Genomic DNA, 55111 nt, shown 5'->3' on the forward strand with positions numbered 1-55111 from the left:
GATTGGCTAGGCGTGGTCTGTCGCTTTCGCTTTCGAAATGGTCCTCAAGCAACATCAGTACGGACTCTGCGCGGTTGATCGCACAGGTGATTGCATCAACCGGAACACCTTTCTCGATGTCTTTGCTGACGCAGAGCAGGTCTTCGGGCAAGGCGAAGCTGAGGGAGGCGTTCATTGGGCACCGCCTGCGGCTTCGAGAGCGCGAGCTTTGACCATATGGGCGTTGTAACGGGCAAGGCGAGTAGCAAGGCTGGAGTTGGCGTGTAGAGCGGCGAGAGCCATTGCACGGTGTGCAGCGGCGCGGAATTTGGACGGATTGAGGGCGTGTTTCATCTGGCGTAACTCCTGTATGTGAGGAGCTGCCACGGTTCGCCGTCAAACGAATTAGGGTGGCAGCTGTGCGCAGGTTGACGGACCGGGCATACAGGACCCCGGCAGACCCGAAGATCTCCCACGCACAGCCACCATGAAACGAGAATGCGGGCACAAAAAAAGCGCCTGCAATCGAGATGGGGGCGCCTGTGCGCCTGTATGTACTCGGGCCGTCAAACCCGGTCGCTGATTTTGCAGCGACGGCCAGAGAGTAACGTCCGTATTTCGAAAGTGCAACTGCGGAGGTGTCTTGCGGATTTTTCGGGTGTGGCATAAATTGTTCGGGCATGTAGATTTACCTCAACGCCTCCGGATCGCCCCCGGAGGCGTTTTCGTTTCAGGCATGAAAGTCGAAGCGCAGGGAGAGCAGGGGCAGGAAGCCGCCTTGGAGCATCGAACGGGCATCTTCATAGGCTTCCGCTTGCTGGCCCTCGTCGACGATCACCGCCCCAGTCTTTTCGCAGTGGAGGGAGAGCGCGCACCAGGTGCCGTCTGCCCAGCTGAGTACGCTGACCACACGGCCCTGTTTGTCCTGCTGGCTGCGGTAGCGCTCCAGGCGTTGCATGAGGCGAGGCGAAAAACCAATCTGGCGAAGAATGGAGAACGGGTGCATCAGGGCTTCGTTGGCGATCTTGCGGCTCATGCGGCCACCTGATCACGAGCCTCAATGCGGCTGCGTGCCCATTGTTGGACTTCAGACAAAACCCAGGCGACCGGCGCACCGCGAGCATTGCTGTTGCTCAGTTTGACGGGCTGAGGAAAGCCACAGTCAGGACGCTGCATCAACTTGTAGATGGTGGACCGCTTCATCCCCACGATGCCTTCGACTTCGCGCATGCGGATCAACGTCGAGGTGGCATCAAACAGCGAGGGGGAATTTGCAGGAGCCTTGCGGGAAAGGCCGGTAATTGAGGTACTCATAGGTATTGCTCTCGATTGGTTTGGACTGACGAGAGCAATGATCTAGGCGATGAAATGCGGTGAGCAGTTCACTTCCAATTGAAATTCGATTGAAATTTCAGTTACAGCACAAAGTTGCGTTTGAGGATGGCCTCTATGCTTTTGCGCGTGAGTGCTTTTTCCGTTTCAAGAGCGATCCACTCGGGACGCTGTTTCGACGTCTTCGCCACTTCCCGCACCAGCCAAGCATGCACGGCGCTAGGGATATTTTGGTTCTCCATGCCTTTCGCCTGTAGACGTTTCGCCTGCACAACGATGGCTGCGTCTCGAACACTGATGTCCTTTCTGCGCTCGATGCCGCTGATGATGCCGCCTTTTTTGCGGGTCGCATTCTTGATCGCTCGATCAGCGATGGGCGTCAGTTCATCATCAATCAAGCAGGGCAGGGACGTGATTGGCTCCAGATAAAGGACGTACTGATCGAGCGCCTCAATGCGCTCATCCGGATTGGCCTGTATCTCCACGAGCTGACAGTAAAGCCCCCACGACAAGTCAGTCGGAGGTTCTGAGGGATGGGACCAAGCCTTTTGATCGGTTGTCCACATCCAATCGTTTAGCGCCCCCAGTGCTTTAACAGCGCAAGCCATGATGTAGGCTGCGTGGGCATCGCGATCCGAAACCATCTCACATTTGCTGTACTGACGAACCCATTGGGCGAGACGTGCCCTGGTGTCGGTGGAGGCATACTGAAAAATTGTCTCTTCATGCATTGTCGTCTTGATGCAGAGGCTGCTGGGATCGAAGTCGTTGCTGTCGTCGCGAACGCGAAGACAGCATTGTTCGATCAAATAGCACACGTCATGAATCTGTTCACGGCAGAGCTTGTATAGCGGCTGTGCCGAGAGAAAACTCATTAGCCCCGAGGTAAACGCGGAATCTACTAGGGATTGATGATCAGCCATGGCCGAGCGTCTCAGGCGTTGTGTCGCGCTTTATCCCACGCCCTGTGTGTCGCAAGTGAAGCCAGCGTGAGTGGCTCGATGACCAGACACGTCTAACGTCAGCCCACAGTGAGTTAGGGGGGATAGACGCGTTACACATTGAGGCAGTGTCACACGCGGTGTACAGATGTTTGCGCGGGCGTGTAACAGGCGTGAAAGCCAATGAAAACGGGCGTCTGGCGAGGTTAGTTACACGAGTAACACCCGTAACATGGATTTTGAGGGGGGTATGGTAGTGGGTGCTCATACAGCCTTACCGAACTGACCTTGAATAACATTTCCGGCTTCAAGTGCATCAAGATGATCGGCATACCACTGCATCATCTTTGTTCGCTGTTCAAGGTACTGGGCTTTGTTGTAAATCCCTCGGACACCTTGTGCCTTGTGACTGAGTTGGGCCTCGATATGGTCAGCGGGATAACCATGCTCATTGAGGATGGTGCTGGCGATGTGGCGGAAGCCATGACCGGTCTGGCGGCCTTCGTAACCAAGGCGCCTGAGTGCCATGAGAAATACGGTGTCGCTTCGGGGTTTGGTGCGATCGCTTCTACCTGGAAACAGAAGAGGGTATGCCCCGGTAAGTTGCCGAAGCTCCAAAAGGGCATCTACGGCCTGAGTGCATAGCGGCACCAGATGTTCGCGGCCTTTTTTACGTCCCTTGCGTTCGACAGGCACTGTCCACAGTTTTTTGTCGAAGTCGAACTCCAGCCAATGAGCTTCGCGAAGTTCGCTGGGACGGACTGCCATCAGGGTCAACAGCCGAAGGCCAAGCTGAACATCTTTGGCATGCGGATAGGAACGTATCGCTCTGAGTAACTGAGGAAGCTCGTCGGGTGAGACATGAGCGTAGTTCTCTGCCTTTCCCGATGACAGAAACTTATGCACGCCCTCCAAGGGATTGTTGACGGCTCTGCCAGTCACGCGAGCCAGGTCATAGATATCTTTGCAGTAAGCCCTCACGCGACTCATCTGTTCCAAAATCCCCTGGCGCTCAAGTCCTCTCAATAGCTCCATCCACTCCATAGACATGATCGAGGTATAGGGACGTTTACCAAGCGAGGGGAACACGTGGCGTTCGAGTGCTCCGAGTATCCTTTTCGCAGTCCCAGCATCCCAGCCGCTGAGGCGAGACGTATGCCATTCCCTGGCTAGTGATTCGAAGGTGTCATTGGCTGCGTCAATGTCAGCCGCCTGACGAGCCTTCTTGGAGATGATTGGGTTCTTGCCCTCTGAGGCGTCAGCTCTCAGCTCTGCCGCTTTCTGTCGAGCGAAGGCGCCGCTTACTTCTGGATAGCCGCCGAGACCTAGCCAAGACCATTTGCCGTCCGGTTTCTTGTAGCGTAACTCCCAAGATTTTTGGCCGTTTGGTTTGACTCTGAAATACAGTCCAGGACTGTCTAGTTCGCGGTATGCCCCGGCCTCAGGCTCCAGGCTGGAAAGTGTTGTATCAGCGAGAGGACGTCGCTTGATATCGGCGCGCTTCATCCGTGTATGCCTCCAGTTCAATTAGTTCTGAAGCATACACGTGGGCATACACGGTGGGGAAGGATAGGGGTGGATAGAGGTGGACAGCCAGAAACAAGAAAGCCCGCACGAGGCGGGCTTCTTGAGGTGATTCATAGACTGCTGTAGACATCTATGGATCGGTACTTGGTGGCTACACAGGGACTTGAACCCCGGACCCCAGCATTATGAATGCTATGCTCTAACCAACTGAGCTATGTAGCCAAGTGGCGCGCATTATTCGCCGGTAACGAAGATGTGTCAAGCGTAAATCTGAAATATTTCTCAGCGCTTTCAACCGCTTATCAATCCTCGCCGCAAATAGCCGTCAACCGAGTTGAAATCTCCCTGTGTTGGCGCTCAGGGCCTGGCTGCCCTGGCTCAAAGTATCCGCCGCGAGGTTCACGGCGCGTGCCCCTTCAAGCAATCGCATGGCCGCCTGGTCGACCTGCTGGATATTGCCGCTGACCTCGTCGGCGGTGCTGGCTTGTTCGTCCACCGCGGTGGCGATTTGCGCCAGGGTATCGGTGACGCTCTGCACGGCGCTGGCAATTTCTCCCAGGCGCTCGCCAAGGCCGGTAACGGCTTGCGCGTCGGTCTGGGCCTGGCCGCATGCGGCTTCCATCAGGCTGACCGCTTCGTTGACCGTAGCGCGCAGGCTGTCGACGGTGCCAGCAATCTGTTGGGTGGAGGACTGGGTGCGTTGCGACAGGCTGCGTACCTCATCGGCCACCACCGCGAAACCACGGCCCTGTTCCCCAGCGCGAGCGGCTTCGATGGCGGCATTGAGGGCCAGCAGGTTGGTCTGCTCGGCTACGCCGCGGATGGTGTCGACCACCATCTGGATCTGTTGCCCCTGTTCGCTGACCCGGCCCAATGCGGCGGCGGTTTCGTTGAGGCGCTGGTTGAGTTGCTGGATGCTCGCCGTAGTGCGTTGACTGTCGCGGCTGCTGTCGGCGGCGATACGCCGGGTCTGCTGGGCGCTGTCGGAGGCCTGCTCACAGCTTCTGGCGACCCCTTGAGAGGTGGCGGCCAGTTGCGTGGCGGCCGCGGCGATCTGGCTGATCTGCATCTGTTGGGCTTCGACTTCGCCCAGGGCGCCGCTGGAGTGCGTGTTGAGGGTGCGAACGGCATTGCTCAACTGCAACGTTTCGTGGTCCACGCCCAACAGGCTGTTGCGCAACTGCACCACTGCAACGTTGAGAGCGGTACTGATGGCCGCCAGTTCGTCGCGTCCTTGCACCGGCACTTGCAGGCTGAGGTTGCCGTCACGCAGGGCTTCGGCCAGTAATGTGATGCCACTGGCGCTGCGGCGGATGGACGCTTGCAGGCAGACGAAGAGGTAAAGCGCGGCCAACAGCAGACAACCCAGCACCGTGGCCACCAGGGTGAATTGGCGGATGGCCGAGGAGTGGTAGTGGTCCAGTCGCGCATCCAGAGCCATCAGAGACTGCTGGCGCAAGGTCGCCAAGTCCGCCAGGAGCGCATCCATGTGTTTCTCGAATTCTTCCGGCTTGAGGCTGATGGAGCCGGCGAAGACCCCTTCATCCAGGACTTTCAGGCCGGAATCCAGATGCTTGAGGCTGTCTTGGAATTGTCCGGCCCAGGCTTGCAGTTCGTTCGGCAGGCGCGCTTGCAGTACTCCACCGGTTTTGACCAGTTGATCCCGGGCATCGCCGATCCGGCTGCGCAGGTCGCGCAATTGCAGGCGGCTTTGCAGGGTGAACTGACCCGACACAACGGAGGCCTGGCCAACGCTGGCCAGGCGACCGACCCGCTCGATCAGGTCCGGTGTCTGCTGGGTCGAGATCTGGATCAGCAGGTAGGTTTCCAGCCAGGAGGCGAGGGTCAGGCGATTGTCCATGACGATCTGCTCGCGCAAGGCTTGCAGGGCACTCAAGGCCGCAGTGAAGCGGTCATAGCCGTCCGGCCACCAACCGACGGTGCCCAGGCTTTTCGAATCAAGACCATTGAGACTGGTTTGCAACGTTTGGAAGCGAGCCAGGGTGTCGGCTTCGGCACCTTCGGTTTGCAAGGTGCTGCCCAGATCATTGGCGGCCTGGTTGAGGGCCGGCTGCACGGCATCGAAAGCCGCCATCGCGGCAAGCGTTGCGGGTGTTGCCTGGCGATTGGTTTCCGTGGCTCGCCAACGGGCCGCGCGGTTGCGCTGGGCGGCGAGCAGGTTGTCCAGGTTATCCAGGGCCAGCAACTGGCGAACCCCGGCGCGTTCTTCGGAAATCAGGCTGAGTTTGTCGCGATAGTCCTGGCCGATGATCCACAGGCTGCCCATGAGTGGCAGGATGAAAAGCAGGAACAGCAACTGAAATTTGCGGGCAAAGCCGAAACGCCCCAGCAACCTGATTCCCGGTGATAGAAAAGCCTGCATGCCCATACTCCCCTGAACACCTTTGCACTATTTTTGTGCGTTTCGACACAGTGCCGAAACAGGTGCCCTTTTAAAAGGCCTCGAAAGTTTGTCCAGGCCCGCTCTGTAGGCTGGCTCTGTAGCGAAACTTCCCATTCTCGGTCCCCTTTGTAAGGGGCCGCGTTGTAGACCGTTAACAAGGCAAGATTCAGACCATGGCTTTGCGCTATTACCGAGCTCGCTGACAATATTTCAAGTCGATAGCAAGCTAAGGGGATAGCCTTGCTGCACCGAAAAATGGCACATTGATGAATCCGCTTCCTGTGCAAACCCCGTATGGAAACTCCCATGGCTATCAGCGATACCCAGGTCGATACCGCGTCTATCCCTGCCACACCTCAAAGCAGCCCTTTGGTCATGCGCATCATCGGTGCCGTGGCGTTGGCGCATTTGATCAACGACCTGATCCAGGCGGTACTGCCGTCTATTTACCCGATGCTCAAGGCCAGTTATGGGCTGACCTTCACCCAGGTTGGCTTGATTACGCTGACCTTCCAGTTGACGGCATCGCTGCTGCAGCCCTGGGTGGGTTATCACACGGACCGGCACCCCAAGCCCTGGCTGCTGCCGGCCGGTACGGTCTGCACGCTGATCGGGATCGTGATGATGTCCATGGTTGGAAGTTTTGCCATGATCCTGCTGGCCGCCGGTCTGATCGGTATTGGCTCCTCGACCTTTCACCCTGAAGCATCGCGAGTCGCACGCCTGGCGTCGGGCGGGCGTTATGGGTTGGCGCAGTCGACGTTCCAGGTCGGCGGTAACGCCGGCTCTGCTTTCGGCCCGTTGCTGGCGGCGGCGATCATCGTTCCTTACGGGCAAGGTAATGTGGCCTGGTTCGGCCTGTTCGCACTGTTTGCGCTGTTCGTGCTGTACCGCATCAGCCGCTGGTACGCCAATCACCTGAACCTGTTCAAGCTCAAGCAAGGCCAGGCGGCTACTCACGGTCTGTCCAGGGGCCGGGTCTTGAGTGCATTGGCGGTGCTGGGTTTGCTGGTGTTCTCCAAGTATTTCTACATGGCCAGTTTCACCAGCTACTTCACCTTCTACCTGATCGAGAAGTTCGACCTGTCGGTGGCGTCGTCGCAGTTGTATCTGTTCCTGTTCCTCGGCGCTGTGGCGGCGGGGACCTTCTTTGGCGGTCCGATAGGCGACAGGATCGGACGTAAGGCGGTGATCTGGTTCTCGATCCTTGGCGTGGCACCGTTCACGCTGATCCTGCCTTACGTTGATCTGCTGTGGACCAGCATTCTCAGCGTGGTCATCGGCTTCATCCTGGCTTCGGCATTCTCGGCCATCGTGGTGTATGCCCAGGAACTGGTGCCGGGTAACGTCGGCATGATTGCCGGCGTGTTCTTTGGCTTGATGTTTGGCTTCGGCGGGATTGGCGCCGCGCTGCTGGGGCATCTGGCCGACATCCGCGGCATCGAGTATGTGTATTGGTTGTGCTCGTTTTTGCCGTTGTTTGGAGCCCTGGCGATTTTTCTGCCCAAAAGCAGAAAAAACTGACGTGTACTCAACCGGCGGAGGCGAGTGGGCCCCGCCGGTCGTTGCGAAACAACTGAATTTCAAAGCATTGAAAAATACCCGCCCACCAGAGCGATTTGATTAGTTGCTTGGAACCGCGACTAAAGTACCGTTTTGTATAAGTCTTAAGTTTGATTTTGTATAAAAGTCGGTCATGTTAATTTGCTGCTGTGGTTGATGGATTGAATGGACGCAGCGGCAATCTTCAAGGGAGTCCGCTGGGGTGACCGGAAAGCAGCTTTCCACATTCTTTCCACCCGCCGCTCTTATTGTCTTGGGACATAAGGCCTTCGGCTCTTGATCTGAATACCTTCACCCCTCGGGTGAGGTGACTCACGCCCCTACCTGCCACGCTTCAAATACTTATAAAGCAGTTGTATCGCCGCGTCCGTTCAAGGCGATTGCCTCGTGGACAGCGTAAACAGCCGTGAGCGATTGTTATTTGCCGTGTCGTGCACAAGTTTGAGGCTGTCGTCTTAAACGTTGGCAATAAAAATAATCAGGCAGGGGATGATATGAAGTTCAAGTCGTTGCAGGCACGCATTTGTGTCACGGCAGGCGTATGTCTGTTTGTTTCATCAATTAGCCTGGTTATTTACGGGCTCTTTACCGCCAGGGCTAATGAGCAATACGTGGCGACCGAAGTCTCGGCGTTGGTTGAAGAATCAACGATCCGGGAAATTCAGAACCTGGCCGAGTCCCGTGCCAATGCCATTCAGGCCAAGTTGCAAAATGCTCTGGATGCGGCCCGCACCATGGCCAATACCTTTGCCTCCAGCAAGGCTTCGCAGAGCCCTTTGGCGTTGGGACGTGAGCAGATCAACACGGTATTGCTCAGTGTTTTAAAAGATAACCCGGACTTCAATGGCACTTACTCCTGCTGGGAACCGGACGCGTTGGATGGTCAGGATCTTGTGTTGCGCAATGCTCAGGACGGCAGTAATCCGTTGACCGGGCGCTTCACGCCTTACTGGACGCGCAGCGCTGGCGGACATGTGGCAGTACAGCCATTGGTCGAGTATGACTCCCCGGATCGCCACCCGAACGGTGTACCCAAAGGGGGTTGGTACAGCGGCCCACGCGAGACCCTGAAGGAAAGCGTGCTGGACCCCATTCCTTATGTGGTTCAGGACAAAAACGTATGGCTGACCACTTTGTCGGTGCCGATCGTATCCGATGGCAAGTTCTACGGCGTGGTCGGCGCTGACTTCGATATCGACTTTATCCAGAAACTCAGCGAGCAGATGTCGGCCGATCTCTACGGTGGCAAGGGCACGGTGTCGATTCTGAGTAACCAGGGGCTGGTGGTCGCGGACAGTCAGCGTACCGACCTGATCGGCCAGCCCATCAAGGCCTTGTTGCCTGACTCTTGGGAGAAAGTACTGCGCGATATCCAGAGTGGCCGTGGTGACGGTCTGCTCAATCCGCACACCCAGCATATCGAAGTGCTGATGCCCATTGAGCTGGGCCGCACAGGCAAACCCTGGGCGGTGCTGATTCGCCTGCCAAAGGCAGTGGTCATGACTCAGGCCATTGCCCTGGAGCAGGAGTTACAGGCGCGCAGTATCAGCAACAGCATCTGGCAGGTGTCGGTTGGCCTGGGCGTTTCGCTGTTGGCGCTGGTCGCCCTGTGGTTTGCCGCCGCAAAAATCGTTGGGCCGATTCGCGAAGCCGCCGCCTTGGCAGCCAACATCAGCCTGGGAGATTTCTCGCGTCGCCTGGTGCAGAAATCCGAGGACGAAGTGGGCCAGTTGTCTGTCGCGCTCAACGATATGTCTGAAAGCCTGCAACGGCAGGTCAGGGTGGCTGAGCGCATTAGCGAAGGTGATCTGGACCTGGAGGTCCGGTTGTCCTCGCCCCACGATACCCTTGGCAGGTCACTGGAGAAGATGGTGGGTAATCTGAACCAACTGATTGGCGAAGTTCAGGCCAGCGCCACCCAGATCACCGGCAGCTCGGCGCAGGTTACCGACCTGAGCCAGTCATTGTCCGATGGGGCGTCCAATTCCGCGTCGTCCATCACTGAAATCAGCGCGGTGATGACACAAATGGCCGCACAGACCCGGGACAACGCCGCCAATGCCAAAAAGGCCGATGAGCAGTCCCAGGCATCACGGGCCGATGCCGGGGAAAGCGACAAATTGATGAGTGAGCTGATTGCCGCCATGGCCGAAATCGACAATTCGGGCAAAGACATTACCGCGATCATCACCACCATCGACAACATCGCCGCGCAAACCAACCTGTTGGCGTTGAACGCGGCTATCGAAGCCGCCAGGGCAGGTGAGTTGGGGCGTGGTTTTGCGGTGGTGGCGGATGAGGTGCGTAGCCTGGCCGCCCGCAGCGCCGAGGCCGCCCAGCAGACGGCTGCATTGATTGCCGACTCCTCGAGCAAAACGCAACGCGGCATGATCATCGCAGGCCGGACCGCCGAATCGCTGAAAAACATCGTCAGCGGAACCAGTGCTGTTTCCAACCTGGTTTCATTGATCTATCAAGCCTCCAGCGAGCAAGCCTCAGGCCTGCAACAGGCCAGCATCGGGTTGGAGCAGATCGATGAAGTGACGCAGAAAAACCAGTCCAACTCACAAGAGTGCGCGGTGGCGGCCAAGGATCTTTCGGAGCGAGCATCTTTGATGCAGCGCGTGCTGGGGCGCTTCAAAGTCAAAAGGGGGTAGTGGGTTTCCTGGCCACGCGTGACTCAAGATTTATTGCGCGAGGGACCAAGCTCCCTCGCCACAGTTCAATCCAGTTCTTGAATGAGCGCATTTGCATTGCTTTGTCCAATAGGGTCTCGATAACGCCCCCGAGGGTGTACTATCGATACTCGCCCATCGGATATCAGTTAGCCATGTCCACGCTAAGCGAAGAGAGCCGTCAGATCGTAGCTTCTCTGGCGCACCGCGTTGGCCCCAACGCTGACATTGCAAAGACCGCCCACGCGATCGTTTCCATTTTGCAGGATATAGAAGTGGCCCTGACGCCTGTCATTGGTCAGCAAGGGGTTGTCGCGTTGTATCGCCGCAGCCTGCATCTATGCGGGGCCGCTCATCCGCGCCTGACCAGCACCTGCAACAAGGTGCCGTCCGGCATGGTTCTGACCGCCCTGAATTCAGTGCTTGTTGAGCAAAACGAAGCCGATGCGCGGTTTTTCGGTGAAATGTTGCTGACCACTTTCTATGAGTTGCTGACCACGCTGATCGGACCCTCGCTTACCGCACGTTTGCTTCGTGGCGTGTGGGATTCTTCTTTGAGCGACACCCCTTCGCAGGAAAATTCGCCATGAGCAGCAAAGTGACTATCAACCGCTTGGCCACCGGCGTGCCAGGACTGGACGAGGTCTTGGGCGGAGGATTGCCGGAGTTTTCGTTCAATCTGATCGCCGGCCCACCCGGTTGCGGCAAGACCACCCTCGCGCACCAGATGATGTTTGCCCTGGCGACCCCCGCACGTCCGGCGCTGTTTTTTACCGTGCTGGGTGAGCCACCACTGAAGATGCTGCGCTATCAGCAGCAGTTCGATTTCTTCGACAGCGACGCGATCAATCATTCGATCCGCTACGTCAACCTGGCTGACGACACCCTGGCTGGGGATCTGGACGAAGTGCTGCGGCGCATTGTCAGCGAGGTGGAGGCGCACTCCCCGGCGCTGGTGTTCGTTGACTCGTTCCGCTCGGTGGTGCTGGCCAGCCAGACCCAGGACAACCCGAACAACAACTTGCCGCAGTTCGTCCAGCAACTGGGCATGTTGATGACCACTTGGCAGGCCACGACTTTCCTGATTGGTGAGTACTTTACCGAAACCGATACCAACCCGATTTTCACCGTGGCCGACGGACTGATCTGGCTGCGCCAGAGCGTTCAGCGCAATTCCATGGTGCGCAAGATGGAAATCATGAAGATGCGTGGCCAGCCAACGCTGCCGGGTCTGCACACTTTCCGTATCGCCCCATCGGGAATCAAGGTATTTGCCCCTGCGCCCTACAATCCGATCGAAGCTCCGCTGGAGTTCCCCATCAAACGCTTGGGAATGGGTGTGCCACAGCTCGACGAAATGCTCGGTGGTGGCCTGCCGCGCGGTTACTCCCTGTTGGTTGCTGGCCCGTCGGGTTCTGGAAAAAGCATTCTCGCGGCATCGTTTCTCGCTGAAGGCGCGCGAAACGGTGAAAACGGCGTGATCGCCGTGTTCGAGCAGCGCCCGAATCATTCCCAGAACGCCACCCTCTCAAACTTGATTAAAAGCGGCAAAGTCGGGCTGGTGGATAGCCGTGCTCCAGATCTGTCCATCGACGAGATCGTGCAGTTGCTGTTGAGCGAGATTGCTCGCCTGAACGCCACGCGGGTGGTGATTGACTCGCTGTCGGGGTTCGAACTGGCCCTGGCGCCGACCTTTCGCGAAGACTTTCGCGAGTCGCTGTCGCGCATGGTCACCGCGTTGACCAGCGCCGGTGTCAGTGTATTGCTGACCTCGGAGTTGGAGGATCGCTACACGGATCTGCGATTCAGTCCTTACGGCACGGCTTTTCTCACCGATGCAATCATCGTTCAGCGCTACATTGAAGTGCAAAGCCGTTTATTGCGCATCATGGCCGTGGTCAAGGTGCGGGCCAGCGCTCACTCCGATGAGTTACGCCTTTACAGCATTGACGATAGCGGTTTGCAGATCGGTGACATGTTGCCGGATCAGGAAGGTTTGCTCGGAGGCCGGCCTACCCGGCAGCTGTCTGGCAAAGGTACTGGATGAGGCATCATCATGAATGAGGCCAATGGCGGGAATGAGCAGGCGAAGGCGATGGCCGCTCGCGAGCTGTTCCTGCTCGGCCAGAAAACTGTCGAGGCGCGTGCGGTGCTGGCCGCGCTGCGCAAGGAGCTGAACGACGCCAACACCCAACTTGCCGACAAGCAACATGTCGAGCAACTGATCGAGGCCAATCAGCAACTGGTCCTGGCGATCCTGTCGGCCCAGTCCGAGGCTGAAAAGCCACCTTCCACGCAGGCAGAACAACAACTGTATCGGCAGATGCGCGAGGCCAATGAGCAATTGGTCATTGCTGCCCTCAGCGCACAGCATCTGCAAGACGCGGCCGAACGGGCGCTGGAGCGCCAGCGTAGCGTTCTCGCTTTGGTTGCCCACGAACTGCGTCATCCGCTGACGCCCATCAGCATGATTGCCGGCCGACTGGTGCGGGTGCCCAGTGAGGAGTTGCCGCGCATGCAGAAGCTGATCGAAGGTCAGGTCCGGCACATGTCTCGATTAGTGGAGGACTTGCTCGATGTCTCCCGCGTCAGCACCGGCAAGTTTCGCCTCGATTGCCAGATTGTCGATATGGTGCAGATCGTTCGCGAGGCCATCGATATCTGTAAACCGGCCATGATTAGCGGCAAGTTGATGTTCAGCGCCACACTGCCCGAGTGTGCCCTGCTGGTGTACGGCGATCCGGTACGGCTTGCTCAGATTCTCGGCAACCTGCTGGGTAATGCGGTCAAATACACCCCTGTGGGCGGCACCGTCGAATTGTCGGTTATCGTCGAAGGGAGTGTCTTGCAGGTCAGCATCGGTGATACCGGCATAGGTATTTCGGCCAAGGCGCTGCCGTTTATTTTTGAACCCTTTGTGCAGGATGTTCACGCCATCGGCTTCAACGGCGTTGGCCTGGGCATTGGTTTGACGGTGGTGCGCGAGTTGGTCGAAAGCCACGGTGGCACAGTGGTCGGCAAGAGTGAGGGGGATGGCAAGGGGAGCGAGTTCGTGGTGAGGTTGCCGTTGGCAAATCCATGAAGCTGCGCGGTCGTCCCATCTGCCGCCGCGTGCGGGGATGTCAGATTCTGTAATAATTCGATGCGTATGACGCGTTCGGAAACATTATAGGATCACTTCCCCAATTATTTTCAGGTCTATATGAACACCCTTCTGGAGCCTCCCAGTCGTTTTTTTCAATCCGCGCCCTCTACAAGTCCGCTCTTCGTTACCGAACGTATATCCGGTTTTTCTGGATCGCTGGACATCCAAATCCCATCCGTAGGCTTCTCATCGATTTCTCCCAGTGAGACCAACAGTGTCGCCTCCCAAGTCATGCCTTGCTCTATCCGCTCGATAAAGCTTCTTTCCCTGGCACCTTTCGCCCCGACTCTACGAGAGGTTGAATAACCCTTATGGAATGGATTGCTGATCCGACGGCATGGCTTGGCCTGCTGACCCTGATCGTGCTGGAGCTGGTGCTCGGCATTGATAACCTTGTGTTTATTGCCATCCTGGCTGACAAGCTGCCGCCGGAGCAGCGCGATCGTGCCCGGATCATTGGCCTGTCGCTGGCATTGTTGATGCGCCTTGGCCTGCTGGCCAGCATCTCCTGGATGGTGACCCTGACCGAGCCGTTGTTCGAGGTCTTCGACAAGACGTTCTCGGGCCGGGACCTGATCATGCTGTTCGGTGGTGTATTCCTGTTGTTCAAGGCCACCATGGAGTTGCATGAACGACTCGAGGGGCATGTCACCGAGCGTACAGGTAACGCCGCCTATGCGATGTTCTGGCCTATCGTTGCGCAGATTGTGGTGCTGGACGCGGTCTTCTCCCTGGACGCCGTGATCACGGCCGTGGGCATGGTGGAACATCTGTCGGTCATGATGATCGCGGTGATTTTCTCCATCGGCCTGATGATCATCGCAAGTAAGCCCCTGACCCAGTTCGTCAACAGCCACCCAACCGTCATCATGCTCTGTCTGGGCTTTCTGATGATGATCGGCTTCAGCCTCACGGCTGAGGGCCTGGGCTTCCACATTCCGAAAGGCTACCTCTATGCCGCGATCGGTTTTTCGATCCTGATCGAACTGTTCAACCAGTTGGCTCGCTCTCGTCGCAAGAAGAGCATGCAGGGGCATCGTCCTATGCGCGAACGCACTGCCCATGCGGTCATGCGTTTACTGGGTGGGCACAAGTTGGGGGCTGATGAAGTCGGTGAAGAGATCGCTGACATGCTGTCAGGCGACGAAGCCGAACAGGTCTTCCACCGACGTGAGCGGGTCATGATCAGTGGTGTGCTGCAGTTGGCGGAGCGCCCAATACGCAGTGTCATGACGCATCGGGCGGAAATCGACCACCTCGACCTGGCCGATTCCCCAGACGAGGTCCGCACCAGGCTGATGCACTCGTCGTATTCCAGGTTGCCGTTGATCCGCGAAGGCCGTGTGGATGAGCCTCTGGGGTTCATCCACAAGAAGGAGTTGCTCAAGGAGCTGTTGGCGGGCAACGAGCCGAATCTGGAAGCCATGGCTCGCAAGGCCATCAACCTGCTGGACAACTTCACGATTCTCAACGCGCTGGAACAGATGCGCAAAGAGTCGACCCACATCGCCTTCGTGGTGAACGAGTTCGGTGATTTCATTGGTCTTCTCACCATGACCGATATTCTCGAATCCATCGCGGGTGAACTGCCCGATGCCAGTGAAATAGAAGGTCCGAACATCGTGGCCCAGGATGACGGATTTCTGGTCAGCGGCGCGCTGAATCTCAGCCAGGTGCGCGAACACATCGGCTTCCAGGCAAAAGCGACGGATGACTATCAGACGCTCGCCGGGTTGGTCATGAGCTTGCTGGACCGCTTGCCGATCATCGGAGACAAACTCGATTGGCAAGAGTGGAGCATGACCGTTGTCGAGGTTGAAGAGCGTCGAGTGACTAGGGTGCTGTTGCGTAAAAGCTAACGTGGAAGAATTGGGGCCGCATCCGCGGCCTCGTTTGTTTGAAGCGTATGGCGAGTCTCTGTCACCGGTGGAAATCCCAAGACGAAAAAAATCCCCGTATCAGTCATGATTACGGGGATTTTTTCGTCTAGGGAAGTCCGTGTGATTCCACGGGCTCTCTTAGACGTTGAAGCGGAAGTGCATCACGTCGCCATCCTTGACGATGTATTCCTTGCCTTCCAGGCGCCATTTACCGGCTTCCTTGGCGCCAGCTTCACCCTTGTACTGGATGAAGTCTGCGTAGGCGATGACTTCGGCGCGGATGAAGCCTTTTTCGAAGTCGGTGTGGATCACGCCAGCGGCTTGCGGGGCAGTGGCGCCGACGCGTACGGTCCAGGCGCGGACCTCTTCGACACCGGCAGTGAAGTAAGTCTGCAGGTGGAGCATTTCGTAACCGGCGCGGATCACGCGGTTCAGGCCGGGCTCTTCCAGGCCCAGGGCCTCGAGGAACATGTCTTTCTCCTCACCATCGTCCAGCTCGGCGATTTCCGCTTCGATCTTGTTGCAGACCGGAACGACCATGGCGCCTTCTTCTTCGGCGATGGCCCGGACCACGTCCAGGTGCGGGTTGTTCTCGAAACCGTCTTCAGCGACGTTGGCGATGTACATGACCGGCTTGGTTGTCAGCAGGTGGAAGCCCTTGATCACCAGCTTCTCATCGGTGCTCATGTTCTTCATCAGGCTGCGCGCGGGCTTGCCTTCGGTGAAGTGGGCGATCAACTGCTCCAGCAGGCCCTTCTGGACCACTGCGTCCTTGTCGCCACCCTTGGCGTTGCGAGCGACTTTCTGCAGTTGCTTCTCACAGCTGTCGAGGTCGGCGAAGATCAGCTCAAGGTCAATGATCTCGATGTCACGCTTGGGGTCGACGCTGTTGGAGACGTGAATGACGTTCTCATCTTCAAAGCAGCGCACCACGTGGGCGATTGCATCGGTTTCACGGATGTTGGCCAGGAACTTGTTACCCAGGCCTTCACCTTTCGAGGCGCCGGCGACGAGACCGGCGATGTCGACGAATTCCATGGTGGTCGGCAGGATGCGTTTGGGATTGACGATGGCCGCCAGCGCTTCCAGGCGTGGATCGGGCATCGGCACGATGCCGCTGTTAGGCTCGATGGTGCAGAAGGGGAAGTTTTCGGCCGCGATACCGGACTTGGTCAGGGCGTTGAACAGGGTGGACTTGCCGACGTTAGGCAGGCCGACGATGCCGCAATTGAATCCCATGGTGTTTCCCCTCGGAGTAGAGTCAGGCCTTCTGGCTGTGCAGGTTTTTCATCGCGCGGTTCCATTCACCGGCGAGGATATCCGGCAGCACGCCGAGGGCAAAGTCGATGCTGGCATCGAGTTTTTCCTGTTCGGCGCGAGGCGCACGACCCAGGACAAAATTTGAAACCATGCTGGCAACGCCCGGGTGGCCGATGCCGAGCCGCAGGCGGTGAAAGGTATTCTGATTACCCAGTTGCGCGATGATGTCGCGCAACCCGTTGTGACCGCCATGGCCGCCGCCCTGCTTGAGCTTGGCGACGCCCGGAGGCAGGTCGAGTTCGTCGTGGGCCACCAGGATTTCTTCAGGTTTGATGCGAAAGAAACCGGCCAATGCCGCCACGGCCTGGCCGCTGCGGTTCATGTAGGTGGTGGGAATCAACAGACGAACATCCTGACCCTGGTGTGAGAAACGCCCGGTCAGGCCGAAATATTTGCGATCGGCCGCCAGGCTGACGCCTTGTGCGTGCGCGATGCGCTCAACAAAAAGGGCCCCTGCGTTATGCCGGGTCTGTTCGTATTCAGCGCCTGGATTTCCCAGGCCAACGATCAGTTTAATGGCAGTCACGATAGGGGCCCTTCCTGGAGTGTGGATAACAACGTCGCGCTCAAACGGTGTTGCGACAGTGGGACGAAAATGGCGGATCTACCGTTAAGTAAACTTCGCGTTCTCGCCCGCTGTCTCGCTACGTTCCAGTCCGCGATGTTTCCGGTCACTCCGGCGACAGAGTGAAATTACTCTGCAGCTTCTTCTTCAGTCGCTTCTGGAGCAACACGTGGAGCGTGGACGTTGGCAACAGCCTTGTCATCGCCGTGCGCCAGGGCAACAAACTCAACGCCTTTAGGAGCCTTGAGGTCGGACAGGTGAATGATCGTGCCGATTTCGGCGTCAGCCAGGTCGACTTCGATGAATTCAGGCAGGTCTTTCGGCAGGCAGGAAACTTCCAGCTCGGAAGTTACGTGCGAGATTTCGCCGCCTTTCTTGACCGGAGCAGCTTCGTTGATGAAGTGCACTGGAACAACAGCAGTCAGCTTCTGACCGGCAACAACGCGTACGAAGTCAGCGTGCATCACGTGGCCTTTGGCCGGGTGACGCTGCAGGGCTTTGATCACGACGTTTTGCTTGGTGCCGCCAACGTTCAGCTCGATGATGTGGCTGTAGGCCGCTTCGTTTTCGAGCAGTTTGGCAACTTCTTTGGCCAGCATGCTGATGGACTCAGGGGCTTTGTCGCCACCGTAGACTACAGCTGGGACCAGGCTTGCGAGACGACGCAGGCGGCGGCTCGCACCTTTCCCCAGGTCGGAACGCACTTCAGCATTCAGGGTAAATTCGTTCATGTTGTATCTCCAAAGTAACCACATTCACCCCAGCGCTTGCGACCAGCGCTAAAGGCGATATGGGCAAAAAAGCCCCGCCCCGGCAGGTAATGTCGGGGCGGGGCGCTTTTCGTCAACGAGATGTAATGGAAAGGGCAGGGCCCTTAACGGAACATCGCACTGATCGATTCTTCATTGCTGATGCGGCGAACCGCCTCGGCAACAACCGGTGCGATATCCAGTTGGCGGATACGCGCACAGGCTTGTGCTGCAGCGGACAGCGGGATGGTGTTAGTGACCACCAGCTCGTCCAGCACGGAATTTTCAATGTTTTCGATCGCTCGGCCCGACAGCACAGGGTGTGTGCAGTAGGCAAAGACCTTGGCAGCGCCATGCTCTTTCAGGGCCTTGGCCGCGTGGCACAGGGTGCCAGCGGTATCGACCATGTCGTCGACCAGAATACAGGTACGCCCTTCGACGTCGCCGATGATATGCATCACTTCGGAGTGATTGGCTTTCTCACGGCGTTTGTCGATGATACCCAGATCAACGCCCAGGGATTTGGCAACGGCCCGTGCACGCACGACGCCGCCAATGTCCGGGGACACGATCATCAGGTTTTCGAAGCGCTGATCTTCAATGTCATCCACCAGAACCGGGGAGCCGTAGATGTTATCCACGGGAATATCGAAGAAGCCCTGAATCTGGTCAGCATGTAGATCGACCGTGAGCACACGATCGATGCCGACTACGGTAAGCATGTCAGCCACGACTTTCGCGCTGATTGCCACACGTGCGGAACGCGGACGGCGATCCTGACGGGCATAACCAAAGTAAGGAATAACAGCAGTAATACGAGTAGCCGAGGAGCGGCGGAAGGCATCAGCCATCACGACGAGTTCCATCAGGTTATCGTTGGTCGGAGCGCAAGTCGGCTGAATAATGAAGACGTCTTTACCGCGAACGTTTTCATTGATCTCGGCAGTGATCTCGCCGTCGGAGAACTTACCGACAGAAATGTCACCGAGAGGGATATGCAGCTGACGTACAACACGCCGAGCCAGATCGGGGTTAGCGTTCCCCGTAAAGACCATCATCTTGGACACGCGCAGTACCTGAAGGCTGAGGGTATACCTGGATGAGTATAGGAAAATGGCAGGGGCGGCTGGATTCGAACCAACGCATGGCAGGATCAAAACCTGCTGCCTTACCGCTTGGCGACGCCCCTGTATCTGTTGCTTCGAGTGCCCAGCACTCGATTCCGTTAGAGCAGACTTTGCAGCTTGCGATGCAACATCGAAACGTTGCTTCCTTTTGCTACAAACCCTGTAAGGGTCTCTGTCAGAAGGGCCGAGACTTTATCAGCTTCAGCTTTGCTTGGGAAGCCCCCAAACACACAACTTCCAGTTCCGGTGAGTTTTGCTTCGGTAAATTTACCTAACAAATTCAAAGCGTTACGAACATCTGGATAACGCCTTGCTACCACCGGTAAGCAGTCATTTCGACTGTTTCCCTTGGGAACGGGGCGCACTTTAATGGGAGGAGAGTTACGTGTCAACAGTGGATCTGAAAAAATTTCTGCTGTACTTACAGATACTTGCGGCACCAGCACCAAGTACCAGGGTTCCTCGGGCTCTACCGGTGTGAGTTTTTCCCCGACGCCCTCGGCAAAAGCCGCGTGGCCCCGTACGAAAACCGGCACATCGGCGCCCAGCGTAAGGCCCAATGCAGCCAGGCGATCAGCGTCCCAACCCAGCTGCCACAGGTGGTTGAGCCCCAGCAAAGTCGTTGCCGCGTTTGAGCTGCCGCCGCCGATGCCGCCGCCCATGGGCAGGATTTTTTCGATCCAGATATCAATGCCCAGCGAACACCCGGATTGCTCCTGAAGTTTTTTCGCGGCTTTGACGATCAGGTTGCTGTCGTGAGGAACGCCTTCGAATTCGGTGTGCAGGTGAATCACGCCGTCGTCCCGCACGGCAAAGGTGATTTCATCGCCGTAGTCGAGAAACTGAAAAATCGTCTGCAACTCGTGATAGCCGTCCGGGCGACGGCCCAGGATGTGCAACATCAGGTTGAGCTTGGCCGGGGAGGGCAGGGTCAGGCGCGCAGCGGTCATGTCATTGCCCCAGCTTGCGCGGCTGCCATTGCTTGATCACCAGCGTGACGTCCAGGTTGCTGCCGTGCAGTTTGATGCGCTCGGGCAACCAGTAACCGTTTTGCTCGGCGTAGCTTAAGTATTCGATCTGCCAGTCGTCCTGCTCCAGGTTGGACAGGCGACTGTCGGCATCGAGGGTCAGGCGGCTTTTGCTGTCCGGTGCCGGCAGGCCGCGAACCCACCAGGTCAGGTGGGATACGGGCAGCTTCCAGCCCAGTTGTTCTTCCAGCAAGGCTTCCGGCGAGGGAGATTCGTAGCGACCCTGATTGGCCACTTCCAGCGAAACCTGGCCTGGTCGGCCGGTCAGGCGCGCCGCGCCACGACCCAGCGGGCCGGACAGGCGAATGTCGTAGTAGTCCTGGCGTTGCAGCCAGAACAGTGTGCCGCTGCCCGAGTCTTTCGGTGCGCGTATGCCGATCTTGCCGTCGATCTGCCAGCCGTCGAGACCGCTCAGTTGTTCCTTGTGCTCTCGCCATTGAGCCGTGTTGCCGTGGCCCTGGACGGATTCTCGGGCGCCGAAGCCGGCGCAACCGGCGAGCAGGGCGATAAAGCTGAAAACGATGAAGTGGCGCAAAAGCATAATTTTAAAGGGTCTCTGATCCGGTCAGGCGTTTGATGGTGCTGCGCAGGATGGGGCTGTCGGGCTGTTCCTTGAGGAACTTGCTCCAGATCTGCCGGGCTTCGCGCTGTTTGCCGTTGGCCCACAGGACTTCGCCCAGGTGCGCGGCGACTTCCTGGTCGGGAAAGCGCTCCAGGGCCTGGCGCAGCAGGCGTTCGGCCTCGTCGAGGTTACCCAGGCGGAAATGCACCCAGCCAAGACTGTCGAGCACCGCCGGGTCTTCCGGGTTGAGCTGGTGGGCCTGTTCGATCAGCACCTTGGCTTCGGCGTATCGGGTGGTGCGATCAGACAAGGTGTAGCCCAGGGCATTGAGGGCCATGGCATTGTCGGGGTCGCGCTGGATGATCAGGCGCAGGTCTTTCTCCATTTGCGCCAGGTCATTGCGTTTTTCCGCCAGCATGGCGCGGGTATACAACAGGTTCAGGTCGTCCGGGTACTGCTTCAACGCCCGATCGAGCACGGTCCAGGCTTTGTCGCCCTGATTATTGGCCGACAGGGTTTCAGCCTCGATCAGATACAACTGGATGCCGTAGTCCGGCTGGGTGTCCCGCTGCACGGCGAGGCGACTCTGGGCCTCGGCCGTTTTGCCGTTGCTCATCAGGATATCGGCCTGGCGCAACTGGGCCGGCAGATAATCGTTGCCTGGGCCGACCTGGGCGTACTCGAGCAGTGCACTCTCGGGATCGTTGCGTTCTTCCGCGATGCGGCCCAGGTTCAAGTGGGCGGAGTCGACATGCGTTCCCCGCGCAATCAGGTCTTCCAGGTGACCCTTGGCTTCTTCCCACGCTTTGGCTTCCAGGCAGACCAACGCCAGGGAATAGCGCAATTCATCGTCTTCAGGGTACTGCTGGACCAGGCTGGAAAACTCCACCTTGGCGTCGTCCATGCGGTCGTTTTCCACCAGCATGCGCGCGTAGGTGAGACGCAGGCGCTTGTCGTCCGGGTATTGCCTGATGCCTTTTTCCAGCAACGGCAGGGCTTCGTCGCCGCGGTTCGCGCCTTGCAGCAAGCGAGCGCGCAGCAGAATCGGCGCCACTTCGCCCGCTTGCGGCGGGTTGTCTTCCAGCAGGGAAAGGGCGCCCTGGATGTCACCATCCTGTTGCAGCAGCAGGGCCTTGCCGAAAATCAGCTGACCGTTATCGGGATGACGCTGCAGCAGTCGGTCGAAGCTTTTAGTCAGGCCGTCGCGGGTTTCCTGGTCGGTATCGGCCGCTGATAGCGCAAGGAAGTCGAAATGGGTGTCGCCCTTGCCCAGCAGGACTTTCTCCATATACACCATGGAGTCGTCGTAGCGTCCGGCCCGGGCCAGTTGCACGGCGGCGGCGCGTTGCGCTTCGAGGTCTTGCGGGGCGTTTTTGGCCCAGATCAGTGCGGTATCCAGGGCGGGCTGGTCGGCACCCAGATATTCGGCAATGCGAAACGCCCGCTCGGAGATGCCCGGGTCCTGTGTGTTGATGGCCTGGGTGACGTAGTTGTCCAGCGCAATGTCGAAGCGATTGCGCTGGCCTGCCAGTTCGGCGCTCAACAGGCTGAAAATGGTTTCTTCGCTGAATGAGCTATAGACCTTGGGCTTTTCAGGGGCCTGGGTGCTGTCTTCGACCGGCGGCGTACCGTCTGTCGACACGGGGGCCATGGACTGACAGCCGCCGAGCAAGGCAAAAGCGAGGAGCAACGCGGAAGATCTATTCATATAGGAAAAGGACGACTAACCTGCGGTCGGATCATCATGACACAGCCTTCGGTCAAACATAACCGGCCCGTCGATTTACGGCACGGGGCAGGGCGATAGATATCGAGTGGTTGTTCTGAATCTGGCGAAGTAGGACAATTGCCGGCTTCACGTCACTATCAGCGACCTTGAATGGCCTTCCTTGCACTTGGTATTAACCACAAGACTGCTTCCGTAGACGTCCGCGAGCGCGTGGCCTTTACGCCTGAGCAACTGGTTGAGGCCCTGCAGCAGCTTTGCCGACTCACCGAGAGCCGCGAGGCTGCCATCCTCTCCACCTGCAATCGCAGCGAGCTTTATATAGAGCAGGATCACATTTCGGCCGATACCGTGCTGCGCTGGCTGGCCGAATATCACGATCTGAGTCTTGAAGAGCTGCGCGCCAGTGCCTATGTGCATGAAGACGATGCGGCCGTTCGTCACATGATGCGCGTTGCCTCCGGGCTCGATTCGCTGGTGCTGGGCGAACCGCAGATTCTCGGCCAGATGAAGTCGGCCTACGCCGTGGCCCGTGAGGCCGGCACGGTCGGGCCTCTGCTGGGGCGCTTGTTCCAGGCCACGTTCAATGCCGCCAAACAGGTGCGCACCGACACGGCCATCGGCGAAAACCCGGTGTCCGTGGCATTTGCCGCGGTCAGCCTGGCGAAACAGATTTTCAGCGATCTGCAACGCAGCCAGGCGCTGCTGATCGGCGCGGGGGAGACCATCACCCTGGTCGCGCGCCATCTGCACGACCTGGGGGTCAAGCGTATCGTGGTTGCCAACCGTACCCTGGAGCGCGCCAGTACCCTGGCCGAGCAGTTCGGCGCCCATGCTGTGCTGCTCTCGGACATCCCGGCCGAGCTGGTGCACAGTGACATCGTCATCAGCTCCACCGCCAGCCAGTTGCCGATCCTGGGCAAAGGCGCGGTGGAAAGCGCCCTGAAACTGCGCAAGCACAAGCCGATTTTCATGGTGGACATTGCCGTTCCCCGGGACATCGAGCCGGAAGTGGGCGAGCTCGACGACGTTTATCTGTACAGCGTCGACGACCTGCACGAAGTGGTCGCCGAGAACCTCAAGAGCCGGCAAGGGGCGGCCCAGGCGGCCGAAGAAATGATCACCATTGGCGCCGAGGACTTCATGGTCCGCCTGCGCGAGCTGGCGGCGGTGGATGTGCTCAAGGCTTATCGTCAGCAGAGCGAACGCCTGCGCGACGAAGAGCTGCAAAAGGCCCAGCGCCTGCTGGCCAACGGTGGCAGCGCCGAAGAGGTGCTGGTGCAACTGGCTCGCGGCCTGACCAATAAATTGCTTCACGCGCCCAGTGTCCAGCTCAAGAAGCTGACCGCCGAAGGCCGCCTCGATGCGTTGGCCATGGCCCAGGAACTCTTTGCCCTCGGTGAGGGTTCACCGGATAGTTTTTCGGATAAAAAATCGCAATGAAAGCGTCACTGCTCAATAAGCTGGACATTCTCCAGGACCGTTTCGAGGAACTGACCGCCCTGCTGGGCGATGGTGAAGTCATTTCCGACCAGAACAAGTTTCGCACGTATTCCAAGGAATACGCCGAAGTCGAGCCGATCGTCGCCACCTATAAACAGTTGCTCAAAGTGCAGGGCGACCTTGAAGGCGCCCAGGCGTTGCTCAAGGACAGCGATCCGGACATGCGCGAAATGGCGGTCGAGGAAGTCCGTGAAGCCAAGGAGCAGTTGCTCGAGCTTGAAAGCAACCTGCAACGCATGTTGTTGCCCAAGGATCCGAATGACGGTCGCAATGTGTTTCTCGAGATCCGTGCCGGCACCGGCGGCGACGAAGCGGCGATATTCTCCGGGGACCTGTTCCGCATGTATTCGCGTTACGCCGAGCGTCGCGGCTGGCGGGTGGAGATCCTCTCGGAGAACGAAGGCGAACACGGTGGCTATAAAGAGGTCATCGCCCGGGTCGAAGGTGACAACGTCTACGGCAAGCTGAAATTCGAATCCGGCGCCCACCGCGTGCAGCGTGTCCCGGCCACCGAATCCCAGGGGCGTATCCACACTTCGGCCTGTACCGTGGCGGTTTTGCCCGAGCCGGACGAGCAGGAAGCCATCGAGATCAACCCGGCGGACCTGCGGGTCGACACCTACCGCTCCTCGGGTGCGGGCGGTCAGCACGTCAACAAGACCGATTCGGCTATCCGTATCACTCACCTGCCTTCGGGCATTGTGGTCGAGTGCCAGGAGGAGCGTTCCCAGCACAAGAACCGTGCGCGCGCCATGTCGTGGTTGTCGGCCAAGCTCAATGATCAACAGACCAGTGCTGCGGCCAACGCCATCGCCAGCGAACGCAAGCTGTTGGTGGGCTCGGGAGATCGCTCGGAGCGGATTCGTACCTACAACTTTGCCCAGGGCCGGGTCACCGACCATCGAGTCAACCTGACGCTGTATTCGCTCGACGAAATTCTCGCCGGCGGCGTCGATGCAGTGATCGAACCGTTGCTGGCCGAATACCAGGCCGACCAGTTGGCCGCGATTGGCGAGTAAGCACAGGTGAACATATGACCATCATCGCCAGTTTGTTACGCGCCGCCGAGCTGCCGGATTCGCCCACGTCCCGACTGGATGCCGAATTGCTGCTGGCCGCGGCACTGGGCAAGTCCCGCAGCTTCCTGCACACCTGGCCCGAGCGAATCGTGCCAAGCGAAGCGGCGTTGTTGTTCTCTGAATACCTGCGCCGCCGTCGTTCTGGCGAGCCAGTGGCTTATATCCTCGGGCAGCAAGGCTTCTGGAACCTGGACCTGGAAGTGGCGCCTCACACCTTGATTCCGCGCCCCGACACCGAACTGCTGGTGGAAACCGCGCTGGCCTTGCTGCCGGCCACTCCGGCGAGAGTTCTGGATCTGGGCACCGGCAGCGGCGCGATTGCTCTGGCATTGGCCAGCGAGCGCCCGGCCTGGACAGTCACCGCGGTCGACCGTGTGCTGGAGGCGGTGGCCCTGGCCGAACGCAATCGCCAGCGCCTGGACCTGCGCAAAGTCACGGTACTGAGCAGCCACTGGTTCAGCGCTTTGGACGGTGAGCGTTTTGAGCTGATCATTAGCAACCCACCTTATATAGCCGCCACCGATCCTCATCTGGCGGAGGGCGACGTGCGGTTCGAGCCGGCCAGTGCCCTGGTGGCAGGGCACGACGGACTTGATGATTTGCGCACAATCATCGCCCAGGCCCCCGATCATCTTGAAATGGGTGGCTGGTTGATGCTCGAGCACGGTTACGATCAGGCCGACGCGGTGCGTGATCTGCTGCAAACCCAAGGGTTTACTGAAGTCCACAGCCGCCAGGACCTGGGCGGGCATGAGCGCATCAGCCTGGGGCGCCTGCCGTGCTGAACGATCAGGAGCTGTTGCGCTATAGCCGGCAGATTCTGTTGCAGCACGTCGACATCGACGGGCAACTGCGACTCAAGCACAGCCGCGTATTGATTGTCGGCCTAGGCGGACTCGGCGCTCCGGTGGCGTTGTACCTGGCCGCTGCTGGCGTCGGTGAGTTGCACCTGGCGGATTTCGACACGGTCGACCTGACCAACCTGCAACGCCAGATCATCCACGACACCGACAGTGTGGGCCTGAGCAAGGTCGATTCGGCGATGCGTCGCCTGACGGCGCTCAACCCCGACATCAGCCTGGTGCCTCACCCACAGGCCATGGACGAAGACAGCCTGTCTGCTGCCGTTGCGGCAGTGGATGTGGTGCTGGACTGTTCCGACAATTTCTCCACCCGCGAAGCGGTGAATGCGGCGTGTGTCGCAGCGGGCAAACCGCTGGTCAGCGGTGCGGCGATTCGCCTGGAAGGGCAGTTATCCGTGTTTGATCCGCGCCGCCCGGAAAGCCCCTGCTATCACTGCCTCTATGGCCACGGCAGTGAAGCCGAATTGACCTGCAGCGAAGCCGGTGTGCTCGGGCCGCTGGTGGGGTTGGTGGGCAGTCTGCAAGCCCTTGAAGCCTTGAAACTGTTGGCCGGTTTCGGCGAACCACTGGTGGGGCGCCTGCTGTTGATCGACGCCTTGGGCAGCCGTTTTCGTGAGCTGAGGGTCAAGCGTGATCCGGGGTGCAGCGTCTGCGGTGGCAGCCAGCATGAGTGAAGCGCCGGTCGGTGTGTTCGATTCGGGTGTCGGCGGGCTGTCGGTGCTGGGGGAGATTCGTCGGCTGTTGCCCAATGAGTCACTGCTCTACGTTGCAGACTGTGGGCATATTCCCTACGGCGAGAAAACCCCGGAATTCATCCGGCAGCGCTGCGCAATCATCGCCAACTTTCTCCATCAGCAGGGCGCCAAGGCGCTGGTGGTGGCTTGCAATACCGCGACGGTTGCCGGGGTCGCCGATTTGCGTCGCGATTATCCCCACTGGCCCATAGTCGGCATGGAGCCGGCGGTCAAACCGGCGGCCGCCGCTACCCGTAGCGGCATTGTCGGTGTGCTGGCAACCACTGGCACATTACAAAGCGCCAAATTCGCCGCGTTACTTGATCGGTTCGCCACCGATGTGCAGGTGATCACCCAGCCATGCCCCGGGCTGGTAGAGCTGATTGAAGCAGGCGATCTCCAGAGCCCGGCTTTGCGTCAATTGCTGCAGGGCTATGTCGAACCTTTGCTGGCCGCCGGCTGCGACACGTTGATCCTGGGTTGCACGCACTATCCCTTCCTCAAGCCATTGCTCAAGCACATGGTCCCCGCGCACATCAGCTTGATCGATACGGGGGCCGCCGTTGCCCGGCAACTTCAACGCCTGCTCGCTGAACGCGGCCTCCTGGCCGCCGGTCCCGCCAGCGAAACGCGATTCTGGAGTAGCGCAGATCCGATACATTTAAGAAAAATCCTACCAACGCTATGGAATTCGTCCGGCGTTGTGCGAAGCTTCAGTCTGTAAAAAAAACCTGAAAAATACCTAAATCAGGCTGAACTTCTGTTTTAACGCGGATTTCTATAGCTTTGTCTGTTTGTAACAAAACTAACTAAGTCTGTTCGGAAAAGGATGTTTCTAATGAAGCGTTTATTCTGCTTGGCTGCACTTGCGGCTGCATTGTTGGGGCACACTTACTCCGCACAAGCGGCAGGTGTGGAGTTTGGGGTGGGCCAGACCGGCGAGTCGACCATGACTTACCGCTTGGGCATGCAGTTTGATTGGGACAAGAGCTGGTTGCAGAGTGATGTCGGTCGCCTGACCGGCTATTGGAGCGGCGCATACACGTATTGGGAGGGGGATGAGGCCTCGAGCAACCACAGCCTTTCGTTCTCGCCTGTCTTTGTGTATGAGTTTGCCGGTCAAAACGTAAAACCCTACATCGAGGCGGGTATCGGTGTTGCGTTGTTTGAAAATACCCAAGTGGAAAACAACCAGCTCGGTACGGCTTTTCAGTTCGAGGACCGCATTGGTTTCGGCCTGCGCTTCAACGGTGGACATGAAGTGGGTATTCGCGCCACTCATTACTCCAACGCCGGCATCAAGTCGACCAACGACGGTGTCGAAAGTTACGCGCTGCATTACACGATGCCGCTGTAACCCAAACCCGTGGGAGCGAGCCTGCTCGCGATAGCGAAGTATCAGACAACCTCATATTGACTGGTCTACCGCTATCGCGAGCAGGCTCGCTCCCACGGGCTACCGATACGCAGTCGCAATCCCTTTGCGTTCTTCAATACATTCCGGCGCGCCCATCTCGAACTCGCGGCAGATCAGCGGACGTTTTTCGTAGATCGTGCACATCATGCTGTCGCGATCCAGCGCCGCGCACCAACCGTCATCGAGCCGCAACATCACTTCTCCACCCCATTCGTCCGTGTCGATAAAGCGTTCGGGCACGCCAGTGTCAGTGATCAGCATCACTTCCAGTTGGCAACAGCACGCCGCGCACGTCGAACAAGTGACGGCAGGCTGGGGGATCTGATGGACAGGGATGGTTTTCATGGCGCGCAGTGTAAGGCAACCGCGCCCCTCAGGGTTGGCCCTTGATCGGGCACCCATTCCCCGCTTTATCTGAGTCGACGTCAGTGAGCATCGATTCGGTCGATGAAGGTAGCGGCCAGAGTACGGTCATGGACGAAACGGGGAGCGCCACTTCATGGGGGCGCTCGGCCAGTTGTGTCAGCACGTGATGTGCCGCCGTTTCGGCCGTCCACTGGACTGGGGCCGGAAAACAGTCGTCGAGGCTGAGCGAAGGGCTATCGAAGCCTGGGTGAACCAGCGTCACGTCGATGCCCTCGGCCATCAGGTCGACGCGAGCCGACTCAAACAGAAAACGCATGCCTTTGCCGTCGGCCTCGCTATATGACGGTGGCAGGTAAGTCGCCGGGCTGGTGATGCCCACCAGATGGGACCGGTTGCCTGCACGCAGCAATGGCAGGGCAGTGTGAATGCAGAAGCTGGCCGCTATCAGATTGCTGCGCACAATGTGTTCGATGATCAAAGGGTCGGCGGGTTGGCCGTCGATGTATTCGGCGGTTCCTGCATTGAGAATCACGGTGTCCAGCGAGCCCCACTGCCGGGCAATCTGTTCGCCGATCTCGCGTACGGTCTGGCTGTCGGTCAAGTTGCCGGGTACCGCCAGTACTTGTCCCGGATAGCGTGCCGAAAGGTCTTCACTCGAGCGCGACGAGCGCGAGCTAACGGCCAGGTGTGCGCCGGTTTTGAGTATCGCTTCGGCCAACGAAACGCCGATTCCGTTGCCCGCACCGGTCAGCCAATATCGCTTGCGAGTTTCTACACCCATTCCATACTTCCTTCGCCGAGCAGAGTGCACGAGTTTGGTATAAGACTGTATGGCCGCAGGGTTGAAATTGCATCTTACGGTCCGTGTTTTTCTGTTCGCTGATCGCCCGATTTCTTGGTTTTACACTTATCGAGTTGGCAGGTTTCTGAACGCCTGCAATGCACGAGCCCGGGACTGACCCAGGTCGACAATCGCCGGAGGATAATCCGTCACGCCAAACAATCGGCCCTGCATGTTTGGATTATGGACCTGTTGCTTATCGAGATCGTTCAGTTCAGGTAACCAGCGTTTGATGAACAATCCTTCACGGTCGAATTTTTCCGATTGACTCAAGGGGTTGAAGATCCGGAACCAGGGCGCCGCATCCGTCCCGGTCGAGGCGCTCCACTGCCAGCCGCCGTTGTTGGCGGCCAGGTCGCCGTCGATCAGGTGTTGCATGAAAAAGCGCTCACCCTCGCGCCAGTCGATCAGCAGGTTCTTGGTCAGAAACATCGCCACCACCATCCGCAAACGGTTGTGCATCCACCCGGTTTCCAGCAACTGGCGCATGGCCGCGTCGATGATCGGCAAGCCAGTGCGTGCCTGTTTCCAAGCCTCCAGCTCTTCGGGGGCGTTGCGCCAGGCCAGCGCTTCGGTTTCCGGACGGAACGCGCGATGGCGAGACACACGTGGATAGCCCACTAGAATGTGTTTATAGAACTCACGCCAGAGCAATTCATTGATCCATGTCACAACACCGAGATTTCCGCTCTCGAATTCACCCTGGTTGGCCTGCAGCGCCGCATGCAGGCATTGGCGCGGCGAGATCACACCCGCCACCAGGTACGCCGAGAGCTGGCTGGTGCCTGGTCTGGCGGGAAAGTCCCGTTCGCTCTGGTAATAATCGAGGTGTTGCTCAGCGAAGGTGTCCAGGCGCCGCCGGGCTTCGTTTTCACCCGCTGGCCAGAGGGCGCGCAGCGTTTCACTCGCAGGCGAGAAGCCTTCGACTTGCGTGGGCACCGGGTCGCTGACAATGCCGGTGGGTGCCTGCCGGGCCGGTTTGGCGACCAGGCCTGGCAGCGAAAAGTGCAGGCGGCTGTAGCAGACCTTGCGGAACTGGCTGAACACCTGGAAATAGGTGCCGGTTTTGGTCAGCACACTGCCGGGCTTGAACAGCAGTTGGTCGAGGTGGCTGTGAAAGTCGATGCCCTGGCCCTGCAACGTTCGGGCAACTTCGGCATCTCGGTGGGTTTCGTTCAAGCCGTATTCTTCATTGACATGGACGGCGTCGATTGCCAGTTCGTGGCACAGCGAGAGCAGAATCTGCGGTGCCTGATCCCAGCGTGCAGCGTGGCGGATCAGCAGCGGGATGTTCAACGCCTCCAGGGCAGTGCTCAACGAGGCGAGGTTACGCAGCCAAAAGTCGATCTTGCACGGTGCATCGTCATGCGCGCGCCATTGTTCCGGGCTCGGCAGGTACACCGCCACACAAGGTCCCCGGGCTGCTGCGGTGGCGAGGGCGGTGTTGTCGTGCAGGCGCAGGTCGCTGCGCAGCCAGATCAGTTGCGTGGGGTTTTTCATTCAAATAAGTGCTCTGCGACTCAGTTCGCGGTAAGCCGATAACGGATCTTCGGCCCACGTAAGGTTGTCGGTCGAAATGCCTGTGGATAACCGAGCGTGATGGATCGATGCGGCCGGGCCGGCGATGATGATCGGGCAATCCACCCCACTGATCAGCTTGGGCAGTTGGGACAGGTTCAGCGCGTTGCTGGAGTACAGCAGCACTCCACGGGCTTTGAGGCGTTCGACGGCCAAGGCCAGTTCGCCTGCGGGTATCGGCCCATCGAACACTTCCACGGGGCAATCGGCGCTGCTGGCCAGCCAGGCGCTAAGCCACAATTGGGGCTCCAGGGGCAGGTCCGAATGGTTGACCAGCAGCAATGGCGCACCGCGCAACTGACGATTGTTGTGGTAGATCCGACTGCCGAATTTGCTGCGCAGCCAGGAGTACAGAAACACCCGCTCCAACTGCGCACCGAACTGGCCTTGCCAGCGCAATTGCAGTTCGGCCAGCAAAGGCAGCAACAACTGCTCGCACACCGTCCAGGGCGGATAAAGCGCCATAGCCTGGTTGACCAGATCATCGACCTGACGCTCGGCCAGTTGCGTGACCGCCAGCATCAGGGCGTGGCGCTGACGCTGCCAGTCGTTTTCCAACGGTTCACTGGGCGGCTGCGGTGTGTCGAGCAGCGGTTTTATCTTGCTCACCGCCACCCCCCGATCGATCCAGGTGAGGATGCTCAAGATACGTTGCACATGATCGGCATTGAACAGTCGGTGACCCTTGGGGGTGCGGTGCGGCACGATCAGGCCATAACGGCGCTCCCAGGCTCTCAGGGTGACGGCATTGACCCCGGTTTGGCGGGCAACTTCGCGTATGGGCAGCCAGCCCTGCTCCAGGGCTTTGGCGAAGTCGGCCCCCAGGTCTTCGCTGGCGCTGGAATCAGGTTCGCTTTTCATCAAATGGCATTTCGCAGACTGAGGTTTTCCGGGTGTGGTTGCAGGTAGACCTGCTGCGCCAGATAGGGATCGGGATGCAGGCGCAAGTGATGCTTGAGCAAGGTCAGCGGAACTACCAGGGGTACGATGCCGAGGCGGTATTGCCCGATGAGGTGTTGTACTTCCTGCTTGTCTTCGGCGTTGATGGCGCGTTTGAGGTAACCGCTCAGGTGTTGCAGCACATTGGTGTGAGTGCGGCGGGTGGCGCATTTCTTCAAAGCAGCCATCAAGGCGCTGAAGTAGCGTGCGCCCAGCTCGTCAGGATCGGCCTTGCCCATGTTACCCAACAGATTGCCCAAGGCCTTGTATTGCACCGGGTTATGGGCCATCAACAGATATTTGTAGCGCGAGTGAAAGTGGATCAGGTCACGGCGTGTCAGGCCTTTGCGGCGCAGCGGTTGCCAGGCCGCGTAGGCAAATACCCGGGTCAGGAAATTTTCCCGCAGCACCGGGTCGTTCAGGCGACCGTCTTCCTCCACCGGCAAGTCGGGGTGGCGCTCGCAAAACGCCTGGGCATAGATGCCGCGTCCGCCGCCGTCCTGTGGCACGCTGTTGTGATCGTAGACCTTGACCCGCTCCAGTCCGCAGGACGGCGACTTCTGCATGAAGATGTAGCCGCAGATGTCATCCAGTTCCTCGGCCATCTGCTCTCCGTAAGCGGCCAATGGCCGGGTTACATTGAGGTCGTGCCTGACCGTGCCGACCGCGTCGGGTCGTTCGGGATTGCCCACCAGCCGGATCGGCTCGCGGGGAATGCCCAGGCCAATGGCGACTTCAGGGCAGACCGGGACGAAGTCGAAGTAGTCGACCAAGGTACGGCTGCATAGCTGCGATTGCTTGTGTCCGCCGTTGAAGCGAACTTCAGCGCCCATCAGGCAGGCGCTGATAGCGATTTTCGGTTTGACGACGGCATCATGGGGCATGGGCGACCTCTGATTTCAAATCTTGTACAAAATAACATTTGTGTACAATATTTTCATCATAGATCCGAACGCGCACAAGTCAACCGCTTTTGCGTGTGGGGCGATGTGGTTTTTGCGCAGACAGGCTGCTGCCTGTTTCGACAGCAGCGGGTGACGTAGGCTGGCGCGTTCTATTGCAGACTGGCGTGCAGACGGCGTGCGGCTTCCTGACCGCTTAGCCAAGCACCTTCGACACGACCGGACAGGCACCAGTCGCCACAAACATACATACCCAGGTCGGCATCGGCCAAGGCGCCCCATTCATGGTTGCCGGCGGGGCGCGCGTAAAGCCAGCGATGGGCCACGCTGAAGCTGGGCGCAGGCATAGCACTGTGCAGCAGCTCGGCGAACGCGCCGTGCAGGTGTTCGATCACCGCCTCCTTGGCCATGTCGATATGTTGGCGACTCCAGTCGCTGGTGGCGTGCAGCACCCAGGTGTCGAGCGTGCTGTCGCGCCCCGGTTTGCTGCGGTTGCGAGCCAGCCAGTCGAGGGGGCTGTCCTGGACGAAGCAGCCTTCCATTGAGGTATCCAGCGGTGTTTCGAAGGCCAGGGCCACGGCCCAGGTGGGGTCCATCTTCACGCCCGCCGCCACTGCGGCCAGCTTTGGCACGGCCGCCAGCAATGCCGTGGCCTGGGGCGCGGGCGTGGCGATCACCACCTGGCCGAAGGGGCCGTGGGTGAAGCCTTCCGCGTCCTGCAAGTGCCAATGCTCCTGACCGCGGTACACCTCGGTAATGCGACAGGAGAACTGCACCTGCAACTCGCCAAGCAAGGCGCGGGTGATGGCGCTCATGCGCGGGGTGCCGACCCAGCGGGTCTGCTCATCCGGCGACGGGCTTAGTTGCCCATCCTTGAAATGATAAAGCTGAGGTGTCCATTCCGCCGCCCAGCCCTGGGCTTGCCAACGCTGGACTTCCATCACGAAGCGGCGATCGCGGGCGGTGAAATACTGTGCGCCCATGTCCAGTGCGCCGGCATCACTGCGCTTGCTGGACATGCGTCCGCCACTGCCATGGCTTTTATCGAAGAGTTGAACGACATGCCCGGCCTCCGTCAGGGCCTGGGCGGCTGAAAGTCCGGCGATGCCGGTGCCGATGATTGCGATAGGTACAGTCATGAGGGCCTCGTTTACCTTTCTGTACAGACTACGCCGTCGTTTAAACCTGTACAATTAGGGTTTTTGGTATAAGTTTTACCGTTCGCGTTTTGACAGGGTGACCTATTGTTAAACACAGACCCTGCCTGATACGAAAAATCCCTGCTTATAAAAATAGACTAATGGGCTGGGTAAAACGCGATGCGAGGAACACTTCATGCACATATTGCTGACCGGCGGTACTGGTTTGATCGGACGTCAGCTCTGCCGCCACTGGTTGGCGCAGGGCCATCGCTTGACGGTGTGGAGTCGTCGCCCCGAAGACGTGGCGAAGATCTGCGGCGCGCAAGTGCGGGGTGTCGCCAGGCTCGAGGAGATTGCCGAGCCGGTGGATGCGGTGGTCAACCTCGCGGGGGCACCGATTGCGGATCGACCCTGGAGCCATAAACGCAAGAAGTTGTTGTGGAGCAGTCGCATCACCCTGACAGAAGCGTTGTTGGCTTGGCTGGAGCGTTGCGAACACAAACCCGGGGTATTGATTTCCGGTTCCGCGGTGGGGTGGTACGGCGACGGTGGCGAACGTGAGCTGACCGAGGACTCGGGACCGGTGAGCGAGGACTTCGCCAGCCAGTTGTGCATCGCCTGGGAGGAGACCGCGCAGCGCGCCGAGGCGATGGGCATACGGGTGGTACTGGTTCGCACCGGTCTGGTCCTGTCGGCCGAGGGCGGCTTTTTGTCGCGGCTGCTGCTGCCGTTCAAACTGGGGTTGGGCGGGCGTATTGGCAATGGCCGGCAGTGGATGCCGTGGATTCACATTGCCGATCAAATCGCTCTGATTGATTTTCTTCTGCTCCGCGATGAGGCCAGCGGTCCTTATAATGCCTGCGCGCCGAACCCGGTGCGCAACCGCGATTTTGCCAAGGCCCTGGGGGGCGTGTTGCATCGGCCGGCCGTGGTGCCGATGCCGGAGCTGGCGCTGAAGGTCGCATTGGGAGAATTGTCATTGCTGCTGCTGGGCGGCCAGCGCGCAACGCCGGCCCGATTGCAGGCGGCGGGTTTCACTTTCCGGTTCACTGATTTGCATGCGGCTCTCGACGATTTGTCGAACCGCCTTTGAAATAGGACGTTGCATGACCGATCACGCGTTGCTTCTGGTGAATCTGGGTTCGCCTGCTTCTACTTCGGTGGCCGATGTGCGCCGCTACCTCAATCAGTTTCTGATGGACCCCTACGTCATCGACCTGCCGTGGCCGGTGCGGCGCTTGCTGGTGTCGCTGATCCTGATCAGGCGCCCCGAGCAATCGGCCCATGCCTATGCGTCGATCTGGTGGGACGAGGGCTCGCCGCTGGTGGTGCTCAGCCGTCGCTTGCAACAAGCCATGACTGCGCAATGGACCCAGGGGCCGGTTGAGTTGGCGATGCGTTATGGCGAGCCGTCCATTGAGTCGACCCTGGTGCGCCTGGCAAGCCAGGGCCACAAGAAGATCACGCTGGCGCCGTTGTATCCGCAATTTGCCGACAGCACAGTCACCACGGTGATCGAAGAAGCCAAGCGGGTAGTGCGCGAAAAGAAGCTCAATGTGCAGTTCTCAATTCTCCAGCCGTTCTACGATCAGCCGGAATACCTCGACGCCCTGGTTGCCAGCGCCAAGCCGTATCTGATGCAGGATTACGACCACCTGCTGTTGAGCTTCCATGGTTTGCCGGAGCGGCACCTGACCAAGCTCGACCCTACGGGTTTCCATTGCTTCAAGGACGCCGACTGCTGCAAAAATGCGCCGCCTGAGGTCATGGCTACGTGTTACCGCGCGCAATGCATTCGCACCGCAGACCTGTTCGCCCAGCGCATGGGGCTCAAGGATGGCCAATGGTCGGTGTCGTTCCAGTCGCGACTGGGGCGCGCCAAGTGGATCGAACCCTACACCGAAGCGCGCCTGGATGAATTGGCTAAAAGTGGCGTGAAGAAAGTGCTGGTGATGTGCCCGGCGTTCGTGGCCGACTGCATCGAAACCCTGGAAGAAATCGGTGATCGCGGGCGCGAGCAATTTCGTGAGGCGGGCGGGGAGGAGTTGGTGCTGGTGCCGTGTCTCAATGATGATGTGCAATGGGCGCAGGCGTTGAGCACCCTGTGCGAGCGGGCACCGATCGCTTTGTAAAATTCAAGGGCCCAATCGTGAGCAGGCTCGCTCCCACAATGGATCTCGAGTGTTCAAAGATCCGCTGATGTGGGAGCGAGCCTGCTCGCGATAGCTATCTGACTGGCAGCACAAAACTTCAAGCTTGAGTCAGATCAGCGGCTCATCCGCCTTCTTCTGCTTCCAGCCGTCATTGCCCGGCAGGATCAGGTTCAGGGCGATCGCCACCACCGCGCACAGCGCGATGCCTTTGAGGCCGAAGTCGTCCGGGCCGGTGCCGGTGCCTACCAGCACACCGCCGATACCAAACACCAGCGTCACCGAAACGATCACCAGGTTGCGCGCTTCGCTCAGGTCGATCTTGTGGCGGATCAGCGTGTTCATGCCCACCGCCGCGATCGAACCGAACAACAGGCACAGGATTCCGCCCATTACCGGCACTGGGATGCTTTGCAGCAGCGCGCCGAACTTGCCGATGAACGCCAGGCTGATGGCGAAGATCGCCGCCCAGGTCATGATTTTCGGATTGTAGTTTTTGGTCAGCATCACCGCGCCAGTGACTTCGGCGTAGGTGGTGTTGGGCGGGCCGCCGAACAGGCCGGCTGCCGTGGTGGCGATGCCATCGCCGAGCAGGGTGCGGTGCAGGCCGGGTTTTTTCAGGTAGTCGCGACCGGTCACGCTGCCCACCGCGATGACCCCACCGATGTGCTCGATGGCTGGCGCCAAAGCCACCGGCACGATGAACAGGATCGCTTGCCAGTTGAACTCCGGCGCGGTGAAGTTCGGCAGGGCGAACCACGGCGCTGCGGCGATTTTGGCGGTGTCCACCACCCCAAAATAAAACGCCATGGCAAAGCCCACCAGCACGCCGGAAATGATCGGCACCAGGCGGAAAATGCCTTTGCCGAACACCGCGACGATCAGGGTGGTGAGCAGCGCCGGCATCGAGATCAGCATCGCCGTCTGGTAGGCAATCAGCTCGGTGCCGTCGCCGGCCTTGCCCATGGCCATGTTGGCGGCAATCGGTGCCATGGCCAGGCCGATGGAAATGATCACCGGCCCAATCACCACCGGCGGCAGCAAGCGGTCGATAAAACCGGTGCCCTTGACCTTCACCGCCAGGCCCAGGAAGGTGTAGACGAAACCGGCCGCCATCACACCGCCCATGGTCGCGGCCAGGCCGAACTGGCCCTTGGCGAGAATGATCGGGGTGATGAAGGCAAAGCTCGATGCCAGGAACACCGGCACCTGACGCCCGGTGACGATCTGGAACAGGATTGTTCCCAGGCCTGCGGTGAACAGCGCTACGTTCGGGTCCAGCCCGGTGATCAGCGGCATCAGTACCAGCGCGCCGAAGGCGACGAACAGCATCTGCGCGCCAGACAATACCTGGCGCCAGAGCGGATCGTTGAACTCATCCTGCATGCTCAAGCGTCCTTCTGCTTGGTACCGAAGATCTTGTCGCCGGCATCGCCCAGGCCCGGGATGATGTAGCCATGTTCGTTGAGTTTCTGGTCGATGGAAGCGGTGTAGATGGTGACGTCGGGGTGAGCGTCTTCCACGGCCTTGATGCCTTCGGGGGCCGCCACCAGCACCATGGCGCGGATGTCACGGCAACCGGCTTTTTTCAGCAGGTCGATGGTGGCGACCATGGAGCTGCCGGTGGCGAGCATCGGATCGATGATCATTGCCAGGCGCTCGTCGATTTCCGGCACCAGTTTTTCCAGGTAGGTGTGCGCCTGCAGGGTCTGCTCGTTGCGGGCCACGCCCACGGCGCTGACTTTGGCGCCCGGGATCAGGCTCAGCACGCCTTCGAGCATGCCGATGCCGGCACGCAGGATCGGCACCACGGTGATTTTCTTGCCGGCGATTTTTTCCACCTGGACCGTGCCGGCCCAACCGTCGATTTCATAGGACTCCAGCGGCAGGTCCTTGGTGGCTTCGTAGGTGAGCAGTGCACCGACTTCCTGGGCAAGTTCGCGGAAGTTCTTCGTGCTAATGTCGGCGCGGCGCATCAGGCCGAGTTTATGTCTGATCAGCGGGTGGCGGATCTCGAGGATGGGCATGGGGAAAGCTCCGGCGGCGGGCAAAAAAACCGGCCTAGATTAATCTATCCGAGGGTGTTGTCCTATAGACAATACAGAACGTTAGTCCACAAACGCTTGATCTGGCCGGGCGGGATGCGTACCTTTGCCCGCTTTTCCGAACCCGTCCCTCCCCCAACCTCCCCTGGAGAGCGCCATGTCCGCTGATCTCGAGCATATCCGTCAAATCATGCGAGAGGCTGACTGCCTGTACACCGAAGCCGAAGTCGAAGCGGCCATCGCCCGTGTCGGCGCGCAAATCAACGACCAGTTGGCCGATTCCAACCCGGTGGTGTTCTGCGTCATGAACGGTGGGCTGATTTTCTCCGGCAAACTGCTGACCTACCTGAACTTCCCGCTGGAAGCGTCCTATCTGCACGCCACCCGTTACCGCAACGAAACCAGCGGTGGCGACCTGTTCTGGAAAGCCAAGCCGGAAGTTTCGTTCATCGACCGTGACGTGCTGATCATCGACGACATCCTCGACGAAGGTCACACCCTGGGCGCCATCATCGACTTCTGCAAACACGCCGGTGCCCGCGCCGTGCACACCGCCGTGCTGATCGACAAGGACCATGACCGCAAGGCCCGTCCGGACCTGAAAGCCGATTTCGTCGGCCTGCCGTGTATTGACCGCTACATCTTCGGCTACGGCATGGACTACAAAGGCTACTGGCGCAATGCCAACGGTATTTTCGCCGTCAAAGGAATGTAATCGATGAACCAGCCGGGCTTTCTGGATCAAGCGCTGTTCAACGAACTGGCCGAGAAAGCCACGGCCAGTCCTCGCGGGCGCCAACACCACAATTTTCATCGGATGGACGAGCCTTGCCATCGCATGGCGGTTGGCTTACAGCCGTCCACTTACATCCCGCCGCATCGCCACCTGAGCGCTGACAAGGCTGAAACCCTGCTGGTGCTCAAGGGCCGGCTCGGTGTGTTGATCTTTGATGAAACCGGGACGGTGGTGGACAAGCGTATCCTGCAGGCCGGTGGCGATTGCCTCGGTGTCGACCTGCCGGCGGGCGTTTACCACGGTTTAGTGGTGCTGGAAGCCGACAGCCTGATGTTCGAGTGCAAGGCCGGGCCTTACCGCCCGGTGGGCGACGGTGAACTGGCCCCCTGGGCGCCCCGCGAAGGCGAGGCGGGGGTGGCGCAGTACCAGGCCTGGATGCGCGCTCAGTTCGACTGAGCGGTGCTTCTGTGGCGAGGGAGCTTGCTCCCGCTGGGCTGCGCAGCAGCCCCAATTGCAGGTGGATGCTACGCACCCAAGCGGGAGCAAGCTCCCTCGCCACAAAAAGCTGCGTGGCAACAGATCAATCAGGCCGGGCTTGAGTGTGCAGCGCTACCGGCGAGCCATTTTTCGCTTTTGGCCCGTGCCTGCTCCAGGGTCTGCACATACGCCAGTTGGCGCTGCTCGCGATGGATGCCGGCGCGGCGCAACTTCAGGCGTACCCGTGGCGCGGTTGCCACCAGAATCAGGCCGATGCCCTGCTTGCGGTAGTCCTTGAGGATGCTTTCAAAAGCCGCCAGCGCAGTCATGTCCAGCATCGGCACGGCGCTCATTTCCACCACCATCACCCGAATCCCCGGATCGAATTTTCGCAGCACATCCAGGGCCTTTTCTGCCGCGCCGAAAAACAGCGGTCCGCGAATGGCGTAGCAGCGAACGTGTTCGGGCATCTCCAGCAGGGCCTGATGGAAATGGCGCGGCAGTTCGGCGGTGTCCGTCAGCTCGCTCATGCGTTTGATGAACAGCCCGGCGGCCAGCAGCAGCCCGACGGCGACGGCCAGGACCATGTCGAACAGTACGGTCAGGCTCAGGCAGGTCAGTAGCACCAGCACGTCACTGCGTGGGGCGATACGCAAGGTGTGCAGCACGTGTCCGGCTTCGCTCATGTTCCAGGCCACCATCACCAGCAACGCCGCCAGCGCTGCCATGGGCAGATAGCTGAACAACGGCGCCAGCAGCACAATTGCCCCCAGCACCACGAGGCTGTGAATGATTGCGGCCAATGGCGAAAACGCGCCGCTGCGCACATTGGTGGCGCTGCGGGCAATCGCCGCCGTGGCAGTGATGCCGCCGAACAGTGGCGCCACCAGATTGCCCAGGCCCTGGCCGATCAGTTCGGCGTTGGGGTCGTGTTTACTGCCGGTCATGCCGTCGGCCACCACCGCGCACAACAGCGACTCAATGGCACCGAGCATGGCGATGGCAAAGGCAGGCCCGAGCAATTGGCGGATCAGATCGTAGGACAGTTCCAAGGAGCGGCCCTGATTGTCCGGGAGATTCCAAGGCCAGTCGAAACTTGGCAAAAATGGCGGGATGCCGGGGTAACTGATGCCGTCGACCACGTAGCTGAAACGTTCGCCCAATGTCGCGATTTGCCAGCCGCCGCTTTCCAGCGCCAGCCCCAACAGCGCACCCACCAACAGGGCGACCAGATGTCCCGGAACACGCGGCACCCAGCGCGGCCAGACAATCAATACCGCCAGGCAGATGAGGCCGATAAGGCCGTCGCCGAGCCGGGCGCTGGGCAGCGCCGTGATCAAGGCGCCCAATTGCTCGATGTAATGCTCGGCGTTGCCGACAGTGGTCAGGCCCAACAGGTCTTTGAGTTGCAGGGTGGCAATGACCACGCCGATCCCGGCGGTAAAACCGAGAACGACCGGATAAGGAATGTACTGGATCAGCCGCCCGGCCCGCATCAGGCCCAGCGCTATCAGGATCATGCCCGCCAGCATCGTGCACAGCAGCAGGCCGCCCAGGCCGTATTGCTGGGTAATGGGCAGCAGGATCACCACGAACGCCGCTGTCGGCCCGCTCACGTTGAAGCGCGAGCCGCCGGTGAGGGCGATCAGGGGGGCGGCTACCAGCACCGTGTACAAGCCATGCTGCGGCGGCACGCCCACGGCGATTGCCAGGGCCATGGCCAAGGGGATGGCAATGATGCCGACGGTCAGCCCGGCCACCAGATCGCCACGCAGGCGCTCAAGGGTGTAACCGGCGCGCCAGGTTTGGCGCCAAGCGGCGAATATCGGTGGGGCGGAGAAGGACATGGGCACTCCACGCATGAAAGAAAGGGATACATCCTGAGCTTTGCCAAACACAAAACCCGTGGCGAGGGAGCTTGCTCCCGCTCGAGTGCGTAGCGCTCGCAAAATCTTGGAGCCGCTGCGCAACCCAGCGGGAGCAAGCTCCCTCGCCACAAAGGCATACACCGGCAGGCCGGGGCTGATGGCTCTTTGAGTATGCCGTGCTCGTGGCGCGGATGTATTGACCTGGATCGTTATTTTTACCGCATGGGCTCATGCTAGAGTGCCGGGCCAAGACCCTGGAGCCTGTCATGAGTGTACTGACCCGCCGCTGCGCCGCTCTGCTGCTGATGTCCAGCCTGTCGTGGGCGGCCGTTGGCGCGCCGATGCACAGTCAATTTCTGCCCCCCGACGATCTGGCGGTACGTCAGGAACAACCCGAACACCAGCAATTGCTCCAGGTCACCGAGTATTCGGTGGTGCTGGGCAATCAGCGTCAGTCCAACCAGCAACCGATACCGGTTACATCGCCGTTGCTGGTGCGCCTCAAAGGTAAACCCCTGAACAAAGGCGCCACCCTCAACCAGGTGATCCTGAACTTCGATGGCGAAAGCAAAAGCCTGAAAAAACCTGCCTTCGACGAGGCGAGCAAGACTCTGACCCTGTCTTATCCACAGGCCCAGTATCAAGTGGTGATCGATCTGCTGCGCAACGACACGGTGTACGTGCAGTTCCTCAGCTACGCCAACGGCCATATCTGGGCCGACCTGCACACCGGCGCTGTACGCCCGCGTTGAGCCCCGAGGCCTGCCGGGGGTAAACTGCCCGCCCCCGTGAACTGTGCGAGCTGGAGCCCGGCAATGCGTAAAGACAAGAAACAAGTGATTGGTGACGAGATTGGCGATGAGCAGATCAAGCTGTTCCTCAATTTCGATCCGGTCGATGCCACTTCGCCGTCGCTGCACAAACTGATCAAGGCCTACCGTGGCCTGCGGGTCGACGACTTCGAGCGTTTTCTGACGTTTTTCGTCGAGGCCGGCTACGACCTCAACGGCAAGGATGAGCATGGCAACGATTTCGTGGCGCTGATCCAGGACCAGCGTAATGCCGAGGAATACATCGAGTTGATCAACAAGGCTCGTGGCTGATTACTTGGCGGCCTGCCTCGCAGGCCAGCGGGAGCAAGCCCCCTCGCCACGACAGCTTCTCCCATAAAAAAACGCCCCGTTCTCAGAAAGAACGGGGCGTTTTTTTATCCGGCAGAATCAAGCGAAGCTGGGTGTCTCGCTGCTTTCTTCAACCAGTTCCAGGGCGACGTTGTTCTGCGCATTGACCTTGCGATACAGCGCCGCGTCGGTTTCCAGCACTTTTTCCCGCGCCGGGAAGATCTCAGCGAGTTTGCTCGCCCATTCTCCCTTGGCTTTGTCCGGGAAGCAGCGCTCGATCAGGTCCAGCATGATCGAGACGGTCACCGAAGCACCGGGCGAGGCGCCGAGCAAGGCGGCGAGGGTGCCGTCCTTGGCCGCCACCAGTTCGGTGCCGAACTGCAGGACACCGCCTTTCTTCGGGTCTTTCTTGATGATCTGAACCCGTTGGCCGGCCACTTCCAGGCGCCAGTCCTCGGCTTTCGCCTCGGGATAGAAGCGACGCAGGGATTCCAGGCGCTGCTCCATGGACTGCATCACTTCGCTGATCAGGTACTTGGTCAGGTCCATGTTGTCCCGGGCCACGGCCAGCATCGGGCCGATGTTGCCGGCACGTACCGACAGTGGCAGGTCCATCAGCGAACCATGCTTGAGGAACTTGGTGGTGAAACCGGCGTATGGCCCGAACAGCAGGGATTTCTTGCCATCGACTACGCGGGTGTCCAGATGCGGCACGGACATCGGTGGCGAGCCCACGGCGGCCTGGCTGTAGACTTTGGCCTGGTGATGTTTGACCACTTCCGGGTTGTCGCAACGCAGCCACTGGCCGCTGACCGGGAAACCACCGAAGCCTTTGCTTTCTTCGATGCCCGACGCTTGCAGCAGCGGCAATGCCGCCCCACCGGCGCCCAGGAAGACAAACTTGGCATCGACGTCACGGCTGCTGCCGGAATTGACGTCCTTGATGCTGACGGTCCAGCCCGCGCCGTTGCGCTTGAGGCCGGTGACGCGCTTGCAATACTTGACCTGGGTGTCCGGGGCGCTGGTCAGGTGCTTGAGCAACTGGTTGGTCAGGGCGCCGAAGTTGACGTCGGTGCCGTTCATGACGCGGGTGGCGGCGATGACTTCGTCAGCTGGCCGGCCCGGCATCATCAGCGGCATCCACTCGGCCATCACGGCCTTGTCCTCGGTGTATTCCATGTCAGCGAAGGCGTGATGCTGGCGCATCAGTTCAAAGCGCTTTTTCAGGAACGACACGCCTTTTTCACCCTGCACGAAGCTCAGGTGCGGGACGGGGGCAATGAAGGATTTGGATGAGCCGAACGTGCCTTTTTTGGTCAGGTACGTCCAGAACTGCTTCGACACCTCGAACTGGGTGTTGATGTGCACGGCTTTCTTGATGTCGACACTGCCATCGGCCGCCTGGGGCGTGTAGTTCAGCTCACACAGCCCGGCGTGGCCGGTGCCGGCGTTGTTCCACGGGTTGGAACTCTCCGCGGCACCGGAATCCATCAACTCGACGACTTCCAGCGAGATCGCGGGGTCGAGTTCCTTGAGCAGCACGGCCAGGGTGGCACTCATGATGCCGGCCCCTACCAGAACTACATCGACTGCTTCGTTATGCGCCATTTAACGCGTCTCCAAAATCTGCAGCACCAAATTGTCGGCATGGCGGCCAGGAGTGGCGGGGCAGGTCAGTTGCGCCCCAGGTATCCATGGCCAGGATCGCCATGTCCGAATCTTCGCAATTTTTCGCAACTACTGCGGATGCATGCAGCCTGGCCTCAGAGTCCCATGAACTCATTTAAGCGCCGGGCAGGCAATTCGACTTATGGCCGAGACATCCGTTCGTGCAACCAAATCCGTAGCGGACAGGCTTCAGGCGCCGGTTCTTGAGCGATAGGCGGTCCTGTGTCGTTGGGCTGTTTCAGACGCTAATGGTGCTTGTTCAGACGCAAAACTATTCATTTGCTCGCCACACTCTCGTGAAGTTGTGAAAACCCGTTTTTTCACGCTCTTTTGAAGACGTGAACCTCAAAAAAGGGCTGTCCCAGCCTGGCACCGCGCCCGGTTTGGTTTGCCCCCATGTAATACATGACAGGCAAAACGGGCAGACAGCTCAGTGACCGAGCGTAATGACAGCTCTGCAGATTCGCGAAAAGTGGTGATTTGCTTGAAAAACAGCAAGCGCGCCAGCTTCACTCGATCTGTGTGGGCGGCTCTCTGTGGGCGGTGCGGGGTGCCAATACCAGCGCATTAGCGGTGTTGCGAGGCCCGATCAGGAGACGTCCTTATAATCGGGGGCAGATTGTATCGAAGAAACGCAGGGAAATGGTCGTGTTTAATGACTTTTATTAGCCATCCGGTCAGACGGCCAACAGTTGACGGTTGCGTGGGCGAGCGCCAAGGGTTTGCACGCGGGCGCTGGCGGGTAATGGCTGGTGCAGCCAGTTCAAGCGAATCTCTTCGATTTCCACCCAGCCTTCACCCATGGGCTGCAGGCTGCATTGCTTGAATGCCTGGCAACGGCCGTTGCGGTCCAGCAGGGCGAAGCAGCGGTGCTGTGGGCGCGGGGTGAACAGGGAAATGAGAAAACGCATGGTCGGACACCGTGTCGGGGAGCTTGTGCCAAGGCTGACAGGAGGCCATGACATGCTGGTGTAAGGATCATGACAATGGCATGACACGAACCGGTTTTCCCATGGGGTGTCAGACATTTGAGTATTCATCGTGCAGCGCTAGTTCACCGCCATGGCGCACCGCTATACTGCGGGCCTGTTTGTGCCCGATTCTGGAGAGAAGAGCATGTTGCAACGCCTGTTGTTCGGTTTGATCGCTGTGACCAGTCTGGCCCTCGTCGGCTGCGCCCACAGCCCGCAACAACTTAACCCGGAGCCCAAGCTCAACGCCCAGCTGGCGCCCGTGGGCCGCGGCCAGCCGGTGGTGGTACGGGTGGTGGACGGTCGTCCGTCGCCGACCCTCGGCACCCGCGGCGGGCTGTACCCGGAAACCAGTGTGATCACGGTGCAGGGCGCGCAGATTCTGCCCAAGCTGCAGGCCCAGGCCGAAGCGGCGGTACGTTTGCTGGGCTTCACCCCTACCGCCAACGCGATGAATGCACCGCAACTGACCGTCACCCTGGCCGAGTTGAAGTACCAGTCGCCCAAGGAAGGTATGTATGTGACCGAAGCCACCATCGGCGCGACCTTCCGCTCCGAGGTGCAGAACGCCAATCGTCGTTACAGCGGTCGTTATGGTGCCTCGCTGGACCAGCGCTTCGGCATGGCGCCCAACCAGGACACCAACACCAAGCTGGTCAGCGACGTGTTGAGCGACGCCCTGACACGCCTGTTCAAGGACCCGACCATTGGTCAGGTGCTGGCTGAGTAAGTAGGACGTTCCGTAACCCCTGTGGGAGCGAGCCTGCTCGCGATGGCGGATCAGTCAACATTGAGGTGACTGACACTCCGCTATCGCGAGCAGGCTCGCTCCCACAGTTTTTTTGCAAGCAAGAAACCTTCATGCAGCCTGGGAATACAGCTCCAGCACGCTGATCCCAGTTAGCAGATCGGTCTCCGGAAGGTCGGCGTGTTGATGGCCGCCAAGGGCGCAATACACCAGCCAATGCCGATCCTGTACGTTGAAGGACAGGCTGCCGACGAGGTTCTGTTGTTCGTCGCTCGGGCTGATGAGATAGAGACGATCCTGGTTTTCGGCGTGGAGCATGGTGGGTTCCGGGCAGGTTTGAAGGGCGACAGGGTGGCCTATTCAGATGACGAAACCGTGACGTGAAAAATTAACCCAGGGCTTGCTGACGGATCCTGTGGCGAGGGAGCTTGCTCCCGCTGGGCTGCACAGCAGCCCCAAACTTGTCGCTGCGGTGTCTCAGGTTGATTGCCTCAGCTTCATTGGGGGCGCTTCGCACCCCAGCGGGAGCAAGCTCCCTCGCCACAAAGGAATATGGCATGCAGGGCAAGGGGATCGTTATTGGTCGGAAAAAGTGCAGTAGGCGAGGGCGCTTTCGGTAGAATTCACGCCGTTCGTAGGTCCCGGGCGCGTCCTGTCCGTTTATTGCTTGAGGTTTGTGATGTCGCTGCATTTGTTTTCGTTGTTCGCTGCTCACCCCGCCAAACTGATCAACCTGCTCGCATTGTTGTTTGCCTGCCCGGGCGGTTGGGTGCTGCATGCCACGCGCCGCCGTGAACAACGGGCGCGGGCCTGCCTTGAGGCGCGCAAAAACGACGGTGACGAGCGATTCGAAGCCTTGCTGGACCTGGCGACCCAGCGCATGAACCGGTTTTTCTACCGTTTCGGCTTTGCCTGCCTGGGCCTGGCACTGCTGGTGTCGTGGGTCAGCACCCAGTTCTGATGGATAAAAAAAGATCGCAGCCTTCGCCAGCGCCTACAAGATGAACAATCGATTCATGTAGGCGCTGGCGAAGGCTGCGATCTTTTTGACAGGTGCCGCTTAAAGCGCCAATCCCGCCTTGACCCGGTACTGATTACGCACCGGTGTCGCGTATTGCAGCACCAGGAATGGGCGGTGCTCCGCCGGACAAGCGTCCAGCCGGCGTTGCCATTCTTCCTGGGCCTTGGCCAGTTCGTCGGCGCCAAACACCTCGGCCGCTGTCGGAACCTGCAACTGCGGGTCGGCGTCGGCCCATTGGGCGTAAGCCAGGTAATGCACCGGGAACAGGCGGTAGCCGCCGAGAATCTGCCGGTCCATTTCCTGGGCCAGTTGCTTGGTGTCCTCGAACAGCTCGGTGATCGGCGCGGCGAAGTTCACATGGACCCGACCCTTGTAGCCGGTAATGCCCTTGGCGATGCTCACGTCGTCTTCGCCCGGGGCCTTGGTGTAGGTGCCGGTGGTGGCGCGGATGTACAGCTCGCGGGCCTTGGCCTGGTCGCACGGGTCGTATTCGTAGCTGATGGACACCGGCGTGAGGTTCAGCGACTGGATGACCTCGCCGAAGGGTTCGTCCTTGCGGCTCATGTGGAACATCTTGAGGATCGCCGATTCGGTGCGGTCGTCACCGTCCTTGGCCCGACCCTCGGCCTGGGCAATCCAGATCGAGGCGCAGTCGTTGCGGATCGAGTGATTGATATAGGCCGAGAGCAACTGGTACGCGGCCATTTTTTCCCGCCGTCCGGTGATGGAGCGGTGCACGATGAAGCTTTTGTTCAGACGCATCAGATCGCTGACAAAGGGCTTCTGCAGCAGGTTGTCGCCGATGGCGATGCGTGGCGTCGGCAAGCCGGCGTGGTACACGGCGTAGTTGACGAAGGCCGGGTCCATCACGATGTCGCGGTGGTTGGCGATGAACAGGTACGCGCTACCGGATTTGAATTGCTCCACCCCGGTGTAGGTCACGCCATCGGTGGCACGCTCGATCGTGTGGTCGACATAGAACTCCACTTTGTCCTGCAAAGTGGCGACCGATGTCACGCCGGCGAACTCACGACGCAACCTTTGCGCTATAAGAGGCTTGAGCATCCAGCCGAAAGCCCCGGCCAGGCGTGGGAAGCGGAAGTGGGTGAGGATATCTAGAAACGCCTTGTCGCCGAGCAGCCGTGCCAGCACCGCTGGGACTTCGCTGTCGTCGTAAGGTCGGATGGCATCGAATTCGCCCATCATGCTCTCTTGTAGGAAACGGCTAGGGTAAGTAAAGGTTCGATCGAAAAACCGACAGGGCACGGCCTGGAAGATCCGCCAGACAAAAATAGCCCTGCAAATAGACCGGCGATTATACGCACAAGTCACCTGGGAGACCGCGATGCTGGAAACCGCTCCGTATGAATGTCCGTATTGTGGTGAGGAAGTGGAAACGCTGGTGGACCTGTCCGGCGGTGATCAGACCTATATCGAGGACTGTCAGGTCTGTTGCCGACCGATAACATTTGTCCTGCAGGTCCACGATGAGGAATGGCATCTGGAAGTCTTCAGTGAAAACGAATGATGGGGGACGTCCATGCAGCGAATCTACGAGCTGGAAAACCTGATGGAAGGCGAACTGCTCCAGGGCATGCTCGCCAGCGAAGGCATCACCGCCCACCTGGTGGGCCGTGACCTGGTGGGCGGCGCCGGCGAGTTGCCGATGTATGGCCTGCTGGGACTGGCGGTGGAGGACGACCAGGCGCAATACGCCCGGGAGCTGATCGCCGCCTACAATGCCGCGCTGCCATTGCCCGGCGATGAGCCGGACAGTTACCCCGGCACATTGGTCTGTTAGGCTGGCGACCGTTTGATCAAGAGTCGTGTTGCCCCATGTGTGGACGTTATGCCCTGTTTCGCTGGAACCCCGCCTTTGCGGCCTTGCCCGGCTTCCCTGCCGACCAGAAGGCCCAGTGGAATATTTCGCCCAACGATTCGGTGCTGATGCTGCGCGCCGGCGCTGAGGGGCAGCGCGAACTGGCCCGGGCCCGCTGGGGCCTCACGCCGCCCTGGCTGACCGACCTGTCCCGTACCCCGGCCCACGCCCGGGCCGAAACCGTGGCCGAGCAGCCGATGTTTCGTGAGGCCCTGCGCCTGCGCCGTTGCCTGCTGCCGGCCAACGGCTTCTATGAATGGCGCGGTGGCACGCGCAAACGCCCTTACTGGTTGACGCCGGGTGAGGGCTCTTCGTTGTTTTTCGCCGCGATCTGGGAAGCCTATCCCGTGCAGGAACAGGTGTGGCTGAGCACCGCAGTCGTCACCCAGGCGGCGGCAGGGCAGCGTCGGCCGTTGATCCTGGATGAAGAGGGCCAGCGCCTGTGGCTCGATCCCGAGACGCCCTTGCATGTATTGCAAGGCTTGCTGGCCAGTGAGCCGGCGGCACTGCGCGAGCGGGTACTGGCCAACATGGTCAATGATCCGAAGCTCAACGGGCCGGAGTGCCTGACTCCGGCTTGAGTGTTGAGGCGCCTGTGCTGGCCCCATCGCGAGCAGGCTCGCTCCCACCTTAGAGATAGTGTTCGCCACCAACCCTTTGTGGGAGCGAGCCTGCTCGCGATGGGGCCCTAGGATCAAACCTTGAACTGATTGATCAACCGCCGCTGCTGCTCCGCCAGTTTGGTCAGATCCGCACTGGCCGCGCTGGATTCGTCCGCGCCGCCCGCCACTTCATTTGCCACTTGCCCGATGTTGATCACGTTACGGTTGATGTCATCGGCCACCGCGCTTTGTTCCTCGGCGGCGCTGGCGATCTGGGTGTTCATGTCGTTGATCACCGATACCGCCTGGGTGATGGTCTCCAGGGCCTGGGCCGCTTTCGCTGCGTGTTGCACGCTTTCATCGGTGCGGTGCTGGCTGTCTTCCATCACCCGCACCACATCCCGGGTGCCTTGTTGCAACTGTTGGATCATCGTCTGGATTTCTTCAGTGGCCTGCTGCGTTTTCTGCGCCAGGTTGCGCACCTCATCGGCCACCACCGCAAATCCACGCCCCTGTTCACCGGCGCGAGCTGCTTCGATGGCCGCGTTGAGGGCCAGCAGGTTGGTCTGTTCGGCGATCCCGCGGATGGCGGTGAGAATCGCGTTGATGTTCTCGCTGTCCTTGGCCAGAGCCTGCACCACGCCAACGGCCTTGCCGATTTCCACGGCCAGGGCGCCGATGGAGGTGGAAGTGTCCCGCACGATCTGCATGCCCTGGCTGGCAGCCTGGTCTGCGTGACCAGCGGCTTGGGCGGCCTGGGTCGCGTTGCGGGCCACGTCCTGGGCGGTGGCGGTCATCTCGTGCACGGCGGTGGCGACCTGATCGATCTCCACCATTTGTTTGTGCACGCCCTGGTTGGTGCGGATGGCGATGTCGGCAGTGTGCTCCGAGGAATCGCTGACGCTCTGCACCGAGGTGACGACCTGGGTGATCATCCCTTGCAACTTGCTCAGGAAGGTATTGAAGCCCTTGGCGATCGCACCCAGTTCATCCGCGCGGTCGCTCACCAGGCGACGGGTCAGGTCGCCTTCGCCCTGGGCGATGTCATCGAGCATCGCCACCATTTGCTTGAGGGGACGGGCGATGCCGTGGGCCACCAGCCAGATCACCAGCAGGCCGATGCCGGCAATCACCAGGCCCACCATGGCCATGCCGAAGATGTCGGTCTGGCGTTGCGCATCCAGGTCTTTTTGCAACGCTTGCAGTTCGGCCATCACCGCATCCAGTGGCAGTTGCAGCATCAGCGTCCAACGGGCTTGGGTTTCACCGATGCCGAACGGCATGTACACCTCGATATGCCCATGGGCTTCATCGACGTCGTAACGTACCTGGCCGACGCTGAGCTTGGACAGGTTGTCCAGTTCATTGGCGTCCAGCAGGTCGCTGGCCTTTTCTCCCAGTTTGGACGGGTCCTTCGTGAAGGCCACCAAGCGGTTGTTGCTGGAGAGCAACGCCATTTCCCCGGCGCCCTCATACAGCTCGCGGTCGGCAGCGACGAGCATGTCCTGGATGAAGTTCACCGACAGGTCGGCGCCGACGATGCCCTGGAACTTGCCATCGACCATGATCGGCTCGATGAACGAGGCGAGCATGGTCATGGTGTTGCCAACGCGATAAGGCGCCGGGTCGATCACGCAGGCTTTCTTGCTGTCCCGGGAGCACAGGTAGTACTCACTGGCGCGAATACCGGTGGACAGCAGTTTCTGGTCCGTCACATCGGCGAGCTTTTCCAGGCCCAGGGTGCCGTCCTGGTTGCGAAACCACCACGGCAGGAAGCGCCCGTCGGCTTCCATGCCCAGCACCGGGCTGTTCACGTAATTGGCGTCGTCGTGGTCAATGGCGTTCGGTTCCCAGGCGATGTAGGCGCCGAGAATCTTCGGGTTGCGCACCACGGTTTCGCGCAGCAGGCTGATCATCTGCTCGCGGGGCACCTTCAATTGCGCGTTGCCGTCCGGGCCGTTCATGCCCATCAAGGCATTGGTGGTCGCCAGGCCCCGGGCAAGCAACAGCGGTGCCTCCAGTTCTCGCTGGATCAGGCTGGCCTGGGTGCGGGCGAGCGCGTCGAGGCGTTGTTCGATCAGATGCTCGAACTGCGCCTTGGTCCGCTGTTGCACCATGTCCTGGGTGCGGGCGCCGGCAAACAGCGCGTACAGCACCAGGGCACCGACCACACTGAGGATGATGGCGCCGGCCAGAGCGGCCACGGAAAACTGGATCGATTTGAATTTCATAAAGGCTCCGGACGCGGGAATGACGTCTGAAGCCTGTATCGGCGATTCTTTGGCCCAGCATGAGGCGCTGTTCGTCGGATGACTGTTTTGGCTTTGTGGGTGTCGTAAATGGACTGGAGTAGGGTCTGTCTGAAAAAACTGTAATCCCACGCTATGTATCTGGCGCCGATACAAATCAGCGCCTAGGATACGCCCACGTTTCCAGGGAGCTTCTTACATGAACAAGATATTGATGGTGAGTGCACTGAGTGTGGGCTTGCTGCTTGCCGGTTGCCAGTCGGTCAACACTACCAGCGGCGGAGCCGTGGGCGTGGAGCGCAAGCAATACATGTTCAGCATGCTGTCCACCGACCAGGTCAATCAGATGTATGCCCAGTCCTACCAAAAGACCATGGGCGAAGCGAGCGCCAAGGGTGTATTGGACAAGACGAGTAGCGATGCCAAGCGCGTCCAGGCCATCTCCAGTCGGCTGATCGCTCAGGCACCTGTGTTCCGCCCGGATTCGGCGCAATGGAACTGGGAAGTGAACCTGATCAAGAGCGATGAGCTCAACGCCAGTTGCGGCCCCGGCGGCAAAATCATTTTCTATACCGGCTTGATCAACAAGCTCAAGCTCACTGACGATGAAATCGCCGCGATCATCGGCCACGAAATCGCTCACGCCTTGCGCGAGCACGGCCGCGAAGCGATGTCCAAGGCCTACGGCATCGAAATGGCCAAGCAGGGCGCCGGTGCATTGTTCGGTCTGGGCCAGGACAGCCTGGCACTGGCCGATACCGTGGCCAACTACGGCATGACCCTGCCCAACAGTCGCGGCAATGAGAACGAAGCCGACCTGATCGGCCTGGAACTGGCCGCTCGCGCCGGCTACGACCCGAATGCCGCGATCACGTTGTGGAACAAGATGGCCAAGGCTTCGGAAGGTGCGCCGCCGGAGTTCATGAGCACCCACCCGTCCTCCAGCAGCCGGATCGCGTCGCTGCAGGCGGCGATTCCGAAGGTGATGCCGCTGTATCAGCAGGCCAGAAAGTAACCATCGTTGTGGGAGCAAAGCTTGCTCGCGACAGAGGCGACGCAGACTTCAATCAGACCGCGTCATCGTTTATCGCGAGCAGGCTCGCTTCCACAAGAGATTGGCCGTGTTCGATATTCTTGTGAACACCCGCAGCCAGTGTGGGAGCGAGCCTGCTCGCGATGAACGATAACGCGGTATTACTCACCTACCCGATCAAACCCACCCACTGCTCTGCATCGCCTTGTACACCGCCACGATCGCCAGGACCAAGAACGCCGAGGCGGCCAGACGGCGGATCAGTGTCAGGGGCAGCTTCTCGGCGGCGAAATTGCCCGCCAGGACCACCGGCACGTTGGCAATCAGCATGCCCACGGTGGTGCCGATGATCACCAGCCACAATTCCGGGTACTGCGCGGCGAGCATCACTGTGGCGATCTGGGTCTTGTCGCCGATTTCCGCCAGGAAGAACGCGATCAGCGTCGTCAGGAAAGGCCCGAACTTGCGGGCCGTACTGGCTTCGTCATCGTCCAGTTTGTCCGGCACCAACGTCCACAGCGCCGTGGCGGCAAAGCTCACCGCCAGGATCCAGTGCAGGACCGCGTCCGAGAAAATACTACCGACCCAGGCTCCCACCGCGCCGGCTGCCGCATGGTTGGCCAAGGTCGCGGCAACGATGCCGGCAATGATGGGCCAGGGTTTGCGAAAGCGAGCCGCGAGAATAAGCGCGAGCAGTTGCGTCTTGTCGCCGATTTCGGCCAGCGCAACGATAGCGGTAGGTACGAGGAAAGAGTCCAGCATCAGGTGATTCCTAGAGGGGCGGGTCGACACGGCTATGACACGTACAGCCTTCCCGCCCCGGGTAAGGTGTGCGTGTCATAGGTCTTGTCAAACCCAGCGACCATCTGCGTGGACGCTTGGGCCGCATACGCCATGGTCTGCTGACCAAGTATGTTGACGTATGCCGGGCGAGCATGGCGCTCGCGGGAGACTACTCCCCTAGGACGGAGCGGATTCTGCCTAGGCAAATCCGATTGGGCAAGTGCTGTTTCTTAAATTTGCTTCAGCCGCGCTTGGCCCGATAGATGCGAAAACCCTGGCCTTCGGCCTTGATCGCGCACACGCCCAGATGCTCTTCGATCAACGGCTGATACTTGAGGAAACTGTTCGCCACCAAGCGCAGTTCGCCGCCGTTTTTCAGATGTTTCGCTGCTTTTCGCAGCAGATTTTCCGTGGCGTGATAGTCGGTGTGCACGCCGACATGGAACGGCGGGTTGCTCAGAATCGCACTTAATCCCATGGGCGCGGCGTCGATACCGTCGCCGGTCAGCACCTCGGCCTCCAGACCATTGGCGGCCAGGGTCAGGCGGCTGCTGGCGGCAGCGAACGCATCCACGTCCAGCAGCGTGACGGTGTTGTGCGGATAGCGACGCTTGACCACTGCCCCCAGCACCCCGGCGCCACAACCGAAGTCCAGCAGGTGGCCGCTGGGCAGTTTATCCAGGTGTTCCAACAAGAGCGCACTGCCGCGATCCAGGCGACCGTGGCTGAACACCCCCGGCAGGCTGATGACCTTCAGTGCGCCTTCGGCCAGGGGCAGCTCGTAGGTCTGGGCGAGGCTTTCCAAAGGCTTGGCCTCGGGGACGTCGGCCACGGTGACCTGCCATAGCTGACAATGGCGCGCGCTGTCGAGCTTGCGCGGCTTGCCGAAGGCATTGAGCTGCTTGGACGCGCCTTCGATGCCGCTGCGCTTTTCCCCCACCAGATACACCTCGCGACCGGCCAGGCGCGAGGCCACGGCGTTGAGGATGTAGTCGGTCAGGTCCTTGGCCTTGGGCAGGAACACCACGGCGGTCTCGAACTCACGGGCCGGCACGTTCACGCCAAAGTGGCTGCGCTCGGGGAAACGGGCATCCAGCGCGGCCTGATCACCGGCGTGCCAGCACCAGCCATGGGCTTGGGGCAAGCGGCCGAGCAGATCATCGGCGGGCAGGCCGGCCAGCAGGACCGAACCCTGAAATAACTCGGCCTGACGAAGCAGTACTTCACTGCGCGGATCCATGGTCTGCTCCTTGAAAAAAAGTGCGGCAGTTTATCAACTGACGACTCGCAGCGCTGTACCGCTGAAAAAACCCAAGGCGTTTTCCGTCAGTTGGCTAACGATCCGTTGCCGCGCCTCGCGGCTGCCCCAGGCGTTATGGGGCGTGACGATCAACCGCGGAATGTCGGCGGCCAGCAGCGGATTGCCCTGGGTCGGTGGCTCCACGCTCAGTACATCGGTGGCCGCGCCGCCCAAATGGCCGCCGCGCAAGGCATCGGCCAGGGCCTGTTCGTCGATCAGGCCGCCGCGGGCGGTGTTGAGCACAAAGGCGCCGGGTTTGAGCTGCGCCAGTTGCCGGGCGCCGATGAAGTTGCGCGTGTGTTCGTTGAGAGGACAGTGCAAGGTCAGGGCATCGATCTGCGGCAACAGTTGATCCAGAGGCAAGCGGTCGGGGCGGGCAGGGCGTCCGGGGATCTGCCCCAACAGCACGCGCATGCCAAAGGCCTCGGCCAGTCGTCCGACGGCGCTGCCCAGTTCACCATGACCCAACAGCCCGAGGGTTTTGCCTTCCAGTTCGACAATGGGATAGTCCAGCAGGCAAAACTGCGAAGCCTGCTGCCACCGACCTGCGCCGACTGCTTTTTGGTAATCACC

General features: G+C 59.8%; 54 protein-coding genes, 2 tRNA genes, 1 pseudogene and 1 riboswitch (2 of these 58 cut by a window edge). Of the genes and pseudogenes, 24 read left to right on the forward strand and 33 right to left on the reverse strand.

Annotated features, from left to right (window positions below):
- The 7 genes from QOM08_RS04350 to QOM08_RS04380 all read right to left on the reverse strand — a co-directional run.
- Positions 1 to 175 carry the 5' portion of a hypothetical protein gene (locus QOM08_RS04350; RefSeq protein ID WP_046063904.1) on the reverse strand. 116 nt of this gene lie to the left of the window's left edge, so the window shows 175 of its 291 coding nt (coding positions 1–175); it begins with the start codon at positions 173 to 175; its stop codon lies off the left edge, out of view.
- 534 nt (positions 176 to 709) lie between these two features.
- Positions 710 to 1015: a hypothetical protein gene (locus QOM08_RS04355; protein WP_316912607.1), complete on the reverse strand. Its 306-nt coding sequence runs from the start codon at positions 1013 to 1015 to the stop codon at positions 710 to 712.
- On the reverse strand, positions 1012 to 1293 hold the full coding sequence (locus tag QOM08_RS04360; RefSeq protein WP_042956438.1) for a helix-turn-helix transcriptional regulator: 282 nt from the start codon (positions 1291 to 1293) through the stop codon (positions 1012 to 1014). The genes QOM08_RS04355 and QOM08_RS04360 overlap by 4 nt, the downstream gene beginning before the upstream one ends.
- A 101-nt stretch (positions 1294 to 1394) precedes the next feature.
- Positions 1395 to 2234 carry a hypothetical protein gene (locus tag QOM08_RS04365; RefSeq protein ID WP_316912608.1) on the reverse strand — a complete coding sequence of 280 codons (840 nt, stop codon included), beginning with the start codon at positions 2232 to 2234 and terminating at the stop codon, positions 1395 to 1397.
- A gap of 282 nt (positions 2235 to 2516) precedes the next feature.
- Positions 2517 to 3758 carry a tyrosine-type recombinase/integrase gene (locus tag QOM08_RS04370; RefSeq protein WP_149632543.1) on the reverse strand — a complete coding sequence of 414 codons (1242 nt, stop codon included), beginning with the start codon at positions 3756 to 3758 and terminating at the stop codon, positions 2517 to 2519.
- A gap of 166 nt (positions 3759 to 3924) precedes the next feature.
- Positions 3925 to 4001, reverse strand: a tRNA-Met gene (locus tag QOM08_RS04375).
- A gap of 103 nt (positions 4002 to 4104) precedes the next feature.
- Complete coding sequence (locus QOM08_RS04380; RefSeq protein WP_047229445.1) at positions 4105 to 6162, reverse strand: methyl-accepting chemotaxis protein; 2058 nt, start codon at positions 6160 to 6162, stop codon at positions 4105 to 4107.
- Positions 6163 to 6489: 327 nt separating this feature from the next.
- Here QOM08_RS04380 and QOM08_RS04385 point away from each other — a divergent pair, with 327 nt between their 5' ends.
- The 6 genes from QOM08_RS04385 (at position 6490) to QOM08_RS04410 (ending at position 15425) form a co-directional block, all read left to right on the forward strand.
- On the forward strand, positions 6490 to 7707 hold the full coding sequence (locus tag QOM08_RS04385; RefSeq protein ID WP_139051150.1) for an MFS transporter: 1218 nt from the start codon (positions 6490 to 6492) through the stop codon (positions 7705 to 7707).
- Between the two features lie 533 nt (positions 7708 to 8240).
- A complete protein-coding gene (locus QOM08_RS04390; RefSeq protein WP_316912609.1) occupies positions 8241 to 10403 on the forward strand; it encodes a methyl-accepting chemotaxis protein in 2163 nt (720 codons plus the stop codon).
- 173 nt (positions 10404 to 10576) lie between these two features.
- Complete coding sequence (locus QOM08_RS04395) at positions 10577 to 11011, forward strand: hypothetical protein (protein ID WP_316912610.1); 435 nt, start codon at positions 10577 to 10579, stop codon at positions 11009 to 11011.
- Positions 11008 to 12468 carry an ATPase domain-containing protein gene (locus QOM08_RS04400; protein WP_076386318.1) on the forward strand — a complete coding sequence of 487 codons (1461 nt, stop codon included), beginning with the start codon at positions 11008 to 11010 and terminating at the stop codon, positions 12466 to 12468. The genes QOM08_RS04395 and QOM08_RS04400 overlap by 4 nt, the downstream gene beginning before the upstream one ends.
- A 9-nt stretch (positions 12469 to 12477) precedes the next feature.
- Positions 12478 to 13503, forward strand: a complete 1026-nt coding sequence (locus QOM08_RS04405; protein WP_316912611.1) for a HAMP domain-containing sensor histidine kinase — start codon at positions 12478 to 12480, stop codon at positions 13501 to 13503.
- Between the two features lie 374 nt (positions 13504 to 13877).
- On the forward strand, positions 13878 to 15425 hold the full coding sequence (locus QOM08_RS04410) for a TerC family protein (RefSeq protein ID WP_316912612.1): 1548 nt from the start codon (positions 13878 to 13880) through the stop codon (positions 15423 to 15425).
- Between the two features lie 159 nt (positions 15426 to 15584).
- Here QOM08_RS04410 and ychF read toward each other — a convergent pair whose 3' ends face one another.
- The 8 genes from ychF to QOM08_RS04450 all read right to left on the reverse strand — a co-directional run bounded on the left by ychF (position 15585) and on the right by QOM08_RS04450 (position 22505).
- Complete coding sequence (ychF, locus tag QOM08_RS04415; RefSeq protein ID WP_047229391.1) at positions 15585 to 16685, reverse strand: redox-regulated ATPase YchF; 1101 nt, start codon at positions 16683 to 16685, stop codon at positions 15585 to 15587.
- Positions 16686 to 16707: 22 nt separating this feature from the next.
- Positions 16708 to 17292 carry an aminoacyl-tRNA hydrolase gene (pth, locus tag QOM08_RS04420; RefSeq protein ID WP_003185374.1) on the reverse strand — a complete coding sequence of 195 codons (585 nt, stop codon included), beginning with the start codon at positions 17290 to 17292 and terminating at the stop codon, positions 16708 to 16710.
- Between the two features lie 167 nt (positions 17293 to 17459).
- Complete coding sequence (locus QOM08_RS04425; protein ID WP_076386312.1) at positions 17460 to 18062, reverse strand: 50S ribosomal protein L25/general stress protein Ctc; 603 nt, start codon at positions 18060 to 18062, stop codon at positions 17460 to 17462.
- A 143-nt stretch (positions 18063 to 18205) separates the two neighbouring features.
- A complete protein-coding gene (locus QOM08_RS04430; protein WP_003171603.1) occupies positions 18206 to 19147 on the reverse strand; it encodes a ribose-phosphate pyrophosphokinase in 942 nt (313 codons plus the stop codon).
- 47 nt (positions 19148 to 19194) lie between these two features.
- Positions 19195 to 19269: transfer RNA gene (locus QOM08_RS04435), tRNA-Gln, on the reverse strand.
- Between the two features lie 36 nt (positions 19270 to 19305).
- Positions 19306 to 20157 (reverse strand): 4-(cytidine 5'-diphospho)-2-C-methyl-D-erythritol kinase, encoded by an 852-nt coding sequence (ispE, locus tag QOM08_RS04440; protein WP_047229394.1) that lies wholly within the window; start codon positions 20155 to 20157, stop codon positions 19306 to 19308.
- Between the two features lies 1 nt (position 20158).
- Entirely contained in the window at positions 20159 to 20776 is a 618-nt protein-coding gene (gene lolB / locus QOM08_RS04445; protein ID WP_047229395.1) for a lipoprotein insertase outer membrane protein LolB, read from the reverse strand.
- A 4-nt stretch (positions 20777 to 20780) separates the two neighbouring features.
- Positions 20781 to 22505 (reverse strand): tetratricopeptide repeat protein, encoded by a 1725-nt coding sequence (locus QOM08_RS04450; protein ID WP_160893530.1) that lies wholly within the window; start codon positions 22503 to 22505, stop codon positions 20781 to 20783.
- A gap of 171 nt (positions 22506 to 22676) precedes the next feature.
- Between QOM08_RS04450 and hemA the strand changes: the two genes are divergently transcribed.
- The 6 genes from hemA to QOM08_RS04480 all read left to right on the forward strand — a co-directional run bounded on the left by hemA (position 22677) and on the right by QOM08_RS04480 (position 28059).
- A complete protein-coding gene (gene hemA / locus QOM08_RS04455; protein ID WP_047229397.1) occupies positions 22677 to 23966 on the forward strand; it encodes a glutamyl-tRNA reductase in 1290 nt (429 codons plus the stop codon).
- Entirely contained in the window at positions 23963 to 25045 is a 1083-nt protein-coding gene (prfA, locus tag QOM08_RS04460; RefSeq protein ID WP_047229398.1) for a peptide chain release factor 1, read from the forward strand. Before hemA ends, prfA begins: the two co-directional genes overlap by 4 nt.
- A gap of 14 nt (positions 25046 to 25059) precedes the next feature.
- The gene (prmC, locus tag QOM08_RS04465; RefSeq protein WP_316912613.1) at positions 25060 to 25890 is read left to right on the forward strand and encodes a peptide chain release factor N(5)-glutamine methyltransferase; all 831 of its coding nucleotides are present in this window, start codon (positions 25060 to 25062) and stop codon (positions 25888 to 25890) included.
- Positions 25884 to 26642 (forward strand): molybdopterin-synthase adenylyltransferase MoeB, encoded by a 759-nt coding sequence (locus QOM08_RS04470; RefSeq protein ID WP_139051145.1) that lies wholly within the window; start codon positions 25884 to 25886, stop codon positions 26640 to 26642. The genes prmC and QOM08_RS04470 overlap by 7 nt, the downstream gene beginning before the upstream one ends.
- Positions 26635 to 27426, forward strand: coding sequence for a glutamate racemase (gene murI, locus QOM08_RS04475; protein ID WP_139051144.1), 792 nt, complete (start codon positions 26635 to 26637; stop codon positions 27424 to 27426). Before QOM08_RS04470 ends, murI begins: the two co-directional genes overlap by 8 nt.
- A 114-nt stretch (positions 27427 to 27540) precedes the next feature.
- Positions 27541 to 28059, forward strand: coding sequence for an acyloxyacyl hydrolase (locus QOM08_RS04480; RefSeq protein WP_047229402.1), 519 nt, complete (start codon positions 27541 to 27543; stop codon positions 28057 to 28059).
- A 99-nt stretch (positions 28060 to 28158) separates the two neighbouring features.
- On the opposite strand, the gene QOM08_RS04485 is transcribed toward QOM08_RS04480, so the two are convergent.
- The 6 genes from QOM08_RS04485 to QOM08_RS04510 all read right to left on the reverse strand — a co-directional run bounded on the left by QOM08_RS04485 (position 28159) and on the right by QOM08_RS04510 (position 33884).
- Positions 28159 to 28464 (reverse strand): YkgJ family cysteine cluster protein, encoded by a 306-nt coding sequence (locus tag QOM08_RS04485; RefSeq protein WP_047229403.1) that lies wholly within the window; start codon positions 28462 to 28464, stop codon positions 28159 to 28161.
- A gap of 28 nt (positions 28465 to 28492) precedes the next feature.
- The gene (locus QOM08_RS04490) at positions 28493 to 29266 is read right to left on the reverse strand and encodes an SDR family oxidoreductase (protein WP_316912614.1); all 774 of its coding nucleotides are present in this window, start codon (positions 29264 to 29266) and stop codon (positions 28493 to 28495) included.
- Between the two features lie 126 nt (positions 29267 to 29392).
- Positions 29393 to 30826 carry a deoxyribodipyrimidine photo-lyase gene (gene phrB, locus QOM08_RS04495; RefSeq protein WP_316912615.1) on the reverse strand — a complete coding sequence of 478 codons (1434 nt, stop codon included), beginning with the start codon at positions 30824 to 30826 and terminating at the stop codon, positions 29393 to 29395.
- The gene (locus QOM08_RS04500) at positions 30827 to 31765 is read right to left on the reverse strand and encodes a MerR family transcriptional regulator (RefSeq protein ID WP_316912616.1); all 939 of its coding nucleotides are present in this window, start codon (positions 31763 to 31765) and stop codon (positions 30827 to 30829) included.
- Complete coding sequence (locus QOM08_RS04505) at positions 31765 to 32727, reverse strand: YbgA family protein (protein WP_047229407.1); 963 nt, start codon at positions 32725 to 32727, stop codon at positions 31765 to 31767. Before QOM08_RS04505 ends, QOM08_RS04500 begins: the two co-directional genes overlap by 1 nt.
- Before the next feature lie 170 nt (positions 32728 to 32897).
- Positions 32898 to 33884 (reverse strand): NAD(P)/FAD-dependent oxidoreductase, encoded by a 987-nt coding sequence (locus QOM08_RS04510; RefSeq protein WP_047229408.1) that lies wholly within the window; start codon positions 33882 to 33884, stop codon positions 32898 to 32900.
- A 196-nt stretch (positions 33885 to 34080) separates the two neighbouring features.
- Here QOM08_RS04510 and QOM08_RS04515 point away from each other — a divergent pair, with 196 nt between their 5' ends.
- Together QOM08_RS04515 and hemH are read left to right on the forward strand one after the other, a co-directional pair.
- Positions 34081 to 34980 carry a TIGR01777 family oxidoreductase gene (locus QOM08_RS04515; protein ID WP_316912617.1) on the forward strand — a complete coding sequence of 300 codons (900 nt, stop codon included), beginning with the start codon at positions 34081 to 34083 and terminating at the stop codon, positions 34978 to 34980.
- A 13-nt stretch (positions 34981 to 34993) separates the two neighbouring features.
- The gene (gene hemH / locus QOM08_RS04520) at positions 34994 to 36019 is read left to right on the forward strand and encodes a ferrochelatase (protein WP_139051139.1); all 1026 of its coding nucleotides are present in this window, start codon (positions 34994 to 34996) and stop codon (positions 36017 to 36019) included.
- Positions 36020 to 36148: 129 nt separating this feature from the next.
- Here the strand turns inward: hemH and QOM08_RS04525 are convergent, their stop codons facing one another.
- Together QOM08_RS04525 and upp are read right to left on the reverse strand one after the other, a co-directional pair.
- Positions 36149 to 37423 carry a uracil-xanthine permease family protein gene (locus tag QOM08_RS04525; RefSeq protein ID WP_076386292.1) on the reverse strand — a complete coding sequence of 425 codons (1275 nt, stop codon included), beginning with the start codon at positions 37421 to 37423 and terminating at the stop codon, positions 36149 to 36151.
- A gap of 2 nt (positions 37424 to 37425) precedes the next feature.
- Entirely contained in the window at positions 37426 to 38064 is a 639-nt protein-coding gene (gene upp / locus QOM08_RS04530; RefSeq protein ID WP_030138594.1) for a uracil phosphoribosyltransferase, read from the reverse strand.
- 175 nt (positions 38065 to 38239) lie between these two features.
- On the opposite strand from upp, the gene QOM08_RS04535 reads away from it, so the two are divergent.
- Positions 38240 to 38797, forward strand: coding sequence for a hypoxanthine-guanine phosphoribosyltransferase (locus tag QOM08_RS04535; RefSeq protein WP_047229412.1), 558 nt, complete (start codon positions 38240 to 38242; stop codon positions 38795 to 38797).
- 3 nt (positions 38798 to 38800) lie between these two features.
- Positions 38801 to 39274, forward strand: coding sequence for a WbuC family cupin fold metalloprotein (locus tag QOM08_RS04540; protein WP_139051138.1), 474 nt, complete (start codon positions 38801 to 38803; stop codon positions 39272 to 39274).
- Positions 39275 to 39402: 128 nt separating this feature from the next.
- Here the strand turns inward: QOM08_RS04540 and dauA are convergent, their stop codons facing one another.
- Positions 39403 to 41142 (reverse strand): C4-dicarboxylic acid transporter DauA, encoded by a 1740-nt coding sequence (gene dauA, locus QOM08_RS04545; protein WP_047229414.1) that lies wholly within the window; start codon positions 41140 to 41142, stop codon positions 39403 to 39405.
- A gap of 287 nt (positions 41143 to 41429) precedes the next feature.
- Here dauA and QOM08_RS04550 point away from each other — a divergent pair, with 287 nt between their 5' ends.
- Positions 41430 to 41915, forward strand: a complete 486-nt coding sequence (locus QOM08_RS04550; protein WP_092402479.1) for a hypothetical protein — start codon at positions 41430 to 41432, stop codon at positions 41913 to 41915.
- Between the two features lie 63 nt (positions 41916 to 41978).
- Positions 41979 to 42266, forward strand: a complete 288-nt coding sequence (locus QOM08_RS04555) for a PA4642 family protein (protein WP_047229416.1) — start codon at positions 41979 to 41981, stop codon at positions 42264 to 42266.
- 117 nt (positions 42267 to 42383) lie between these two features.
- Here QOM08_RS04555 and mqo read toward each other — a convergent pair whose 3' ends face one another.
- Both mqo and QOM08_RS04565 read right to left on the reverse strand, forming a co-directional pair.
- Positions 42384 to 43892 carry a malate dehydrogenase (quinone) gene (gene mqo, locus QOM08_RS04560; RefSeq protein WP_047229417.1) on the reverse strand — a complete coding sequence of 503 codons (1509 nt, stop codon included), beginning with the start codon at positions 43890 to 43892 and terminating at the stop codon, positions 42384 to 42386.
- 737 nt (positions 43893 to 44629) lie between these two features.
- Positions 44630 to 44863, reverse strand: coding sequence for a hypothetical protein (locus QOM08_RS04565; RefSeq protein WP_092402475.1), 234 nt, complete (start codon positions 44861 to 44863; stop codon positions 44630 to 44632).
- A gap of 205 nt (positions 44864 to 45068) precedes the next feature.
- Between QOM08_RS04565 and QOM08_RS04570 the strand changes: the two genes are divergently transcribed.
- Positions 45069 to 45653, forward strand: coding sequence for a YajG family lipoprotein (locus QOM08_RS04570; RefSeq protein ID WP_047229419.1), 585 nt, complete (start codon positions 45069 to 45071; stop codon positions 45651 to 45653).
- Between the two features lie 129 nt (positions 45654 to 45782).
- Here the strand turns inward: QOM08_RS04570 and QOM08_RS04575 are convergent, their stop codons facing one another.
- A complete protein-coding gene (locus QOM08_RS04575) occupies positions 45783 to 45989 on the reverse strand; it encodes a hypothetical protein (protein WP_047229420.1) in 207 nt (68 codons plus the stop codon).
- Positions 45990 to 46350: 361 nt separating this feature from the next.
- Here QOM08_RS04575 and QOM08_RS04580 point away from each other — a divergent pair, with 361 nt between their 5' ends.
- A complete protein-coding gene (locus QOM08_RS04580; RefSeq protein WP_316912618.1) occupies positions 46351 to 46632 on the forward strand; it encodes a hypothetical protein in 282 nt (93 codons plus the stop codon).
- A 99-nt stretch (positions 46633 to 46731) separates the two neighbouring features.
- Here the strand turns inward: QOM08_RS04580 and QOM08_RS04585 are convergent, their stop codons facing one another.
- Positions 46732 to 47898 (reverse strand): 1-acyl-sn-glycerol-3-phosphate acyltransferase, encoded by a 1167-nt coding sequence (locus QOM08_RS04585; RefSeq protein ID WP_316912619.1) that lies wholly within the window; start codon positions 47896 to 47898, stop codon positions 46732 to 46734.
- Between the two features lie 139 nt (positions 47899 to 48037).
- Between QOM08_RS04585 and QOM08_RS04590 the strand changes: the two genes are divergently transcribed.
- The 3 genes from QOM08_RS04590 to QOM08_RS04600 are packed head-to-tail and all read left to right on the forward strand — an operon-like array spanning position 48038 to position 49152.
- The gene (locus tag QOM08_RS04590; protein WP_047229423.1) at positions 48038 to 48220 is read left to right on the forward strand and encodes a CPXCG motif-containing cysteine-rich protein; all 183 of its coding nucleotides are present in this window, start codon (positions 48038 to 48040) and stop codon (positions 48218 to 48220) included.
- A gap of 12 nt (positions 48221 to 48232) precedes the next feature.
- Positions 48233 to 48493, forward strand: coding sequence for a putative signal transducing protein (locus QOM08_RS04595; RefSeq protein ID WP_014340166.1), 261 nt, complete (start codon positions 48233 to 48235; stop codon positions 48491 to 48493).
- A 35-nt stretch (positions 48494 to 48528) separates the two neighbouring features.
- The gene (locus QOM08_RS04600) at positions 48529 to 49152 is read left to right on the forward strand and encodes an SOS response-associated peptidase (protein WP_316912620.1); all 624 of its coding nucleotides are present in this window, start codon (positions 48529 to 48531) and stop codon (positions 49150 to 49152) included.
- 113 nt (positions 49153 to 49265) lie between these two features.
- Here QOM08_RS04600 and QOM08_RS29020 read toward each other — a convergent pair whose 3' ends face one another.
- A complete protein-coding gene (locus tag QOM08_RS29020) occupies positions 49266 to 50108 on the reverse strand; it encodes a methyl-accepting chemotaxis protein (RefSeq protein WP_371517060.1) in 843 nt (280 codons plus the stop codon).
- Between the two features lie 15 nt (positions 50109 to 50123).
- Positions 50124 to 51404 (reverse strand): annotated as a pseudogene (locus QOM08_RS29025) (HAMP domain-containing protein); the annotation flags it as partial.
- A 217-nt stretch (positions 51405 to 51621) separates the two neighbouring features.
- Here QOM08_RS29025 and QOM08_RS04610 point away from each other — a divergent pair.
- On the forward strand, positions 51622 to 52437 hold the full coding sequence (locus tag QOM08_RS04610; RefSeq protein WP_047229426.1) for a M48 family metallopeptidase: 816 nt from the start codon (positions 51622 to 51624) through the stop codon (positions 52435 to 52437).
- Between the two features lie 195 nt (positions 52438 to 52632).
- Here the strand turns inward: QOM08_RS04610 and QOM08_RS04615 are convergent, their stop codons facing one another.
- The 3 genes from QOM08_RS04615 to QOM08_RS04625 all read right to left on the reverse strand — a co-directional run.
- Positions 52633 to 53217: a TMEM165/GDT1 family protein gene (locus tag QOM08_RS04615; RefSeq protein ID WP_047229427.1), complete on the reverse strand. Its 585-nt coding sequence runs from the start codon at positions 53215 to 53217 to the stop codon at positions 52633 to 52635.
- A gap of 90 nt (positions 53218 to 53307) precedes the next feature.
- Positions 53308 to 53428: riboswitch (yybP-ykoY riboswitch) on the reverse strand.
- 51 nt (positions 53429 to 53479) lie between these two features.
- Positions 53480 to 54478 (reverse strand): class I SAM-dependent methyltransferase, encoded by a 999-nt coding sequence (locus QOM08_RS04620; RefSeq protein WP_139051135.1) that lies wholly within the window; start codon positions 54476 to 54478, stop codon positions 53480 to 53482.
- Between the two features lie 33 nt (positions 54479 to 54511).
- Positions 54512 to 55111, reverse strand: partial view of a 2-hydroxyacid dehydrogenase gene (locus QOM08_RS04625; RefSeq protein ID WP_316912621.1) — the 3' portion only. It continues 366 nt past the right edge of the window; only the last 600 of its 966 coding nucleotides appear in the window; its start codon lies off the right edge, out of view; it ends in the stop codon at positions 54512 to 54514.

Source organism: Pseudomonas sp. P105, assembly GCF_032614175.1.
GTDB classification, from domain to species: Bacteria; Pseudomonadota; Gammaproteobacteria; order Pseudomonadales; family Pseudomonadaceae; genus Aquipseudomonas; species Aquipseudomonas rhizophila.

Excerpts from the sequence above, each read along its gene's own strand:
- QOM08_RS04355 (WP_316912607.1), bottom strand. The coding sequence starts at position 1,015 with ATGAGCCGCAAGATCGCCAACGAAGCCCTGATGCACCCGTTCTCCATT.
- QOM08_RS04360 (WP_042956438.1), bottom strand. The coding sequence starts at position 1,293 with ATGAGTACCTCAATTACCGGCCTTTCCCGCAAGGCTCCTGCAAATTCC.
- QOM08_RS04365 (WP_316912608.1), bottom strand. The coding sequence starts at position 2,234 with ATGGCTGATCATCAATCCCTAGTAGATTCCGCGTTTACCTCGGGGCTA.
- QOM08_RS04370 (WP_149632543.1), bottom strand. The coding sequence starts at position 3,758 with ATGAAGCGCGCCGATATCAAGCGACGTCCTCTCGCTGATACAACACTT.
- QOM08_RS04380 (WP_047229445.1), bottom strand. The coding sequence starts at position 6,162 with ATGCAGGCTTTTCTATCACCGGGAATCAGGTTGCTGGGGCGTTTCGGC.
- QOM08_RS04385 (WP_139051150.1), top strand. The coding sequence starts at position 6,490 with ATGGCTATCAGCGATACCCAGGTCGATACCGCGTCTATCCCTGCCACA.
- QOM08_RS04390 (WP_316912609.1), top strand. The coding sequence starts at position 8,241 with ATGAAGTTCAAGTCGTTGCAGGCACGCATTTGTGTCACGGCAGGCGTA.
- QOM08_RS04395 (WP_316912610.1), top strand. The coding sequence starts at position 10,577 with ATGTCCACGCTAAGCGAAGAGAGCCGTCAGATCGTAGCTTCTCTGGCG.
- QOM08_RS04400 (WP_076386318.1), top strand. The coding sequence starts at position 11,008 with ATGAGCAGCAAAGTGACTATCAACCGCTTGGCCACCGGCGTGCCAGGA.
- QOM08_RS04405 (WP_316912611.1), top strand. The coding sequence starts at position 12,478 with ATGAATGAGGCCAATGGCGGGAATGAGCAGGCGAAGGCGATGGCCGCT.
- QOM08_RS04410 (WP_316912612.1), top strand. The coding sequence starts at position 13,878 with ATGGAATGGATTGCTGATCCGACGGCATGGCTTGGCCTGCTGACCCTG.
- ychF (WP_047229391.1), bottom strand. The coding sequence starts at position 16,685 with ATGGGATTCAATTGCGGCATCGTCGGCCTGCCTAACGTCGGCAAGTCC.
- QOM08_RS04425 (WP_076386312.1), bottom strand. The coding sequence starts at position 18,062 with ATGAACGAATTTACCCTGAATGCTGAAGTGCGTTCCGACCTGGGGAAA.
- ispE (WP_047229394.1), bottom strand. The coding sequence starts at position 20,157 with ATGACCGCTGCGCGCCTGACCCTGCCCTCCCCGGCCAAGCTCAACCTG.
- lolB (WP_047229395.1), bottom strand. The coding sequence starts at position 20,776 with ATGCTTTTGCGCCACTTCATCGTTTTCAGCTTTATCGCCCTGCTCGCC.
- QOM08_RS04450 (WP_160893530.1), bottom strand. The coding sequence starts at position 22,505 with ATGAATAGATCTTCCGCGTTGCTCCTCGCTTTTGCCTTGCTCGGCGGC.
- hemA (WP_047229397.1), top strand. The coding sequence starts at position 22,677 with ATGGCCTTCCTTGCACTTGGTATTAACCACAAGACTGCTTCCGTAGAC.
- prfA (WP_047229398.1), top strand. The coding sequence starts at position 23,963 with ATGAAAGCGTCACTGCTCAATAAGCTGGACATTCTCCAGGACCGTTTC.
- prmC (WP_316912613.1), top strand. The coding sequence starts at position 25,060 with ATGACCATCATCGCCAGTTTGTTACGCGCCGCCGAGCTGCCGGATTCG.
- murI (WP_139051144.1), top strand. The coding sequence starts at position 26,635 with ATGAGTGAAGCGCCGGTCGGTGTGTTCGATTCGGGTGTCGGCGGGCTG.
- QOM08_RS04480 (WP_047229402.1), top strand. The coding sequence starts at position 27,541 with ATGAAGCGTTTATTCTGCTTGGCTGCACTTGCGGCTGCATTGTTGGGG.
- QOM08_RS04485 (WP_047229403.1), bottom strand. The coding sequence starts at position 28,464 with ATGAAAACCATCCCTGTCCATCAGATCCCCCAGCCTGCCGTCACTTGT.
- QOM08_RS04490 (WP_316912614.1), bottom strand. The coding sequence starts at position 29,266 with ATGGGTGTAGAAACTCGCAAGCGATATTGGCTGACCGGTGCGGGCAAC.
- phrB (WP_316912615.1), bottom strand. The coding sequence starts at position 30,826 with ATGAAAAACCCCACGCAACTGATCTGGCTGCGCAGCGACCTGCGCCTG.
- QOM08_RS04500 (WP_316912616.1), bottom strand. The coding sequence starts at position 31,765 with ATGAAAAGCGAACCTGATTCCAGCGCCAGCGAAGACCTGGGGGCCGAC.
- QOM08_RS04505 (WP_047229407.1), bottom strand. The coding sequence starts at position 32,727 with ATGCCCCATGATGCCGTCGTCAAACCGAAAATCGCTATCAGCGCCTGC.
- QOM08_RS04510 (WP_047229408.1), bottom strand. The coding sequence starts at position 33,884 with ATGACTGTACCTATCGCAATCATCGGCACCGGCATCGCCGGACTTTCA.
- QOM08_RS04515 (WP_316912617.1), top strand. The coding sequence starts at position 34,081 with ATGCACATATTGCTGACCGGCGGTACTGGTTTGATCGGACGTCAGCTC.
- hemH (WP_139051139.1), top strand. The coding sequence starts at position 34,994 with ATGACCGATCACGCGTTGCTTCTGGTGAATCTGGGTTCGCCTGCTTCT.
- QOM08_RS04525 (WP_076386292.1), bottom strand. The coding sequence starts at position 37,423 with ATGCAGGATGAGTTCAACGATCCGCTCTGGCGCCAGGTATTGTCTGGC.
- upp (WP_030138594.1), bottom strand. The coding sequence starts at position 38,064 with ATGCCCATCCTCGAGATCCGCCACCCGCTGATCAGACATAAACTCGGC.
- QOM08_RS04535 (WP_047229412.1), top strand. The coding sequence starts at position 38,240 with ATGTCCGCTGATCTCGAGCATATCCGTCAAATCATGCGAGAGGCTGAC.
- QOM08_RS04540 (WP_139051138.1), top strand. The coding sequence starts at position 38,801 with ATGAACCAGCCGGGCTTTCTGGATCAAGCGCTGTTCAACGAACTGGCC.
- dauA (WP_047229414.1), bottom strand. The coding sequence starts at position 41,142 with ATGTCCTTCTCCGCCCCACCGATATTCGCCGCTTGGCGCCAAACCTGG.
- QOM08_RS04550 (WP_092402479.1), top strand. The coding sequence starts at position 41,430 with ATGAGTGTACTGACCCGCCGCTGCGCCGCTCTGCTGCTGATGTCCAGC.
- QOM08_RS04555 (WP_047229416.1), top strand. The coding sequence starts at position 41,979 with ATGCGTAAAGACAAGAAACAAGTGATTGGTGACGAGATTGGCGATGAG.
- mqo (WP_047229417.1), bottom strand. The coding sequence starts at position 43,892 with ATGGCGCATAACGAAGCAGTCGATGTAGTTCTGGTAGGGGCCGGCATC.
- QOM08_RS04565 (WP_092402475.1), bottom strand. The coding sequence starts at position 44,863 with ATGCGTTTTCTCATTTCCCTGTTCACCCCGCGCCCACAGCACCGCTGC.
- QOM08_RS04570 (WP_047229419.1), top strand. The coding sequence starts at position 45,069 with ATGTTGCAACGCCTGTTGTTCGGTTTGATCGCTGTGACCAGTCTGGCC.
- QOM08_RS04575 (WP_047229420.1), bottom strand. The coding sequence starts at position 45,989 with ATGCTCCACGCCGAAAACCAGGATCGTCTCTATCTCATCAGCCCGAGC.
- QOM08_RS04580 (WP_316912618.1), top strand. The coding sequence starts at position 46,351 with ATGTCGCTGCATTTGTTTTCGTTGTTCGCTGCTCACCCCGCCAAACTG.
- QOM08_RS04585 (WP_316912619.1), bottom strand. The coding sequence starts at position 47,898 with ATGATGGGCGAATTCGATGCCATCCGACCTTACGACGACAGCGAAGTC.
- QOM08_RS04590 (WP_047229423.1), top strand. The coding sequence starts at position 48,038 with ATGCTGGAAACCGCTCCGTATGAATGTCCGTATTGTGGTGAGGAAGTG.
- QOM08_RS04595 (WP_014340166.1), top strand. The coding sequence starts at position 48,233 with ATGCAGCGAATCTACGAGCTGGAAAACCTGATGGAAGGCGAACTGCTC.
- QOM08_RS04600 (WP_316912620.1), top strand. The coding sequence starts at position 48,529 with ATGTGTGGACGTTATGCCCTGTTTCGCTGGAACCCCGCCTTTGCGGCC.
- QOM08_RS29020 (WP_371517060.1), bottom strand. The coding sequence starts at position 50,108 with ATGATCACCCAGGTCGTCACCTCGGTGCAGAGCGTCAGCGATTCCTCG.
- QOM08_RS04610 (WP_047229426.1), top strand. The coding sequence starts at position 51,622 with ATGAACAAGATATTGATGGTGAGTGCACTGAGTGTGGGCTTGCTGCTT.
- QOM08_RS04615 (WP_047229427.1), bottom strand. The coding sequence starts at position 53,217 with ATGCTGGACTCTTTCCTCGTACCTACCGCTATCGTTGCGCTGGCCGAA.
- QOM08_RS04620 (WP_139051135.1), bottom strand. The coding sequence starts at position 54,478 with ATGGATCCGCGCAGTGAAGTACTGCTTCGTCAGGCCGAGTTATTTCAG.